The following is a 53,779-nucleotide window of genomic DNA, read 5'->3' on the forward strand; positions in this document are numbered from 1 at the left end:
GTTCATGCACATCAGTATCTCTTGACCTCAAGGTTCCCGCGCCGCGGCTGCGTACAGAGGTAGCCGCCGCTACCGGCATAGCCTCGTGTTGTGCGACTATTGCTCGTGCGCAAAGGTATCTTGAGCAAGGTGGCAGCGGGGTCCGGGGTTCTAGGAATCATACTGGCACTCTTCACATCTATCGCCCTCTACGAGTTGCATACTAGAGCGGAAGCCGCCAGACGATTTCTCTCGAGCGGCACCTCGGTAACCGCCGACCGCGTGATGTTGGAGGTCCAAGTAGGTCGAGGAACCCCAGGGCTGAAGGAAGTACGCGTTGAGTTCAAGACCCGGGATCACGATACGGTCTCCACATCGCTGCAGTGGATCGACCTCGATACTCCTATACCTCGCGAGGAGGAGCAGCAAGCGCCTCAGCAAGGCTCTCGCTACGCGACGCCGCTGAAGATCCTGTACTTTTCCGAGAACGCCGATGATGCGATCGCCGAGACAGACGCTCGCCGCCTCGTAGAAAATCTCGACAGATATCGGCCATTGGCTTTGACGGGCCTCGGCATCGCAGCCATCTCGCTCGCTTGCGCTGGAGGGCTTCTCCTCCGTCAGTGGCTCACATCGAGGAGTCGAGGCCCGTCTTCCCCCTAATTGCCGCCGGTTGATGTCTCCAGCTATGAGCTCGCAACAGCTAGAGCGTGTCTGACAACATTGGGGCTGTTCGTTGAGAGCCTTGATGTCGTGTCGAGGTTTCGGTTGTTGTCCGATGTGCAGTGGTCGTTGATCGCGTCGATGCTGCCGGCTCGGACCGGTCGGCAGGGTCGTCCGTTCGCCGATGCCCGCACGATGGTCGAGGCGATCATCTACCGGTACCGGTGCGGGGTCGCGTGGCGGGATCTGCCTGAGGTATTCGGGCCGTGGCAGACGGTCTGGACCTGGCACCGGCGCATGGCTGCTGACGGTACGTGGGATGAGGTACTGGCCGCGTTGACGGCCCAGGCCGACGCCGCGGGCGGGTTGGATTGGTCGATCGCGGTCGACTCCACTATCGCCCGCGCGCATCAGCACGCGACCAACATCGCGCGCCACACAGGGGGCTGGGTCGAACTACAAGATTCCGCGGGCCGAGCCGCCTGATCACGGGCTCAGCCGCTCTCGCGGCGGGCTGTCGACCAAGATCCATCACCTGGTCGACGGGCATGGACTGCCGCTGGTGATCGCGGTGACCGCCGGCCAGGCCAACGACGCACCGGCGCTGCTGCCGCTGCTGGCCCAGTTGCGTGTTGCCCGGCCGCTCGGCCGTCCGACAAGGGCTACTTCTCGCGCGCGATCCGAAGCCATCTGCGCGAGCGCGGGATCGTCGCGGTGATCCCGCAACCGTCCGATCAGATCGGTCACCGGCTACGCCGCGGCTCACGCGGTGGACGGCCGCCCGGCTTCGACGCGGTCGACTACCGCAACCGCAACGTCATCGAACGCCGCTTCGGCCACCTCAAGCAGTGGCGCGGACTGGCCACCCGCTACGACAAACTCGCCATCGTCTACCGGGCCGCCGCCGTCCTCAACGCCGTCATCGCCTGGATCCGGAATTTGTCAGACATGCTCTAGCTCCGCCCACTCTCGGGAATGCTCTGATCCACCGGAGATCAGCCTTACGCAGACCACGCAGAATCCTACCGAGAACTGGCCGCCTACCGAACTGGCCGCCTACCAATCGAGCCATTTGAATCGCCTCTGGACGGTGCGCTGACGGCCCGCAGAGAAACCCCATCGCCCGGGGAGATTCCACTGGAATTCGCGATCGCGCTTCCGCTTGTATCTGGTACCAGATTGACAGTATCCAAAGCCGCCCGCAGGAGTCGAGAAGCTCCCTCCGGTGCAATGTTTTCCACGTTGCCGAGGGCGGAGCTGTGACACGCCAAGGGTGATCCCAGGAGTCGACCATCCATACTGGCGAGACCTGGAGATACTTGTCGCACTAAAATACCCGCCTTGGAATCCAACGCCGTAGCAGATCACCGCGCAGCCGCCCGCACTAATTGTTGTGTGCCGGTACCGATTTCGAACCTCTCTGTAACCCCAGCGCGCTGCTCTACTCGCACCCTTCCTGACGCATTTCCAGCTCTTCCAGGGAGCGTACTTACAGCTTCTCTTCCGGCCATCCAAATCGTAACTGTTGACAGGATCCGTGGGGTACACATAAGCGTTGGCATTACCACCAGCAACCGGATCGATGCTGCTGAAGAGACCAGTCGCCGGGTTGTAGATTCTCACACCCATCGCCGCGAGTCCCGAATCTAGGGTCGCCCGTTGCTTGGCTCCTAGCCAGCCGTATCGGATTAGGCCGGTTTCTCTTGCTCCCATTGGGATGCCGTACTCATCGCAGCCGCTCCAGTTGTCGATGCTGGTCGCGGGCCCGGTGGCCGGCAGTGTCACCGTACTCACGACGTCGCCGTGGTTGTTGGCCAGGGTGAGGTCGGCGGCGCCGGTCTCGTCGACGGTGAGGGACAGGTCGCCGCCGATGAGTTCCGCGTACCGGGTGGAAAAGGTGCCTTCGGTGACCCAGGTCGGGTTGTCGCCGCTGTCGGTGTAGTGGCGGGTTTTCTGGGTGGTGCCGGAGCCGGTGGTGGTGGTTTCGACGGCGCGCCGGTCGGCGGCGTCGAGGGTGAACGTGGTGGTGGTTCCGCCTTGGGCGATGGATTGGGCGAGGTCGTTGTCGTAGTAGGCCAGCGCGATGTTCCCGTCGGCTGGGTTGGGTGCGTCGGTGGCGGGCAGGGTGGTGGTGCGTCCGAGCGCGTCGTAGGCGTAGTTGCCGGTGCCGTTGGCGCCGGTGATGGGCCGGTCGGCGGTGTCGAAGGCGCGGGTGATGGTGGTGGCGCCGGTGGTGGTGCAGATGCCGTCGGGGCCGCTGGTGGCGGTGGCTTTGGTGAGGCGGTTGTCGTTGGCGTCGAAGCCGTAGCTGCGGGTGATGCAGGGTGTGGTGGTGGGGTCGGTGATGTCGACTCCGGCGGCGGTGGCGGTGCGGTCCTTGACGGTGACGAGCCTGCCGGCGTTGTCGTAGCTGTAGGAGCGGTCGTAGGGGATCGCGTCTCCCGGGGCTCCGCCTCCGGCGGGTCCGGTGAAGGCGGCTCCGTCGGGGGTCCATTCGCGGGCGACGCGGCCGGTGACGTCGTTGTCGATCGACCAGGACAGCCAGCCGCCGTTGGGGTCGACGGTGGTGGAGCCGTCGTCGTTTTGTGTGGTGAGTTGGCCGGTGTAGCGCAGGCCGATGGGTTCACCGGCGTTGTCGGTGTCGTTGTGCTGGGTGACGCCGCCGGGCAGTTTCTGGGTGGTCATGGTGCCGTCGGCGTCGTAGCTGCCGGCCGAGGTCCAGGTGGTGCCGGCGGTGGTGACGTCGACCTTGGTCGCGAGGCCGCGGCGTTCTTGTTTGCCGTTGGCGTCGGTCCCGTCGTAGGTGTAGGTGGTGGAGCCGTTCGCGTCGGTGACAGTGGCGACGGATCCGGCGGCGTTGTAGACCGTTGTGGTGGCGGTTTCGCCGGACGGTTGGTAGCTGGTTTGGCGGCCCCAGGTGTCGTAGCCGGTGGTGATGGTGCCAGCAGTGGTGCCGTCGGTGTTCTTGGCTGTCACCACGGTCGGTTGCCCGGTGGCGGGGTCGTAGGTGGTGATCTTCTCGGTGTTCGGTGTGGAGCCGGTGAGGCCGGTAACCGCCGTCTTTGTGGAGGCGGTGCGGCCGTCGAGTAGGTAGGTCGTGGTGGTGGTGCGGGTGACCGTGCCGGAGGTTTCGGTGATGGTCTTCGCCGCGAGCAGGTAGCTGAACGCCGACGTCGTGGTCGACGGCAGACTCGGCCCGGAACTCGGGGCCGCCGCAGGGTAGGTCGTGCAGACCAGGCCGGCCCACTGCGGCTTAGCACCGCAGACGGGGTGGATGGCGTCGGCGGCCGCGGTGTAGTAGACGGTCTTGGTGGTGCCGGCGTCGGCGCCGTTCGAGGCCGGTTGCCGGGTCTCGATGACACGGCCTTCGGCGTCGTAGCGGGTGAGTTTCACGATGTCACCGGCGTTGTTGGTGCCGTTGAGGTCGACGTCGGTGATGGTCTTGCCGGGCTGGCTCTTGCCCCACCCATCCGCGTCCCCGCTGATGGGTGGGCCGTAGTCGGTCAGGGTCTGGCCGGTGGTCTCGAGGTCGGTGCCGGTGCCGGGGTCGTGGGCGTAGGAGGTTTCGGTGGTGGCCAGCCGGTACGGCAGCGACGTGTCCGGGTTGATGCCGGCGTTCGGTGCGCCCTGGTCGTAGGTGGTGTGGGTGTGCGGGCGGACCCAGGCGGTGGTGCCGTCCTTCAGCGCGGCCCAGCGGGCGGGACCGTAGGTGTCGGTCACCAGGGTGCCGGCTGGGGTGACGACGGTATCGCCGTTCTTGATGTCGGCGTTGTAGACGGTGACAGTGGCGAGCTGGTCGACGGTTGACCCGGCCGGGAGGTTGTCGTCTATCACCGCGCGCAGGGCGCGTTCGTCGAGTTCCCGCACGACGTTGCCTTGGGTGTCGTAGTCGGTGGCGGTGTACTGCCAGTTCCCGGCGCCGTACTTGGCGGTGTTGACCGTGTAGCCGGCCGCGTCGGTGTATTGAAGGTCGGCGTACTGCCAATCGCCAGCGCCGGGTGCGCCGGTGAGTGGATGGTCGGGGCCGAACACCGCGTACCCGCTGGCCGGGACAGCGTTCTGGTTCCAGCGCGCCACCGACCCGGCGGTCAGGTCGGGCAGGCCGTCGCCGGACAGCGGGATGTCGTACACGTACTTGCCGAGGGTCGCGGTGCCGCCGGCCGGGTCACCGGCGGGCCGGGCACGGGTGACCGAGTCGAGTTTCGGGCGCTGGTCGACGGTGACGTAGTTGAGCTGGTAGGCGACCTGTCCGGCGGGTTTGACCGAGGTCAGGTCGTTGTCGGCGTTGTAGGTGTACTCCGTCGACAGACCAGAGCGCGGGTCGGTGACCGTGGTCAGCCGGGCGTTCGAATCGTAGGTGTAGGCGGCGACCTGGACCGAGTCCATCCCGGCCCCGCCGGTCTTGTCGGGGTTGTAGATGTCCAGCCAGGCCTGGCTGATCCGCACCCGGGTCGCGCCGATCGTGGTGTAGCTGAACCGCAGCGCGCGGCAGCCCGGGTTCATCCCGGTCAACGGGTTCGTCGGGTTGTAGGCGCCACACGTCACGCCCGGCGGCGCGGGCGCGATGATCCGCACCACCCGGCCGGTGCCGTCATAGGCGAACGTCGTCTTACCCGCGATCCCGGGCTCGGAGATACCGTCCGGCCGGAACTCGACCGCGGTGTTCGCGGCCGGTGCCGTGTGCAGTTTCCAGGTGGTGACGGTGCCGTCGTCCTCGATGTAGGACAGCACCGTGTTGATCCCGGTGCCGGTGATCGTCAGCCGGGAGCCGTCGACCTCGGTGTCGGCGTCGACCGCAGTCCAGTCGCCAGTCGCGAACGTCGCGGTGGTGCGGCGCTGCCCGGTCGGGGACTCGTAGATCAGGCTGGTGCCGTCGCCGTCCATCAGCACCAGCGTGCCGTCCAGGCGGGTGGAGTCGATCACCTGCATCCCCGCAGCACCTGCGTCGGCGCCGTCGAACTGGGTGCTCCACCCGTCCCCGAACACGTTGTGGATCGGGGTCCGCGGCGTCTCATACGTCATGTGAGAGCGGGTGATCGACAGGTCACCGGTGTAGCCGGGGACCGAGATGTCGGTCGCCGACGCGTTGAACTCGCCGGTGAACAACGCCACCTGCCCCGGCCCGGCCGCGCTGGTGGGGAACCCGTTGCCGAACGCGTGCGGCAACCGCTGCACCGTCGTCCCGGGGGTCTGCGACCACGTGCACTGCACGGTGCTGCCGTAGGTGAAACAGACCTGGAGGTCGAGTTTGACCGGGACCCGCTCGTCCAGCTGGGTCGGCTGCACACCGGTGGTGTCGGGATCGGAGTCCAGGAAATCGTCGGTCTTGGCGTTGTTGGTGTCCCAGGTCGTGTTCACGGTGACGCCGCCGGCGCCGTTGTCCGTCACGGGTAGTTCGGTGGTGTCTTCGTTCCAGCCGACCAGGTCATCGGCGCCGCCGTACCCAGACACCCGCCACCGCACCTTCGCCGTCACCGACGGCGCGGTGCCCTTCGGCGGGCCGGAGGCGGTGATCCGGACCGTGTCCGCCGTGGTGATCCGCGGGTCGACGGCCGGCGACGTCAACGCCGTGCCACCCCACCCGAAGGCGTGGGTCTTGACCGGCGACAGGTTGCCGGCCGGTGTCTCGGCCTGGGCGGTGATGGTGTGCAGGCCCGGCGTGCCGTGCGGGATCGTCACCGTCTTCTGCGCGACCGCCGGGTCACTGGAGGGTGTGATCTTCCACTGCCCGGCAACACCCGTGTTGGATGCGATGGGCGCGCCGTCGACGGTGATCCGGACATAGCCGGGCGCGTTGTACCCGGTGCCGGTCGCGGTGATCGTGCACGTCACGTCGCTGGCCGGCGAGGTGTCTTGCCAGGAGTTGTGCACGTTGTACGGCGCCGGGCACACCACCTGCGGGGCTGCGGGTGTCGCGGCGCCGGTCCGCAGCCGGGTCCAGTAGTCGGTCCACGGCCCGTCACGGCGCCCGTCGTTCGCCTTCGCCCGCACATACAACGCGGTGTTGTCCGGCAAATCCGTGCCCGGGCGACACCCCGCCGTGGTACCGGAGGCATACACCGACGACGTGCAAGTCCCCTTCAGGCTGGTCTCGTTGACCGGCGCAGTGTGAAACTCGTAGATGTACTTCACCGTGTTGCCATCCGGATCCGTCGCCTTCGTGCGCACCCACGGCCGCAGCGTCGGCGAATACATCGACGAGCTGGTCTCCCCCGGGGCCGCGTAGGCGACCGCCTCGGTGGTCTCCACGTTCGCGGGTTCGTTCGGCGGCCGGTTCCAGGTCAGCGAAATATACGGATCCGCGGGGCCTTCAGTGGAGTAGAACCGCTTCCACGCGTTCGCGTCCGCCTCGTTCGCCGCCTTCAACGCCACACCCGCGGTCGGATACTCAACCGCCGACCAGAACTGCGCCAGCTCCGTCATTGGAATGTAGATCCGGTCGGCCGCGCACGCGCTCGAGAAGCCCTTCGCCGCGGACACCGAGCCCCACACCTGGATGCTGGTCGTAGGTTGCGACGTCCACCGTGTCGCAGTGGTCGCCGGGTTCGCTGCGTGCAGGTTCACCACAGTCGGCGTGCAGGTTGTCGAGCCGTACTGCATCAACGACAAGTGCGCCGCGACGACGTCCTTGCCGATGAACGGCGCCGTCGGAAAGTTCAGGAACGACCGCTCGGTAGTCGCGCCGTTCTTACCCACACGCAGATCGACAGTCGACGACAAGTCATTCGGCCAGCCCGACTGGACGAACGTGTCGAAACTCGACATCACCGGCGTGTTCGCATACGTCGGATCCACCGTCACCGGAAACACCCGCGCCGGGTCCAGGAACCAGGTCGCGTCCGGCGCGATCACCAGCGTCGCCCGACCCGCAGAAACCTGTTCAAGCGAGACGTCAACGACCACCTTGTTCGCCGGGTCACCAGTCAGCGGATCGGTGACCGAGTCCCACATGAAGGCCACCGGGATCCGCGAACGCACCACGTCCGTCGAGTCGACAAACTCGACAGTGCCGTCCTCGAGCTGCCGCGCGGTGAGGCCCTTCGTCCGCATCGGGATCCGCCACACCGGAGCAGCCGCAGGGCGCTCCTTGACAATGAAATCGACCTCGAAGCCCGAACGCCGCGCATCCAAAGTCATATCGACGCCAGGCTCGACGTCAGAGTAGGTCGCCTTCGTGCCGTTCAGTGTCGGCTCAGGGAGCTTCCACGGCGCCAGCCACTCGACCTGCCGGCCCGTGCCGGCGACCGCCGAGGCAAACACCCCGCGGCTCACGGCGCTTTGCTTGCCCAAGCGCAAGCCCAGCTTGTGTCCGCGCGGGCCGACTGTTCCGTCCGCGGCCTTGGTCAGCGTCAGATCAACCGACTGCCACGCACCCCTGGAAGTCTTGAACCGGATCGGCGCAGCGTGCGCCTCCGTCGTCATCGTCCCGTCAGGATTGGCCCACGTCGTGGCCGTCTCGGTGCGCATCGACTCGACCTCAACCTTCGAGCCTTGCGAACGAGCAGTCACAACGGCGGAGACCAGATCAGGCCGCGAATCGACCGTCGCCGCGGCAGGTTTCGGATCCGCAACCACGGCAGCCTGCGCCTCTTCGCGCGCCTCCACAGCAGTCGCCAGCAAGGCGAACGACATCACCGCAGCCACAACTCTCGGAAACATCTGCGCACGGGCGCGCTGCGAACGATCCAGGACGAACACGATTCCCTCGATCCCGCCTGACCAGACGGCATGGATGACGAGGCGGCGCCATCCATGGGTCAAGCAGTCATGTCATCGCCCAACGCAATGCCACCGTTACAGAATCCGAGTGAGAGGCAAATCTCATTGACCAGAAACATTTGATCGCCTATTCGCAGCGAGCCATTGGTGTTACGACAAAGCAAACCGCTGAATTGTTTGTCTTGAGTTTCCCCTCGTAACGTGGAGACATCGCCTTAGAAGGTGAGGGTGATGGCTGAGGCGAGACGGAAGTTTGATCGGGAGTTCCGTGAGGGCGCGGTCCGGATTGTTCGGGAGACCGGGAAGCCGATCGCGCAGGTCGCGCGCGAGCTGGGGGTGAACGCGGGCACGTTGGCGAACTGGGTGGCCAGGGACCGGCAGGCCCACGGTGGTGACGGGCGGTTGAGCGAGGACGAGCGGGCCGAGCTGGCCAGGTTGCGGCGGGAGAACGCGGAGCTGGCGATGGAGCGCGATGTCCTAATAGGACTCGTCGAAGGGGTCTGCTGCACGAGTAGGTGACAGTTTCGGTCACGCGGCCTGACTGGCCGGTGGGGTGATGATTGTTTCGTATTCGATGGGTGTCAACCGGCCGAGGGCGGCTTGGCGTCTGCGGCGGTGGTAGGTGCGTTCGTCCAGGTCACGATCGCGAGCCTGAGTTCGTCGCGGGTGGACCAGGTTCGCCGGTCGAGAACGTTCTTTTGCAGCAGCGCGAAGAAGCTTTCCATGGCGGCGTTGTCGCCCGCGGCGCCAACTCGGCCCATCGAACCGACGATGCCGTGGCGTCCGAGTGCCCGAACGAACTTCCTGGACCGAAACTGGCCTGCGACCCGCGGTCGGTGTGCATGACACAGCCGGCGACCTCACCTCGGCGGGCGACGGCGTTGTTCAGCGCGGCCACGGCGAGACGGGACTTCATCCGGGAATCGATGGAGTAGCCCACGATCCGGTTGGAGTACACGTCCTTGACCGCGCACAAGTACAGCTTGCCCTCGCCCGTGCGGTGCTCGGTGATGTCTGCCAGCCACAGCTGGTTCGGCATCTCCGCGGTGAAGTGGCGGCGCACGAGATCGTCATGGACCGGCGGACCGGGCTTCTTGCCGTTCTTGCCGCGTCTCTTGCCGAACGCGCTCCACCAGCCCATGGACGAGCAGAGCCGCCACGCGGTCCGATCTGCCATCGCCACGCCGGCATCGCGGGCCTCGTCGACCAGGAACCGGTAGCCGAACTCGGGGTCGTCGCAGTGGGCGTCGAACAGTGCGTTGGCGCGGTAGGCCTGCTCGAGCGCGGCGGCAGTGACCGGTTGGGCCAGCCACCGGTAGTAGGGCTGGCGAGCGATCTTGAGTATCCGGCACGTCACCGCCACCGGGATCCCGGCGGCGGCCAGCTCGCTCACGAGCGGGTAGAGCCTTTTCCCGGAAGATGCGCCTGGGACAGGTACGCCGCCGCGCGGCGCAGCACCTCGTTTTCCTGCTCCAGCAGCTTGATCCGCCGCCGCGCCTCGCGCAGTTCGGCCGACTCACCCCGGCTGACACCCGGCTTGGCGCCCTCGTCGACCTCGGCCTGGCGCAGCCACTTGAACAACGTCATCGGGTGGACTCCGAAGTCCTTGGCGATCTGCTCGACGGTGACTCCGGGATCGCGGTCACGGGCAACCCGAACCACGTCGTCACGGAACTCGCGAGGGTAGGGCTTGGGCACAGCAACATCCTTCCAGGCCCACCTCTCGGCAAGCCAGCTCAGATGTCACCTATCCGTGCAGCAGACCCCTACGCCCAGATCAACGGTGGGTTCAAGGCGCTCGGCTCGTTCGCCGGCTTTCGTACCGTCAAGGCGATGACGGTGATCAGCGAGACGGCGACATACGACACGTTGCTGATGACCACCAACGCCGGCGCGCTCTACACGGTCCGCATCCCGGTCACCGCCACGGCGAAGCCCGTGGTCAAGCTGGTCCGCAGCAGCGGCTGGTCGGCCTACGAGTCCCTTGTCGTCCACGGCTGCGGCACCCGCGGCGGCTCCCTGGTCGTCGCTGTCGACCACGACTCCGACTCCGGCTGCCTATACGCCATGAGCAAGGCAAACCGCACCGCCACCGCAATCACGTCGTATGGACAGATCGTGGAGGATGGACCCGAACTGCTGAAGGAAGCCGTCCGGGCGGCCTTCAACGGAGTCGGTCACGTCGCCTTCACCACGTACTACCACCAACTCGTCGGCGAGTAATCGAGGGCGGTGGAAGCCGTCGCTGAAGCAGGTGCAGTTCTGTAGGGGTACGCCGCAAGTGCGGGGTGCCCCCACGCCTTTCGCCACATGGTCCAAGCAGGTGCTTGTCGTCAGTGCGCAGCCTCGGGCAACGCTTCGCTGCGCCTCACCTCCGCGACGATCTTGTCCTGGACCGCGGTGAGCAGGGGACGGTCGTCGTCGGCCCGAGTGACCAGGTAGATCGAAGCGGCGTCGAGGTCGCTGATAGGGACGAAGGCGACGTCGTCGCTGTGGTTCGATGCGGCGACAGTGGAGGTGGTGATCGCCATCCCCAGCCCAGCAGACACGAAGGCGAGCATCTCGCCGACCGAACGTGCAGGTGGTCCCACGGTTTTCGGTGCGGATCCGTCGGGCCGTGGATCGACGATCCAGTAGGCGCGATCCGTTGCTGCGTCGACGATCGGCTCGTCGGCGAGATCGAGGATCGACACCCGGTCGCGAGACGCAAGCTCATGGTGAATGGGGAACACGGCCATGCGGCTCAGAGGTTCGAGCTCAAACGCGGCGCACCCGGCCTCGACGAATCCGCTGGCTGCTTGCAGGAACAGAAGGTCGACCTGACCAGCCTTGAGAGCCGTCAGCTCCCCACCCCAGGGCACGTACTCAAGCATGAGCTCGAGGTGGTCGAACTCCTCGGCTGCTGTCAGCGCGACACGTGTAAGTCTGCGCGGCGTACTTGTGCCGAAGCCCACCCGGAGCCGCACTGGCTCTACCGCCTCCCTTGCCACCCTGACAGCGTGTTCAGTCGCTCGGAGTGCCTCTCGCGCCGCGGGCAGGAAGACGGTGCCTGCATGTGTCAGCGCGACTCCGCGACGCGAGCCGCGGTCTCCTCGGTCGAGTAGCGGTGTGCCCAACTCGTGCTCGAGGCGGAGGATGGCCTGACTTAACGCGGGCTGGGATAGGTGGAGTGCCTCAGCAGCCTTCGTGAAACTCGCCTGCTCCGCGACTGCGACGAAGTACCGCAGAAGTCTCAGATCCACCTCGGCCACAGCTCTCACCTCCCAGGGCCTACCTATTCATTCAGCTTATAACTCGATCCAGAACTGGTCTTCGACATCCCAGATGGCGGGCTCGACGATTGACGGGGCGGGTTATCGAAGGGACAGGAATGAAGCGGATTCTGTTGGGCGCGTTCGAGATCAACCAGGTGAATCTCACCAGTCAGGGGCTCTGGGCTCATCCGGAACAGCAGACCTACCGCTACAAGGACCTCGACTACTGGCTCGACCTCGCTCGACTGCTAGAGCGCGGATACTTCGACTTCCTCTTTCTCGCGGACTCCTACGGCTACCCGCACTTACGCGGCGAGACACCGGACGTCACATTCGAGCAGGCGGTCGAGGTTCCGAATAACGACCCAATGCTGCTCATCCCTGCGCTCGCCTCGGTTACCAGCGACCTGCACTTCGCCGTAACCACCTCGACGACCTTCGAGGAGCCATACGCAAACGCCCGGCGCTTCGCCACGCTGGACCATCTCACCAAGGGCCGAATCGGCTGGAATGTTGTCACGACAAGTAGCGCCGTCGTCTCCGAACTCTTCGGCAGACCCCAGTTGGCGCACGACAAGCGCTACGCTCGCGCGCGAGACTTCCTCGACCTGAGCTACAAGCTCTTCGAAGGATCCTGGGAGGAAGGCTCCGTGGTGGTCGACAAGGCCGCACGACTGTACGCCGATCCAAGCCGGGTGCACCCCATCAAACACGAAGGGCCGTACTTCACATCACACGGCTACTTCGACAGCGAGCCTTCACCACAGCGCACTCCGGTCATCGTGCAAGCTGGTACCTCGTCGACCGGCCGAGCATTTGCGGCCGCGAACGCGGAGATCGTCTTCTTGCATGGCAAGGACAGCGAGATGCTGCGCGGTCAGGTCAGCGACATCCGCACCGCGGCAGAGTCGGCCGGCAGGGGCCGTGACGCAATCAAGGCCATCTCTGGCCTCTCCGTCGTCACGGGACCGTCTCGGTCAGCTGCCGACGAGAAGCTCGAGGAATACCTCGAGTGGGTCAACCCCGACGCCGCCCGGGCGTACTACGCGATGATGACCGGGATCGATCTCGCCGCACTCGACCCCGACGCGAGCTTTTCCACGGTCAGCACTGACGGCGGCAAGTCACACGTCGAGCGGTACCGCGATACAACCGTGCGTGAGGCATCCGCCGACTTCCTCCGCCGAGGCATGCGCGAACTCATCCTGGTCGGCACGCCGGCCGAGGTCGCCGATCAGATTGCCGGCATCGTCTCCGATACTGACCTTGACGGCTTCAACTACACCCCGTTCGTATCGCCAGGTTCGTACGCCGACCTCGTCGATTCCGTCGTACCCGAACTCCAGCGGATGGGCCTGGTCCGGACCAAGCACACCCGAGACACCTTCCGCCAGCGGCTCTTCGGCGCTGGAAGTCACCTGCCTGGCACCCATCCCGGATCTCTCTTCCGCACCGACACCCGCCTGGCCGAGACCTCTGCCTGACTCCGGTTCGCTGCGCACTCCATTGAATGACGGCCGCCCATCGAACCGGGCAACCAACCATGCCTGCTAGAGCCGCGAGCGCAGCATTCGGCGAAGGCGGTTGCAACGGTCCAGGAGATTGGTGCGGACCACCGGAGTGGCCCCTGTGGCCAATGCCTCAGCGCGGGCAAGGAAGGAATCGTCGATGGCGACGAGGGGGAACAGGGATCTCGTGAAGGTGGTGGCGGGCATGACGCCGCCCTGGTGGAGGGTCGGGACCAATTCCAGGTAGGCCTCGGCGTACGGGTGAAGGAAGTCGTCCTGGCCTGCGCTCCAGAACAGCGCGGCTACGGAGTGGACCGAGGCGATGGGAACCGCGCGCTCGGTCACCAGCGATTGCCACACTGCCTGCTTCTCCGCGGGATCGGGGGTGGCAGCACGGACCTGGAGCCGGCTGACCCATGCTTCCGGATCGGGGTCCCGCGCCAGGAGAGCTTCGGCCTCCGCGGCGGTTGGGCTGCCGAGCTGTGCCTTGCGGGCCAGCGCCCGCCACTGGAGATCCAAGTCCTCCCCGGCCTCGGACTGAAGCCATCCGACCTGCTCGAGGTCGGCCGCCGTACGAGCGAAGCCGCGCAAAGCAGCCTTGCGGTACGACGGATCGCCGGCCAAGCGGCGGCACGCCCCGGCGACCGATCCCAGCAACCCGTCACGGTCTGCGGCCGGGCTCCACAAGTCCGCAGCCTCTACCGCCAGATTGAGATATGGCTCGATCACGGACGCGGATGTCTCGACGGCCAGCACTCCGGTCAGGCACTGAACAGCCTCGGCGGCCGTCGCCTCGTCGTTGAGCAGCATGTCCCACGCCATCGTGACCGCAACGCCGCGGGAGATCGCGGTAGGCAGCCGAGCGGCGTCACCGAAGAAGCCGTTCCGAAAAGCCTGATCAGGTCGAGCCGACGCAAAGGTCAGGTCCTCGTCGTTGACCAAATACAGGTCCGCGTCGGCCGGCAACTCAAGTTGTGTCCGCTCCCCACTCACCTCGACCTGTTGCAACGCCACACGCTCAAGACGATCCGCCCGTCTCCGATAGGCCCCAATTCCCAGCACATGCGGTCGCGCCACGCCCCCAGGCCCCTTCGCAACCAGTACGTCACGCTCGAGCGCCAGCCGATCGGTCCCCGCAGTCTCCAGCCATCCAATCCGCCAGGCATCCAGATCCCGTCCACTCGACGCGGCCAGCGCATCGATCAGATCCTGCAGGGTGGTGTTGCCCCAGGCGTGCTTCGCGAAGTACGCGGTCAACCCGGTGGCGAACGTGTCCTCACCGACGTACGTCATCAGCTGCTGCAGCGCCGACGCGCCCTTGGGATAGGTGATCGCATCGAACGTCGCCTCAGCCGCCGCGACATCCGGCACCGGCTGGCGGATCGGGTGTGTAGTCGGCCCCTGGTCGACGAAGTACGCCTTGAGTTTCTCGCCGGCCAGGTGAGCTGCCCAGGCATCGGTGTACGACGTGGCACGCACCGCGGCCCAGTTGCTGGCGAACTCGGCGAAGGCCTCGTTCAGCCACAAGTCGTCCCACCACCGCATCGTGACGATGTTGCCGAACCACTGATGAGCGAGCTCATGCAGCAGATACCTCGAGAAGGTGTCCCACTCCGCCCGCGTCGGGGTACTCCGACGCAGGAACCAGTCCATCCACGTGACACAACCGAAGTTCTCCATGGCGCCGGGGAATTCCGGCGTGAAGACCTGGTCGTACTTGTGCTGCGGGAACGGCATCCCGAAGCGCTCGGCGAAGAACTCGAGTCCTTGAGTGGTCAGCGTGAACAACTCGGTGGCATCCCGCTCGAGTACCGGAGCTAGCGACTGCCGGGCAAACAGCCCGAGATCATGACCCGCGCCGTCCCGGCGGATCTCGTAGTACGGCCCGGCATTGATCACCGTGTTGTATGTCGCCAACGGCGGAGTGGCCGGAAAACTCCAGCGCCGCCCAGAGTCGATCGCCTCGACCCGAGGATCACCGCTGTTGCTCAGAACCAGCCAGTCAGCCGGAGCTGTCACCGTAAACGCGTGAGGCGCCTTGAGATCAGGCTGGTCGAAGCACGCCCAGACATACCGGGCGTAGTCTGGAGTGAAATCCGTGTACGCGTACACCCGCCCGTCCGCAGGATCGATCGCCTTGTGCATGCCCTGAACCCCGCTGGCCGTGTCCACCCGGCTGCAAACCACAAGAACGTTGTCCTCGGCAAGATCCGCCAGTGCGATCCGACCGTCCACGGCTGTCGGCAGCGGAACGCCGTTGAGCACGGCGCTCTCCACCTCAGCAGCACAGTCAACGAAGCTCCCACTCCCAGGCAACCGACACCTGAACCTGATCATCGACTCGCACCGGACCCACGAATTATTGAGCAAGTCGGTCAGATCGACGGCCACGTCATACCGCTCCACCACCAGTGCATTCGACCTCACTTCGGCCTCTGCCTGTGTCAGACTCCGCACTCCCACCGCAGCCCTCGCTATCTGTCTCGTCGACGTTAACCAACTGTGTGAATCTTTCGGGGTTGACTCCGAACTACTACGGAGTGCGACATCGTCGTCCGTCAAGCCCAAGGCGTGCCAGGTTCAGCCTCCGGTGTTGAAGTTCATCAGCGTTGGCTGCAACCGGTTCAAGGCGCTGGCGAACCGCACCTCGGGCGTCACGCGTGCCTCGAACTTGTCCCCGAGCACACGGAAGGTGGCAGCCTGTTGTCCGGAGTAGCGCGAACAGCCGGAGGGCGGCTTCCCGCTCCGTGCTTCCTGCCCTTCAGCTGCTTCCGTGTCGTACGACGAAGGTGTCACTGCATAGATCTCGACCAGGTCAACGAACGATCAAGGTCGGAGCGTGCGGCCGACATTGATCGGCTGGTCGGAGTACTCGGACAGCACGCACACCATGAGAGCGAGGTGCTCCGCGGGGCTCTTGAGGCGGTTCACCGCGATGAGCCAAGACCGGCGCATGACGGTTTGAGCCGGTTCACATCGACGATAAACTAAATCTGGCGCATTTGGCTCGGGAAGGCCCTGCGATTGGTCAACCTAATGGCCGGTCCGGAGTTCATGTGGCGGTGCTCCGGTCTCGCACAGACTCGGCTGACGCAATGAAGCTGCCCACCGCGTGTGTCACGGTGGCCAGCGCGCGCTCCGCGTCCACAGTGATGGCGACGTCGACGTTCGGCTCCTTGTCCCAAACCTTCTTCCAGTCCGCGACTGTCGCACCGGCGGTCAGCGCGCCTCGGCACTCGACGTCTACTGCGGCTGGCCGTACCGACACGAGCGTCGGGTCCATGGCGACCGCAACAGTGACGGGGTCGTGGAGGTAGGTCCCGTAGAAGCCATGGAGCTGCTGGTGATATTCCGCGTACTTGCGGATCGCGCCTTCGAGGTAGGCAAGGAGGGGGTTGCTCGGTGTCCCCCACGGTCCGGATCCGGGAACGACGCTGAACTCGTCGCCGGCCATCGCCGCGAGACGCTCGATGTGCCGGGGTAGCAGCCGGACCTGATGCGTGACGTCGAGACCGATCGCGGTCGGGCGTTGTGGAGCCGAGCTGAACTCGCTGATGGCGATCCGCGCTGCCTCGGGATCCGCCTGAACGTTGAACTCGGCCGCAGGCGTCGTGTTCCCGCCGACCGCGAATGCTCCGCCCATGAAGATCCACCGGCCGATCAGACTCGGCAACCGAGGTTCGAGTCGCAGTGCGAGAGCGATGTTCGTCATCGGACCGGTGCTGATGAGCGTGATCTCGCCCGGCCGTCGCCGTACCTCGTCGACGATGAACTGAGCAGCGTGAACGTTCGTGCTCGGCGCGAGTCGCTCAGCGATCGTGGCATACCCTCGGCCCGCTCCGCCGTGGACCCAGGCGTTGTCCAGGCCGACCGGCTCCCGGACTAGGGCCCGATCCGCGCCCGCGGCTACCGGAAGGTATTCCCTCCCGCAGTAACGCAGGATGGCACGGGTGTTCGTCAGCACATCTGGAAGGCGTGTATTGCCTGCAACACACGTGACGCCCACAAGATCGATCTCCTCGGCTGCGCAGGCGAGCATGAGCGCGAGGGCGTCATCCACTCCGGTGTCCACGTCGAGGATGGTCGGGACCGCGCGGCCGCGGCAAGACTGGTCACGATTCGTCATTCAGCTTTCTCCATCAGATCGGTGGTCCGTCGGTGGGACACCAGGCCGTTCGCCGGCCATGAGTCGGCCGATCTCGGCGCGGTCGACCAGGTCGCCAGGCAGTTCGGCAACAACCTTGCCTGCATGGATGACAGCAACCCGGTCGGCGAGTGAGAGCACTTCGTCGAGCTCTGCGGACACGAGCAATACAGCTGCGCCGGCGTCGCGCGCCTCGACGATCCGGCGGTGGATGAGCTCGATCGCTCCGATGTCGACACCCCGAGTCGGCTGTGCCGCCACGAGCAGGCGCGGCCGGGCCGCCATCTCGCGAGCGACGACGACTTTCTGCTTGTTGCCCCCGGAAAGCGAGCCCGCCGTCGCATCGATCGATGCAGACCGGATGTCGAACTCCGCACGCAGGGCGATCGCATGCTCGCGGATGGCGCTGATGTTGCGGATCCAGTGTCTCGAATAGGGCTCGGAGTCGAAACAGTTGAGAACGAGGTTGTCGGCGATCGAGTACGACGCGACGATGCCGTGACGCTCGCGGTCCTCAGGGATGTGCCCGACGCCGGCCGCATTCGTGTCGGCAGCGTTGAACCGGGTGATGTCCCGGTCACCCAGCCGGACTGTGCCGGACAGCGGAGACCGCATCCCGGCGATCGCCTCGACGAGTTCGCGTTGGCCGTTCCCCTCGACCCCTGCGATGCCGACGATCTCGCCGGCTCGCACCTCGATCGAAAAGCCGTCGACGGCGGTGAGACGGCGGTTGTCGCGGACCACGAGGTCACGAACCGATAGCACCGCCTTACCGGGTGTCGACGGTTTCTTGTCGACGCGAAGGATGACGTCGTGACCGACCATCATCGTGGCGAGCCTGGCGGCGTCGGTTTCGTCGGTGGGAACTGTGCCGACGACCCGGCCGCGGCGCAGCACGTAGACCCGGTCGGCGACGGCGAGAACTTCGCGCAGCTTGTGAGTGATGAAGACGATCGCCGTGCCCGCGGCGGCGAGCTCGCTCAGCACACCGAGCAACTCGTCGGTCTCCTGCGGAGTGAGGACCGCTGTCGGCTCATCGAGGATGAGCAGATCAACCCTGTGCGAAAGGGCCTTGAGTATCTCGACCCGCTGTTGGGCACCGACCGGGAGATCCTCGATCCTGGCATCGGGATCGACGGCGAGGCCGTGCTTCTCGGACAGCTCGCGAACCATCATCCGGGCGGCCGCGAGGTCGAGACGGATACCGCCGCGCACCGGCTCGTGGCCGAGGATGAGATTCTCCGCGACTGTCATGACCGGCACGAGCTGGAAGTGCTGGTGGACCATGCCGATGCCGCGCCGGATCGCGTCCTTGGGATCCTTGATTGGGGTGCTGTCGCCCTTGATCACGATTCGGCCCGCGTCCGGGCGAGTCAGTCCGAAGATCTGCTTGACCAAGGTCGACTTGCCGGCGCCGTTCTCGCCGAGCAGCGCAACGATCTCGCCCCGCCCGATATGCAAAGTGATATCGGAGTTCGCGTGGACGGCGCCATAGGACTTCGAGAGGCCTTGGAGCTCTAGGACGCGCTCCTCCGTGCTGGGTGGGCGGCCGCGTGCCGCCTCGGGCCGAGACTCCGCTTGTGTCACTGGCCTTCTCCCTTGATGAACGGGACGCCTTCAGCCGCCGGAGCCCGGACACGGCCTGCCGCTATTGCGAGGACGGCGAGAGTGAGGACGTAGGGCAGGAGGGTGACGAACTGCTGGGGGATGTCGACGACTCCCTGGAGCTGGGAAGCAAGTGCGTTGGCGAACCCGAAAAACAGCGCCGCGGCCACGACCCGCAGCGGCCGCCAGGCACCGAAGATCATGATCGCCAGGGCGAGAAATCCGCGCCCGGCCGTCATGCCACGGCTGAACGAGCTCGTAGCCTCCATGCTGAGGTAGGTTCCCGCCGCGCCGGCCAGGATCCCCGCGAGTACGACGTTGACGAACCGCATCCGATTGACGTTGATACCTGCTGTGTCGGCCGCCGACGGGTACTCACCGATCGCCCGGGTTCGCAGACCCCAGCGGGTCCGGAACATGGCGAAGTGCAGCACCGGCGCGATCAGAAGTGCAAACAGGGCGATCGGACCGGTCTGGAAGAAGGTCTCGCCGATGAGCGGGATCTTCGACAGCACGGGTACGTTCCACTGCGGCATGTTCACCGGAAGCTGAGCACCCGACTTGTAGAAAAAGGAGGTGATACCGGTCGCGACGATGTTGATCGCCACACCGGCGATGATCTGATCCATCCGGGCCGTGACGGTCGTCCAGGCGAGGAACGCGCCCATTGCAACCCCGGCGAGGATTCCCGCGGCGACCCCGGCGACCAGCGACTTCGTTGCCGCCGCGGTGAAGAACGACGCGAACGCCGCAGTGAGCATCTGGCCCTCGATACCGATGTTGACGACACCGGACCGCTCACCGATGACCCCGGTCAGCGCGCCGAGAACGAGCGGCACGGCGAAGAACCACGCATTGGCGCACATTGACGTCGCGACGGTCTGATCGACGAAATAGAAGAGATAGGCCGCGATCAGGATCAGCAGGGGCGTCCCGATGGCGAGCAGGTGCCGGAACTGCCAGGTCACGATGCCGGCCATCACGCCCCCCAACTGCTGGCGAGCTGGCTGCCCTTGGCCGCGTGCTTGCGAAAGATCAGTTTGACGACGAGAGGCAGCGAGACGAAGAGCAGGGTGATGGCGAGGACCATGTCGACGATCTCCGGCCGGAGCCCGGTGTCGAGAGCGAGGTGGGGAGCACCCGCCCGCATCGCCGCGACCAGGAGCGCCGCCGGGATCGTTCCGATCGGGTTGCCTCGGGCAAGCAGCGCGATCGTGATCCCGTCGAAGCCCAGGCTGGCGGCGATGCCGTCCTGGTAGCGGTAGGGCTCGACACCGACGAGCTCGATCCCTCCGGACAGTCCGGCGCATCCCCCGGCGATCCCCATCGCGACGACCGTCGTCGTGCGGATCGAGATCCCCGCGTAGGAGGCGGCGTACCGGTTCCGCCCGACCGTCTCGAAGCGGAACCCGATCGTTGTCCGTCGCAACAACCAGGCTGTTGCGACGGCAAGGGTCACGGCGACCGGCAGCCCGATCGGAACGACCCCAATGGGAGGCAGCTGGGCAGAGCCGGGCACCGCGTGCGAGGCCGGGTACGGCACCTGCTCGTCCGCAAGCGGACCGTTGAGCATCCAGTCGATCAGCCCACCCGCGACCGAGTTGAGCATGATTGTCGAGATGACCTCATGTACACCGCGGGCCGCCTTCAGCAGACCGGCGATCGAAGCCCACATCGAGCCGGCCAGGACACCGACGACCATCGTCACGATGATCGTCACGATCCCCGGTGCGGATCGCAGCGCATACGCAGCCGCGGCCGCACCGATCGCCCCCACCATGAACTGGCCCTGACCACCGATGTTGAACAGGCCCAGGCGGAGTGGGATCGCCACCGCAAGACCACAAAGGACCAGTGGAACCACCTTCTGCAGCGTGGCGGTCAGGCCACTGCCGTCGAGGAGGGCGTAGGAGAACAGGCTCTCGTACGCATACGCCGGGTTGACACCCTGGCTGCGGATGAGCAGCGCGCCGACCGAGAACGCGGCTGCCAAGGCAACGAGCGGAACCACGATCGTCTGCCTCCGGATGAGGAGCCCGAGGGTCCCGCTCGGGCGTGCAGGTCCGCCGCGATCAGCTGCGGCAACCGGGCTGGGCGTGGACTCTTCCGCGCCACCCGGGGCCTCCCGGACTTCCGGTGGAGGAATCGGAGTACTCATCGGCGAACCCTCACGCTCCTTCACGAATCGGCTCAGAGAACGACGTTGGTCTGCAGCGAGCCGTCGGCGAGCTTCTTGACGACGTCCTCGACCTTGGCCTTCACGTCAGCCGGGATCTTGTCGTCGAAGTCGTGGAACTGCGAGATACCGGTCTTGCCGAGGAAGTTCCCGCCCTTCAGCGTGCCGTCGCCGGCCTGACCGAGCAGCTCGGCGACACCATCGGAGATGAGCTTCTCAGCCGACGTGACCAGGCACGGGCGTGCTTCGGGGAGGGTTCCCCATTGGTCCACGTCGACACCGATGCAGAAGCGCGTGGTGCCGGCGCCGGACGACTTCGCGACCTCGTTGAGAGCACCGTTGCCAGTGTTGCTGCCGATGCCGAAGATCACGTCGACGCCTTGGGAAAGTTGCTTCTTCGCCTCACCGGCACCCCATACCGGGTCGTTGAACGGCTGGCCACCGGCCGGGTGATAGACACCGACGACCTCGACCTTCGGGTTCGACGCCTTGGCGCCCGCCTCGTAGCCCTTGAAGTACTTCTGCACCGGCGGGATCTCGAGGCCGTTGATGGCGCCGACCTTGCCGGTCTTCGTGAGCAGTCCCGCCAGGTATCCGACGGCGTAGCCGGCTTGGTCGGCCGGGAAGGTGAGTCCGGTGAGGTTCGGGCTCTTGACTTTCTCCGTGTCGAGGAGCTGGTCGACACCGATGAACTTCGTGCCGGGATTCTGCGCCGCCGCGGCAACGGTCGGGTCGGCCGTCAGGAAGCCGACGGTGATGACGACGTCGTACTTCTGATCGGTGAACTGCTTGATGCTCGCCGCGTAGTCCTTGGCTTCCGCCGGCTCGATGTACCGCACGTACGCCCCGAGCGAGTCCTTCGCCTTCTGGACACCGGCCCACGCCGCCTGGTTGAACGACTTGTCGTCGATCTTGCTTCCGTCCGTGACGAGACCGACGCAGAAGGTCTCAGACGAGGAGCAGTCGGTGGGCGTCGCACCTGAGCCGGCGCCTCCTGTTGAGCCCCCGCAACCGGCCAGGCCTAGCGCCAGGACGAAGACCGGCGCCGAAAGGACGAACTTGGACCGCATGAGACCTCCTGTGTTTCTGAGTCGACTGGAGCCCCGCACCGGGTGTCGTCGTCGACTGTGCGGGCCAGATGCAGCGCCGAGCGCAACACCCTGAGGAGACACTACGCGCGTAGACTGTGTGAACACTACGCGCGTAGAATTTCAGAGTCAAACACCCGCCGCTCGGCTCGACAGGAAACGAAGCGGCGAAGCAGAAGGGATGAGTGCACCAGTTGTCCGACCTGTTGCAGGTTGCCTGACCGGAGCGCACGACGCGCTGTCAGAAGCCTGCCCGGTTGCGGCCGGCGTACCATCGACCAGGCCGAAGCCGCCACCAGTCGCTCCGTCACGGCGCCACGGCCGCGTCGGGACGCCGATCCGTGGCGCTGCCCGGTCGAGGGGTCCGCCCGCGTTCGCGACGCCGACCGAACCTGGCCTCTCAGTATGGTTGTCGCGGTGTGTCCGTCCGGCGCACCCCGGAGAAGGAGCGAAACGTGGTCACGCGAGATGATGTCGCCCGGCTGGCGGGGACATCGACGGCGGTCGTCAGCTATGTCCTGAACAACGGGCCACGTCCGGTCGCCGCTGCCACCCGCCGGCGCGTCCTGCAGGCAGTCGAGGAGCTCGGCTACCGGCCCAACGCCGCCGCCAGGGCGCTGTCACGCCGGCACGACGACGTCATCGGACTCATCGTCCCGAACTTCGACAACCCGTACTTCGCCGCGCTCGGCACCGCGATCGAAGGTGCCGCGACCGCCAAGGGATTCACCGTCATTCTCGGGAACGCCAGACACGAGGACGATCGGCAGGCGGCATATGTCGAGACTTTCCTCAGCCGCCAGTGCAGCGGGCTGATCCTCGTCGGAGCGGCACAGGAGTCGGACGGCAGGAACGGCCCGCGCACCAACGCACTCCTCAAACGCGAACAGGGAGTCCCGCTGGTCTCCTTCGATCCACTTCCCAACGGCGCACGCGGAACCCTGCTGACCCCAGACAATGTCCCGGGTGCTGCCGCCGCCGTCGAACACCTCCTTGGCCATGGGCACACCCGTGTCGGCATGCTCGCCGGCCCCCAGAAATTCAAAGCGGTGCAGGAGCGGGAGCGTGGCTGGCGGGAGACCCTCGAGAACGCGGAAATCGACGCGGCGAGTCAGACTGTGGTGCGATGCCGCTTCGATCGGTATGAAGCCTTCGATCTCACCGAACGCCTGCTGCGGTCACCGCGGCAATTCACCGCTCTGTTCATTCACACCGACGAGCAGGCCATCGGCGTGATCCATGCAGCGCGCGCCGCAGGGCTTACGCTGCCGCAGGACCTCGCGATCGTGTCGTTCGACGGGATCCGCGAGGCCGGGCTCATAACACCCCAACTGACGACCGTCCAACAGCCGATCACTCAGTTGGGCGCCCGGGCGGTCGACCTCATCCAGAAGCAGATCGCCAGACGCCCTACCAATCGAACGACGGAACGGTTGACCTGCGAACTGGTAACAAGGACAAGCTGTGGCTGTCCAGGGTAGTCGCAGCCGCGCACAGCGTGCCGACCTCGAGATTTGAGCCAAGCTCGGGCCCTCAGCCGGGGTTCGAGCTGCTTCGTGCAGGAAGCGACCCGCGACAGCGCCGTAAGCCTGAGTCGCTCCACGGGCGTTGAGGATGTGGGCTCACCTGCATCGCTACGGGCTCTTGGTTGCACGCTGCACCGTTGAGCGGCTGACGGAGGCGAACGGTGGCGTGGTGCCAGCAAGACCAAGAAAATCCGCACCACGACGCCGGACCCGTCCGCGCCCCGGGCTCCGGACCTGATCGAGCGGCAACTCCGGGTGCCGGCGCCGAACTGGCTGCTGGTCCCCGACTTCACCTACGTGCGCCTGACCACACGCAAATTCTGCTACACCGCGCGTCCGCACCGTGCCGGGCGATGCAGAGCGATCCCCTGCAAGAAAGGCAATCCACCGCTCCGATGCCGGATCCCATACTGTGCACCTCACCGAAACCCTGCACCTCCAAGGTCTTAGCCTATCGATCGGGTCGGTCGGCGACACGTAGGACGACGCCCTGGCCGAGACCACCACCGAGCTCTAGAAGGTCGAAGCGTCCGCGACGACTCCCCTTTCGGCGCGGGACCACTCACCGCCCTCCGCAACCTCGAGGCCATCACCGCCGACTGGGTCACTGGTGCAACCCCACCCGGCGCATGCACCGCCTCGACGACGCCCTCCCGTCGAAGCCAAGGAGAACTACTTCGCACAAACCCGTGACGACCAACCGGTCGCACTCACACAACCGAGGGTGCATCAACCCCGGGACTCCATCAGCGACAGATTGAGCGAGTCGCTCGGGCACCGACACAGATCGACTCTGTCTACGTGGAGCGCCGTCAAGATCACGACAGGTGTCGATCCTCCCTGCTGACGGGTTCGTTCCCGCGAGGCTCGAGCCTGTCACGGGCCCGCGAACCGACACGGCTGACACGGCGCTGAGCGGACGACAACTTGTCTCGGCACAGCTGGGTAAGTGCGACTTCGAGGATGATGTAGTCGCGAGATACCTTGGTCGCCTGCAGCTTGCCGGTCTCGATGAGGTAAATGACGTTCTGGCGGGTGCATCCCAGAACGTCGGCGGCATGGGGCACGGACACCAGGGCAGGCATCAGCATCAGGCCGTCACGCTGACGCACAAGGGCTGCACTCGCCCCATGTGTTGCGATCGGCTCGCCGAGTCCCAGCTGAGCCGCAAGAGTCATGGCAGTGCGGACAGCCTGGCGCAGGTCGTTGCCCGGCACAGTAAGAGTGACCTCGAGATAGCCGGCCAGGTTCTCGGATGCCCTGGCGCCCCAGTCGCCGAGGTGCTCGTGGACATGGGCCACGTCGTCGTTGCTGACGCCACGGCGATCCAACTCGACCCGCACAACGTACTCGCTGATCATCTCCGGTCCTTCTCGAGAGTGGGTGGTTCGGGCTCAGAGAACTTTGCGTTGCTCTACACCGGTGAGTGCGTTCTGAATGCGGCGGTTGTGGTAGCGGCGGATCCAGGGCAGAAGGGCTTTTGCCCAGAGCGGGACCTGCGAGTGGTGCAGGAGGCGGCGGCGGGCGTCGGCGTAGGTCGCTTCGAGGACTACCCGCTCAGGTGTCTGACGCGCCAGCGAGCCAGAATGGATGCGGTAGCGGCGGTTCGGGCTGTAGTGAAGCTCCACGTCGCCGAGGAACGGGAGGAGCAGAGCGAGGTTGGCGTCCTCGCCGTAGCTGAGGTCGCTGTAACCGCCTGCCTGACGCAGTGCCTCTGCGCGAAACACAGAGCCGCTCATCACGATCGATGGCTCCATCAGAAGCCCACGCACTGCGAGCAGCCGCCGACTCCGACGAGCCGCCTTGATGGCACCATCCGTGGGCCACGCGAAGGGCCGTTCGATACCCGTGCTGTCGTCCAACGCGACTGGGCGCATCCCCACCGCGACCACGCCCGGACGTACTCTCAACCTGTCGACCGCGAATCGGAAGTATCCGCTCGGGAACAGGTCGTCTGCATCCGCGAACGCCACGAACTCCGTGGTCACAGCGTCGAGCCCTGCGTTGCGTGCGGCGCCTACGCTGCAGCGGTCCTCTAGCCTCAGGAGACGCGCGTCGTCAAGAAGGATCGGAGCCGAGGAGGCGTTGTCCACGACCAGGACCTCCAGGTCGACCTCCTGGCGCTGCCGAAGGATCGACTCGACGCAATCAGAAAGCCACCTCACGTAGTCGTCCCAGACCGGCACGACCACGGTGAGCCCGCCGTGCACCATGGCTGGACCTCCAGTTCGCCGCTACATTCACTCCTACGGACGACATGTGTACTGCGGTTCCATGAAAGAACCTGGCGGCTCGGCCGATCCACCGAGGCCGCCAGGCGCTCATTCCGCTACCTCACGCCGTACGCGCGAATCACGGTCTGGGTGACACTCGCACCCGTGTTGTCCTTCGCCTCGACCTTGAGCGAGACAGTGCCGTGCGCTGACGGAACCAAAGCAAGGTACTTGCCGCCCTTACCAGCGACAGCGAGCATCTTCCAGGACTTGCCGTCGTCGAACGATGCCCACGCCTTCAGTGTCGTCGACGTGGCAGCCGGTGCGCCGACCTGTTGATGGACGTTGAAGCCGACGACGTGGGTCTTGGCGCCGACGCGGCCGGTGAGGTCCACCGGAACCTTGTATCCGACCTGCAGCAGTGGCAGCGGCGTCGCCTTCTCCGGATCTGTCCTTCTCGACCGGAATTCCCACGAGGTCTGTGTCCGCGTACCCCAGATCCACTCGCCCTGGCGCTCGTTGTCGGTCCGTTCGGTCGACATGTCCAGCTTGTACGACGCGTTGTCGCCGGTGGTCGTCACATCCGCCCAGCCGTTGAACAACTCCGCGACCTTGGTGCCGTTCCGCGACAGCACTGCCGGGGCCGGCATGAAGTGATCAATCGTGTAGTGCCCTTCCTGGTCCACGAACTGCGGGATCCGCAACGCCAACCTGTCGCCGGAACGGGTCGACACCACACCAGGGGCAGCCGCAGGTCGGACGACCGGACCGAACCATGTTTCGTCCGACTTGCCACTCTGGTAACTGCGCGGATTCTCGGCCATGCCGAAGGTCAACGGGCCGGTGTACCAGATGTACTCGTGGTGCACACGGTGCTGCCAGAGCGAGTCACCGGACGTCACCCACTCCTCGCGCACCTTCGGCGTCTCGACGAACCGCTGGTCGTCGTTCCAGGAGTACTCCTGCCAGGGCCGCCAGCCGAAACGCTGCTCCTTGGCCCAATTGAATCCGCCGTTGTCGGCGTACCGGGTGGTGATCCGCGCACTGTTCGACGGGGTCACCTTGTAGGTGATCTTCGCCGGAATGTGTCCGGCCGACACTTGCTGGACGTCGTACAGGTATGGGCTGGAGGTGGTCAGCGTCAGATCAATGGTCGCCTTTCCCTTTCTGGCTCGATCAATCAGCTTCTGGCCGTCTTTGGCGGTGATGACCATCGCTGGGAGTGGCTCCCGGTCCGCGAGCGGCTCCCAAACTGTCCACACCGAGTCATCGATCGGCCGGACAATGATCAACGCCGCAGCACCGGCTCGCGCTGCTGCTGCGATGTGATCCGCCTCGTACTCACCCGGCCGACGGATCACGACCGCAACTGCGTCCTTGACCCCAGTCATGGACGAGTCGGCGTAGACGAGTGGAAACCGCTTCTTGCCCTCGAACGACGGCGACCGGTGCAGCAGACGGATGTCGAGCGGCCCCGTGACACCCTTTGCCGTGGCCTGGACGATCGGCGCGACCAATTGCCAGCGGGACGAGAACTCGTACGAGCCCTCCTTGACTGGCTTCGTCGGGGTGACGTTCACCGCCTTCATCGTGCTGAAATGCATGACCCCGTGGCTGATCGCGCGGCCGTTGCCGTAGACCCGGTGCACGTAGTAGCTCAGGATCGCCTGCTGCTCCGAGGGTTTCGGCGTCTCGATCGTGATCGGGGCCGCCTTGCGGGCGTCGATGACGACCTCGGTGTCCTTGGTGATCTCGAGGTTCGGGTCCGTGATGAGGCTAACCTGCTCATCCTGCGGGTCGTACTGGTGCACTACCGCGTTCAGCAGATAGGTGCCCTCCTCGAGCTCCACAGTCAGCCGGCTGCTCCCATTAGGGATCCAACCGAGGGTATCGGAGCGTGAGTTGTCACCGAACAACGAGAGGGCAGGAATGCCACTCGGCTGCCCGTCCCGCCCGATACCGCGCAGGGTGACCTTGTACTTCTTGCCCGCGCGGAGCGCGCCGAGCGCTGTGCGATTGGCGATGCCATTGGCGCCGGTGGCAACGACCCAGCCACTGTGCAGGCCACGCTCGAGCTTGGCCGCGGCTAGATTCACCGCGACGTCGACGCTGCCGTTGGCCGGAACAGTGACAGTGGCCGGGACGCCGAACGCGTCGGTCTCCGGTTTGTTGACGTCCAGGTTGGTCACCGCAGCGGACAGGCTGAGGGTGACCGGGACGTTGCCCGAGTTCCGGTAGGTGATGGTCCGAGTGCTCGCTTCGGTCGGTGTGACCAGGCCGAAGTCCGCGACACCGGTCGCGGTGACCTTCTGCGAGATCGCACGACTCACGTCGACCCGGCCGGCACCCTGGGCGTACACAGTCTGGTTCGGCTGCGTCTTCGCGGTGCTGACCAGCGCGTCCTTCAGTTGGCCGGCCTTCCAGTCCGGGTGCTGCTGCGCGAGCAGAGCGGCCGCTCCGGCCACGTGCGGCGCAGCCATCGACGTACCCGAGGCTGCCGTGTACAGGTCGTCGACAGGGGTACCCATCGCAGTGCCGGCAGCCCGTGCGGCGACGATGCCGACCCCCGGAGCAGAGATCTCGGGCTTCAAGCCGGCGTCGCCAACCCGCGGTCCGCGGCTGGAGAACCACGCCAGCTTGTCATCTCGGTCCACCGCGGCCACGGTCAGTGCGGCCGCCGCGGCGCCTGGGGTGCCGACAGTCTCGTCGTCCCCGGAGTTGCCAGCCGAGATCACGAACAAGGCACCGGTCCGGGCGGTGATGTCGTTGACCGCCTGGCTGAGCGGGTCGAGACCGTCGGTCGGACCACCGCCGAGGCTCATGTTGACCACCTTGGCGCCTTCGGCCGCGGCCCATTCCATCCCGGCGATGATCCAGGAGTCGTAGCCGTACCCGTCATCGCCGAGCACCTTGCCGACGAGCAGGTCCGCCTTGGGTGCGACGCCCTTCCGGGTGCCGCCGGCGCCCGCACCGGTGCCGGCGATCGTCGCGGCGACATGCGTGCCGTGACCAAAGAGGTCCGCCGGACCGGTCACGCTGCCGGAGAAGTCCTGCGCCTGCTGCACCTTGCCCACCAGGTCCGGGTGCTGCGCGTCCACCCCGGTGTCCAGTACGGCGACCTCGACACCGGAGCCCTCGTAGCCCGCCTGCCACGCGGCGGGCGCGCCGATTTGCGGGACACTCTTGTCCAGCACCGCGCGCACCTTGCCGTCGAGCCAGATCTTGCTCACACCACTGTTCAGCGTCTTCGCACCGACGGCGGCGGGCTTCAGCGCCTTCCAGAGCTCGGGCAGCTGCTCCTTGGAAGCGCTTACCGCCGCACCACCAATCGAGCTCAGCTCGCGCGTGGTCGTCGTGCCGGCCAGAGAGGCGGAGCCGCGCGCTTTGCCGTCGTACTTCACGATCAGCGGGAGCTGCTTCGCGGTCGAGTCGCCGTACCCGTCGGCGATGAGCTCCTCGACGTCGAACAAGTCGGCGTCCAGGACACCGTTGGCGATGTAGGGAACCGCGTCGGTCGGCAGCACCCGGACACCACCGTCGATTTCGACGGTGTGGAAGGTCACCCGCTCCCGGCCGGCTGCGGGACGGAGGGTGACGGCCTTCTTACCAGCGCCTGCGTCGGTTACCTCGACGACGTCGCCGGTGATCAGCGTGATCTTGGCGCTGGTGGGTTCGGCTTTCGCGGCAGGGGTCGGTGGTGGTGGGCCGGCGGCGGCGGTGGTCGCCGTGACCGCACCGAGGGTCAGCAACGCCGCGAGCGCGGCAGCGGTGATCCTGGGAGAGGGGGGCATAGGCGGAACTCCTTCAGGAAGCCGAGGGCAGACGCACCTCGCCCGCAGAGTTTGCAATTTCAGGAATGAGACACCCCTGTCCACCGCTGCCGTCGCTGCGACATGACGCAACCGCGCCACCCGCGTCCGACATCAGCAGCATGGCCTCGAGAGTCACTCTAAGTAGTTGGGAACCGTACGCGGCGTGCTTCGCGTAGTGCTCTCCAACGGACCTCTCACTCCGTCAGATCACTGACAGACAGCGTGTAAGGACTTTTACAGGTCGCTGTAAGGACACCCGGCGAAGTTGCTCGTACGACGCACCCCGATCCCGCGTCGTACGGATTCGATGAGGTGTCAGCGAATGAGCAGCGATCAGACCGTGTCTTTGGAGATCCGGTTCGCCCGCGGCGAGGAGGAGTCCCTGCGAGAGATCCACGATCTCTACGTGGGCCGAATGTACGCGGTCGCCTACCGCGCGCTGAGCGACCACGGGCTCGCCGCGGACGCCGTACAGCAGGCTCTCCTGCAGGCTTGGCGCGCCGCCACCAGTTACGATCCGAACCGGCCGATCGAACCCTGGCTGTTCGTCATCACCCGCCGGGCGGCGATCGACGTACACCGTCGCCACCGGAGTCGGGTGCCCCTCGTCGATGTCGACCGAGCTGACCTGGAGGCCGTCCCGGCAGGCGAGTCCGACTCTCTCGAACGCGCCTGGTTGGTCTGGCAGATACGCGCGGCAATCGAGAAGCTGTCCGAGTCCGACCAGGCCATCATCAAACTGGCCTACTACGGAAACCTCACCCACCAGGACATCTCCGAGACCCTCGACATCCCGATCGGCACCGTGAAGTCCCGGATGTTCCGCGCCCAGCGCAAACTCATGACCGGCCTCGAACACCTCCGCGACGAGGTCCTCGAGCCCGTCCACCCCTAGGCGCGTGCCTGCCCCGTGCACCCTGACACCGCGCTGCTCCCCAGGCATGAAGGTGTCGGGGTCAACTCCGGAGGCGGGGTGGGCACGCCAATCCGGATTGAGGTCAAATGATCATAGTTGTCGTCGGCAAAGAAACACCGGCACTGGTCCAAGCTGCGAACGGAGCGGACCTGCGATTCGTCGACTCCATCGATCAAGCGACGGAGGTCTACGGCGAGATGGAGGCCGTCATCGGCAGAGTGCCCCCGTCGGTACTTGCGAAAGCGACGCGGCTCAGGTGGGTGCACAGTCCCTCGGCCGGCGTTGACGGTGATCTCTGTCCCGAAATGCTCAACTCCCCGGCGGTGCTCACTTCGAGCGCGGGCACCGGCGGGATCCCATTGGCCGAGCATGCGATGTTACTGATGCTCATGCTCGACCGAGACGTCCCGCGCTGGCTGCGGGCCCAGGCGGATCGTCGCTGGGATCAGTTCACCCATGGCGAACTCGCCGGTCGCACTCTCGGCATCTACGGGCTCGGCCACTCCGGACTTGACCTTGCCCAGAAGGCCAACGCCTTCCAAATGCGTGTCCTCGGCGTACGACGTCATTCCGAGCGACCAGCGCCGTACGTCGACCGAGTATGTGAGTTCAATCAAATGGTGGCGGAGTCGGACTTCGTCGTGGTCACGGCACCGCGGACCCCGGCGACGTACGGGCGATTCGATCGGGAAGCGTTCGCGCGGATGAAGCCGACCGCGTACTTCATCTGTGTCTCCCGCGGCGTTATCGCCGACGACTCCGCACAACGGCGCCAGCACCGACGGCAAGGCCCGGCGCGGCGACGAGTTCGCGCGAGAGAACCTTCGTCGTTTCGTCAACGGAGAAGCTCTCCACAACGTGGTCGACAAGTCCGCGGGCTACTGATACGACCATGTTCAGCTCGATTTGAGTGAGCCCTTGAGAACTACGCGGCCCGACGAGGCTGGACCCCCGTCGACGCGCTGCACTGTCACCGTGAGGGTGTCGTACACAGAGGTGTCCTCGACACCAGACCACAGAACGATGTCCTCACCACCGCCGCGGGCATGGAAGGTGCCGATGGTGACGGCGGCGTCCTTGCCCTTGAGCCATCCCTGGTAGTAGCTGTCAGCCGGGGCCGGCTGCAGACCGCTCACATCCAAGACGATTTCCAAACCAGAAGGCGTCTTGCGCAACGTTCCTTCCGCGGCACTGCCTGGTTGCAGGTCGGTGCCAGTCAGACGGAACGCGATGTCGTGCGGCGGTCCCTGTGCGGCCATTTGGTAGCCGACTCCTGCCCCGAGCGCTACCGGAGCGGCAACGGCAGCGGCTAGGGCGAGCCATCGCCGCGCCGGCCTCGTTTTCCGGTGATCGCCAGTCTGCCGCTCGGTCAGGACAGTCACGTTCGGGCCGAGATCGTTCGACGCCTCAAGCGATCGCGCCACACCCGACCACAGTGAGGTGGGAGTCTGCGCCCATACGGACTCCTGCCGGCAGACGGCAGCAATGTCCGCAGGAAGCTCAGACTGCTCAGAGCCACCGAAGTTCACGGAATCTCCTTAACCCAAATGGTGTTCTGCAAGGACTACGCACCGCACAGCAACCCCAGTTCCACCTTCGGCCGAAGAAGCATCATCTGAATCTGTCCGTCGCACCAGTCGGAACCGGGATCCGCGCGACTCACGTAGATCCCAGTGAAATCGATGAGGGTGAGAAAGGTGAAGTGAGGATGGCAAGGAGTAGACGTCTCATCGCGGCGTTCGCTATGACGGGGCTCGCCGTGGCACTTGGGCTCTTCCCGTATGAGCGCGTCGACGCCGTTGCCGTAGCCAAGTTCTCGGCCGCTTCGAAGGACGGCGTGCCCGACCAGTACTGGGTCGAGACAGCATCGGATGTGCCAGCGAGTGGAATCGCAAAATCCGCCGCACGGGAGCACGGTGGACGAGTCAAGCACGTCCTCGACAACGGCTTCGTCGTCCAGATGTCCGAGAGCCAGGCACGCGCCCTTGCCAAAGACTCGGACGTCGTGCGCGTCCTGCAGGACACGTGGCTCAGGCCGACTGCCGTATCGCAGCCCAATCCGCCCAAGCACCTCGACCGGATCAATGAACGGGTGCTTCCCCTCGACGGGGCGTACTACCCCGACCTCAACTCGCCGAAGAAACCCGGAGCCGGCAAGACGATCTACGTCATCGACTCGGGCATCAATACCGCGCACGTCGCCTTCGGTGGCCGAGCCTCGAACGCCATCGACGTCGCCAACGATCCCGGCGATCAGTGGTACAACAAGGACTGCACAGGCCACGGGACTGCGGTCGCAGCTCTTGCCGGCGGGGACACCTACGGGGTGGCGCGCGGAGCGAGCATCGTGGGTATCAAGGTTCAGCGCGGCTGCGAGACTGTCGTGTCGCGGTTCAACCTTGTTGCTGCGGTCAACTGGATCACCAACAATGCACCGCCGAAGTCGGTGGTGAACATCTCGATCGCGGGTCCGGCATTTGATGGGGGCTCCGATGCCGGAGCCCGCGTCGTCGAGGCCGCGATCCGGGCCTCGGTCGCTGCTGGCCACACCTACGTCGTAGGTGCCGGCAACAACGACGGCAACGCCTGCGACGTCAGCCCGGCGCGGATGCCGGAGGTCATAGCCGTCGCCGCCTCGTCGGCAGCCACCGACGTCCGCTGGCCCTCGTCCAACTTCGGCTTCTGCGTCAATCTCTACGCGCCAGGTGAGAACATCACCACCGCATCGAACCTCAGCCCGACGGCAACTCTGACAGGTTCTGGTACCTCGTTCGCCGCACCACAGGTGGCAGGCGCGGTCGCCTTCCGTAGCATGAGCGGCGCGCCGAATCCCGGGTTCCAGGTCGAGTTCGAGTCGACGCCGAACGCCGTCAAGGACGAGCCGGACGTCAACGCCGCCCAACTGCTCCATGTCGGCGGCCTGTACGCCAACCCCACGGATGTCCCGATCAAGGACAAGGCCACAGTGTCATCGACGATTGCGGTCAGTGGCGAAGGTGACCCTGGGGCCGCACTTGGTACGGTTCTGCGGATCAACGCCGTCATCAAGCACCAGGCACGCGGTCAGCTTCAAGTCGACCTGGTCGTACCCACCGGCAAGAAGTACCGGCTGCATTCGATGAGCAACGACACCGGTGACGACCTCATCCTCAAGCAGATCCCGGTCAACGCCTCGGATATCCCCCCGAACGGCAACTGGCAACTCCAGATCTTCGATGGCGTCACCGGCACCACCGGAACCCTGATCGACTGGAACATCCAGTTCTGACCCGGTACGACGCTCCAAGCGGCGTCCGCGGTCTCACTCCGCGCGGGGCTCTCTGATCGCACCCAGAGAGCCCCGCGCTTCCTTGCCCACAAGAAAAAACCGCACAGTCGGCCGGTGGAACTGTATTGATTCTGAGCTCCGTACGAGTAAGTGAAAGCAGATGGAAACACCGGGCCCTTCCCGGAAGCGTCCAACCGGGGACGTCCATCTCAGAAGCGACGAAGGATATTCAACAATGCGTATTGGAAAGCGCCTGGCGCGCGGTTCGCTGCTCGCCGCCGCAGCCTCCGCCGTGGTGATCGGCATTACGGCAGCCCCGAGCCACGCCGCGACTGGCAAGGTCACGGTCAGCGGGAACACCATCGTCTATGTCGGCACCAACGACTTCAACGAGATCCACGTGATCCGCGAGATCCGCCCGGACGGCACCAGCAAGATCACCCTTGAAGATCGGGGCCTGGCCACCCTCCAGGCGAGCGGAGAATGCACGCAGGTCAGCACCATCAAGGCGGAGTGCCCGGTCATGCCCGACATCTATCTCACGCTGGGCGGCGGGAACGATCAAGTGCGCATCGCCAAGCACGGAACGCCGGCTTTCGGGATCTCGACCGCGGTCTCAGGCGATGACGGCAACGACATCTTCTACGGTGGCACTGACGCCGGCGTCTCCGATGTCTGGTTCTTCGGTGGGGCCGGTATCGACACCGCCGACTACTCCACCAGCAAGCGGTCCATCGATGTTCGTATGAACGATGGGAAGGCGGCGGACGGTCGCAGGGCAACTCTCACCAGCCCCGCCGACCGCGACAACATCCAGGAGGACGTCGAGCAGCTCATCGGCAGCAAGTACGGCGACTTCCTGGTCGGCAACGAACTGAACAACTTCCTGTACGGCGGGGAAGGCAAGGATCAACTGCACGGACGGGAAGGCGGCGACTACCTCGACGCGACAGACGTCGGCACCGGCTGGTCGAGCATCGACCTGGTGATCGACTGCGGCATCGGCGGCACCGGCCACGACGAGTCCCGGGTAGACGTCGACGACCCCAAGTCCAAAGAATGCGCACGGGAAATCCGCGTCTGACAGATCGCACACAGCGGCTGATGACAGCCGCACCACACATAGTCGGGCCCTGGCGATTGTCTCGCCAGGGCCCGCACGCATGACGAGACTCAGTCCGAGCGGGGGTCTTGGTCGTCCGCGTGCGGTGCGAATGCAACCAGCAGACCGAAGCCAAGGAGCGGTCCGGCGCCGAATCCGATGAGTGGCGCCGGCGTCAGTCCGGCCACCGAGCATGCGAACAGCACTGCGTAGTAGGAAGCCACGGCTGCCAGCCACGCAGGACCGCGGGCCGAGAAGACGCACAGGCAAGCGATGAACGCCAACGCGCTGAGGATGACGGCGACGCCCACGAACACGGATCGATCGAGTGCCAGCGCGAAGACGCCTTCGACGTGCGGAACCGGCGCAAGCGGATCAGGGCGTGTGAACGCCCACGCGGTGACGAGCGCAAGGGCGAGCAGGGGACCGGCGGTCTTGAGCAAACTCCCGCGATATCGCAGCAGTAGGACTGTCGAGCCCGTGAGCAACGCGAGCGCCTGCGAGGCGTCCGGTTGAAGCGCCAAGACGACACTGGAACAGACGGTTCCGGTCAGCGCGATCACTTCGCCAACTCGCCGCCGTCGTACCAGTACCGCGCAGGCGGCGAGGAACGAGGGCAACAACACGGGAGCCATGTAGAGGCTCAACGGACCGAGCGCGATCCAGCGAGTTGGCCCTGTCGTCGATGCATCGAGCAAGGGGACGGCAATCGCGATCGGGGTCGACGTGACGACGATCCGCGCAGCGGCGTCACCTCGGGTCCGGCGATCCAGCAACCGACCCACCGCGACGAGCACCAACGCTCCACAGATCATCCCGAGCTGCATCGACCAGACGCGAGAACTCACGTTTGCCAATGCAAGAACGGCAAAGCCGGCGGCAATCGGCGGCGCCGCCGACAGAAGCAGCGGTAAGCGGGTTTGAGTCATGGCACTCCTGGGTCGGTCGGCGGCCTGCGCAGGTGTGCCTGACCCTGCGTCGAAAACAGGTGGGGATTTCCACCAAAATACAGGGAACCAGGCATCGAGCGGCAACCGTAACTAGGTCGTGAAAGGCGCACATCATTGCGCACCCAAGGAAAGTTGGAGATCTAATCGTCTAACGGAAAAGTCCGGCGCCGCGGTCTCGCGTCGATCGCGATCCTCGCAGCCCTCTCGGCCGCCGGCATCGGTCTCGCGCAGAGCTCCTCGGGGGCGGAGGACCACGAGCCGCCGGCCTCGGTTCAGGACATCGAGAAGGCGGTGGCCTTCGCGACCGCGAAGTCGCTGGCCAGCCCGACCTGGCGGAACGCGGTCGTTCAATCGGTGGTCACGGGCCAACAGGTCGACCTCGAAGCCACGGCCGCCCAGTTCGGTCAGTCGACTCTCGCGTCCAATCTGGACGGCGCGAACAACGAGGCGCTCGCTCTGAAGGGCCTTCCGTCCTCTGTGGGCTCGCTGCTGGTCATGCGGCTCGCTGATCCCGCGATGGCCACTGCGCTCAAGGCCGGCACGCTGCCGCTTGTCGCCGTACCCGCGGACGATGACAGTGGTACGAGCTCGGTTGTCTCGTACGACACCACCGGACGCGAGGTGAAGCTGCCGCGCTACACCCGGCCCACCCAGCCTGTCATCATGATCGACGTTGACGTCGCCAAGGCGATGGCGGCCGGCGCTGACCTGATGAACAAGACCCTCGTCGAAGGCGGTCACGGGACTGCTGCAGCCACGGACATCGGTACGGCGGACGCGATCCCGACCACGAAGATCACCGAGATTCGGCTCAACAACGACCACGACCCGTGGTTCAAGGGCAACTCGGAGATCTATACAATCGTCGGCGGCGTGGGCAAGGACAACAAGGCCAAGGCCACAATCGTCAAGATGCCCTATCTGAACGACGAGAAGCACACGTACAAGCCCAACCAGATCCTGATCTGGTGGAACAACTACAAGTACAACGCGGTAGACGCCGTCATGATGGAGGACGACGGCGACACGAACTACCTGGCACTGGCACAGGAGATCAACAAAGGCCTCGCTGGAGTCACCGACAAGTGGACCGAATACGCGCCGCTCGTCGACAACATCATGAAGGCAATCCCCAACAAGTGGTGGACGGACGACCCGGACCACGTCGAGCAGTGGTACACCCTGCAGAAGAACACGACCGGTCAGCAAAACGGCGCATCCGGCAACGGCTGGATGAAGGTCGTCCCGTTCCTCGTGGACGAGCTGTAACCGAAATGACGATGGTTTGCCCGCCGCCGCGGCGGGCCAACCTCGATCCGGCCCTGCGACGATCTGTGTGAAGCATCCAGGCCGGCCCAGTCCTTGCTCAGCCCTTCGGGGGAGCCGAGCAAGGACTGATTTCATCACCGCACCACCGCGGCATACTGTGGCAATAATTCAGCGCCGAGCGATTGCTTGATGTCCAGCATTCCCTTGCCGATAATCACCTGCTCTTTGGATGCCTCGATCGCCCAGCCGACCAGCAGCTGATACAGATTCGTGTAGAGATTCAGGTCGGGGAATCTGGCTCTAACGATAGGAAGCGCCGAGTAGTGTCGCAAGACCGGTCGATCACGGTGGTCGAACACGGTGCCGATCGCGAGCAGCACACCGGTCGATCGATCCCGATAGCAGATCGCGAGGACATCAGGCTGGCGGAGCAGCTCCGCCAGGTACCCGGTGCTCTGCGGAAGCGGGCTGAACGGCCCCCCGCCGTACTTCCTCTCGTTGTGTCGCAGCAACGCCACAGTCTCGGCCACCTCGAGCGAGGCACCGGGAACCAGGGCGACCTCGACAGCCGAGCCCTCGGACAGCGCACGCTCGGTCTGGCGGAGCTTGTAGCGGCGCTTGCGCGACAAGCCTGCGCGCCACTTCTCGACGGATGACCAGCCCGTGGTGTGCAGCACCGCCAGTGGCTCGGTGGGACGTGACAACAGCCGCCGACGCCCGAGGGCCTCGAACTCGCTGTCGACCAGCTGGCGCAACAGTGTGGCCTGACAACCCAGGCCGAGACTGCGTCGCATCGCGCGCGAGTAGCTCAGCAGCAGGTCGGTCGTGGACATGTCCGGCACAGCCCACCACCCTTGCGCCGAACCCGTCCCTGGCGACCTGACATCCACGCCACCGGCCCACCGGTTCCGACCTGGTCCTATGAATCCACGGCGCCGTACCGGAAGGCCAACCCAACACGTAGCGACGACACCCCGGACCTCTGATCCCGCCTTCAGTACGGCGAGAATCAGCGCCGTACGGCTGGACCAGTCTTGCACTGTCTGTACGTTCCACGCCCAATCGGCCCGCAACCCGGCACGTTCTCGCAGGGCACGCCAGTACGCCGGCTCCGGGTCGTAGCGGGGATCGAGTACCTCCCACTTCATCGAGTCACCGCCGGAGTCCCATGTGACCGGCACTGGACGACCCGTTTGCCCACGGGCTCATCGATGAGGATGTCCACGAAGCGAGGCGACGACTGCCGAAGAAGGGTGAAGGCCGGGCCGGCTTTCGTCTCGCGTGCGTACACTCTCGGCCAGTCCAGATGCCACGCGCCGCAGTCACGCCGCGTACCCAGGTCTCCGAGCGCCGGGTCGTGAAGGACCTCGCGCGCCCCGCCGCCGTCCATCGCCAGGACATTGCACGCTCCGCGCTGCGGATCCGGATGCTCGGTCCCGCCGGCCAGGGGAACCAGGTCGGCCAAACGCCTGGTCGCCTCCGTGACATGTATCGCGCCATCACTCTCGCCGTACCGCCCCAGAACCAAGACCGGCTCGGTCCGCCCGGCGAGTGCCCACTTCTCGCGGTAGAGCGGGACCGTACGGAAGCTCGATAGAACGACCCGCCGATACGCGAGCCGCCACCACGCCTGATGGACCGGGGTCCATCGAACGCTAGCCACGCTCGCTCCTCTCGGACACGGCTGTGTCGACCCAACGCTCCAGAGGCACTGCCAGCCAGTGCGGTGATTGCGAGCACCACATGAACGGCCAAGAAGACGAGAGCCGTGCCCACAGACGGCGGAGCGCCGGCGAAGACCGTGATGTGAGAAGCCCACTCCAACTTCGCAGGTCGCCCTTCCGGCCAGTCGAACATCGCCCAGAACGTCAGGTCGTTCAGCCCCGAGACCACGAGCAGGACGGCCGCAACACCGACCTTGAGCACAGTTGCGGTCCGTGCCCCGCCAAGTCGGTACGCCAGCAGCGCGAACAGCATGAGATAGGTGACGATGAAGAGCTGGATCTGGTACACCGGCTGGAACGCGCCCTCGGCTCCCGTCGTACGACCTTCGCCGTAGGCAAGGATCCGCAGGACGAGCTCGGTGTCCCCGACGGACATGTATCCGAGCATGGCCACGATCAGCAGAACCGGGCCCCAACGACGTAGTGGCAGTGTCGCCACGGCGATGACAGCCAGCGCCAGCGGACTCAACTTGAACAGCCACTCTCCCAGGTTGTCCAGCGTTCGATCGGGCGGCAGTACGACCATGATCAGTCCGGCAAGCACGCCGGCGGGCACAGCCGCCCACGGGCGAGACCCAGCCCCGCCTGTCATAGAGTTTCCGGAGCCGATTCATGCCGCTCCGCCAGGCGTCTTGTCGACCCAGAAGGAACCAAGTGCGATCGCGTCGCTGTCGGTCTTGAGGAAGCAGGAGACCGCGTCCTCCGGCGTACACACGATCGGCTCGTTGTTGTCGTTGAACGACGTGTTCATGACCATCGGCACCCCGGTCAGCTTCTCGAAGTGGCTGATCATGTCCCAGTACAGAGGGTTGTCGTCGCGGCTGACCGTCTGCACCCTCGCCGTCCCGTCGACGTGCGTGATTGCCGGCACCACCGAGCGCTTGCCCGCCAGTACGTCGAAGACCAGCAGCATGACCGCGGACGGGTAGCCGCTGGCGAAGAACTCGCTCGCGCGCTCGACCAAGCAGGACGGGGCGAAGGGCCGGAACGCCTCACGGTGTTTCACCTTTTCGTTCATCCGAGCCTTCGATTGCGGGTCTCGCGGGTCGGCCAGCAACGAGCGATTCCCCGAGGCGCGAGGACCGCACTCCATGCGGCCTTGCATCCAGCCCACGATCTTGCCTTGTGCCACCTGCGCAGCGGTACGCTCCGCGATGTCGTCTGCAAGTTCGTACTCGAGACCCGCCACTTTCAGGGCCAGTTCGATCTCAGCGTCGGTGAACTCCGGACCCGTGTACAGGTATCCGCTCGTAGGTCGCGGTGCATGCTGCTCGGCGACGCTGACCTGGAGAGCTGCGCCGAGCGCTGAGCCGTCATCGGCGGCCGCAGACTGGGCGAAGAAGTCGTGTAGTGCTGTGGGACCGGGTTCTCAGCGGTGACCTTGGTGCGCTCCCGTGCTGGGCCGAAGGTCTTCAGAAACTTGGCCGACATCATGTGCTTGCCGGACCGGTGATGCTGGAACCGATCAAGATTCAACTCATACCGGCCGTCAGAACCCAGCTCCACAAGATCCTTGAAAGCATCGATGTACGTGTCCCGTCCGAACGGGGCGAGACCCATCACCTTGCCCTCGTCCATTGTCGGCCAGAAGTCGAGGTATCCCGTGACGCACGCATACAGCGCCCCGAGCGAGTGCGGGAACTTGATTCTCTTCAGATCGGTGATCTCGTTGCCTCGTCCTACGAAGAGGCACGTGCTGGTGCCATCGCTGCCGATGCCGTCGAAGGTCATGACCGCGGCCTCGTCCCACGGGGAGACGAAGAACGCGCTGGCGGCGTGCGCACGATGGTGGTCGATGAGCCGGACGTCGAACTTGGTCGGACCGTCGAAGTCCAAGGCCCTCTTGAGGTCACGTCCGAGTGTGCAGCTACGCTTGATGTGTCCCAGCACCGCACCACCGACGTGATAGTCGTCGACTCCCTTGCCGCCGTTCCGGAATGTCTCGACCAGACCGGCCCCACGGCCTTCCTGGTCGCCCGTCTCGTTCCGGAAGATCTGCATCGTTGCGGGGAAGTACTTGGCGAAGACCCGCGCGGGCGTGGACTGCCTCGGGCCAGCGTTGCCAGAAATAGGCGACGTGATCGACGTCGGCCACGGTGATCCCGCCCTGCCGTAGGCAGAACTTGATCACATCGGTCGGGAATCTGCCGTCGTGCTTGATTCGGCTGAAGCGCTCCTGCTCGGCGAACGCGATGATTTCGCCGTCCCGGACAAGGGCGGCCGCGGCGTCGTGATGCCGGCTGATACCGAGTACGTACATGGATCGCTCCGCGAGTCAGAGAGTGGATGTGATTCGAAGTTCTGGGTGCCGCCGTCCCAGCAGGACGCGCAGAACAGCGGCCTTGACGGCAGACGAGAGGACCAGCGCGCAGAGGCCGCCTGCGGCGCCGACGGCAGGGACGAGTGCGGCAGCAAAGCCGGCCGAGGCCAATGCCCCGACCGTCGCCGCGGCGGAAGTGCTGCTCAGAATGCGGCTATCGGTGTTCTCCAGCAAGAAGGTGCCGTACATGACAGCCATCGCCAACCCGAAGTAGATCGCCAGGAGGACGCAGAGCGCCAGGGTGGACGACGCCAGCGCCACCACACCGCTTACGTGCAGTACGCCGTACGCCGAGATGAGCACCGCACAAGCAGCGCCACCGCCGACCGCGATGCCGAGGAGCCGGTATGCCCGGACTCTGCCGTCGTGGCCACGCGCACCTCGAAGGCGGGCGGCGGCCGCCGGCTGGTACAGCTTGAGCAAGTAGAGCATCGTCGCGACCAACAGGCTCGCGACCATGAGCGCCAAGAACAGCGGACCGCTCTGCTCGGTCTTGTTCACCAGCATCAGCACCAGGAAGACAGCTGAGATCGCCGCCACGTCCATCAGGTCCGAAAGTCCAAGCAGGGACGCGTTGCGGCCGAAGATCACCGTGAGTCGACGCCGGCTCAACGGACCGACGATCCAAATCCTCGGGAGTGCAGCCAACGAGAGCCCCGTGACCACGGTCATGCCCGCCAGCTGCAACAGCAAGTAGATCGTCGGTGACAAGCCGAGTCGCCAGGTGGCCGCAGTGACAGTGACGTTGACGATCGTGACTGCGCCGAACGCGACCGCATCGAGTTCCGGGCGCCCCGACAGTCGATGGAGGCCTGAGACTGTCATCAGAAATCCGGCCATCGCCGACCAACTCGCCGCCGCGACGTACAGCGTCGCCATCGGCTGCGGGTTGATCACGAGGCACAGGCCGAGAACCGCCAGTAATCCAACCCCAGGGAGTGCAGCGAATCTCAGAGTCAGCCGCGCGATGTCCGGTATCAGCCTCCGCACCCGGGCCGATGAGGTCAAAGCGGCCTTCTCTGCCGCGTTCGTGACGAACGCCAACCAGGCGCAAGCGGCCATCGCGTTGGCGAACTGACCGAAGGTCTGCATGCTCCACAGCGCGGTCAGCACGACCGCGGAGCCTTGGTTGCTCACCCTGAAGACGCTGCGACCACCCACGAGCCGTACGACGTCCGCGATCGCCGGACGGCTCGTCCACACACTCACGGCGATTCCAATTCAACTTGTACCAGCCGTTGAGCTGTTCTCGCGCTCGCCTGCACCGCGGCGGGGGTGTCGCCCGACAGCACGTAGTACCCGATCTTGTGAGCGGCCTGGGTGTAGGGCTCGACCAGATCCCCCGGCTCGACGAACATTCGCATCGAGACGAACCCTGGCAGCGCGGCGAGCTCGCCAAGTCCGTGGATCGCCCGCAGGCGACCCGGCGTTTCTGCGGTGACGACCGACAAAATGACCTGTCGAGGCTCGTGCGGATTCACAGCCGCGACGTCACCGACCGCAAGGGAGATGGTCGCGGTCAGCAGGTCGACTCCGTACGCCGTCTCGACCAGTTCGGCGATCCCATTTCCGCCGGTTCGAGCCTCCATCTCGATCAGGTACAGGTCGCCGTCCGACAACACCAGATCCAGGTTGAGCGGACCGCTCGCATAATCAAGCTCTTCGCACAGCCGGCGCAGCATCTCACCAAGCCGGCGGTCGACATCCGACGGCAGGTCGGCCGGAAGGGTCAGGCGCTCGGTGATGAAGTACGGGGACGGAGTCAAGACCCGCGCGCTGACGGCGTAAAGGACGACCTGACGATTGTCGACCAGCGCTTCAACCGTCAGCGGCATCCCCTCGACGTACTCTTCGACAGTTACCCGTCGGGACGGCGAATGTTCCAGCGCCCGAGGGGTTGCCTGCGTGAGTGAGTCTGGCCTCAAACAAAGAACGACACCGCGGCTGCCGGTACTGTCGACCGGTTTCACCAGCGTCGGGAATCTCAGTGCCCGCGCCGCCTCACAGAGCTCGGGGACCGTCGAACCCGCCACGGAGGCGTAGTGCGGAAACCCGAGCTGCCCACAGATCTCACGAAACATGGACTTGTCGTTGGACGACCGGACCGCCAGTTCGGAGGCTGCCCCTGGCAGCTTCCAGTGCCTCGCGAGCCATCGCTGAGACGGCAGCGCGAGATCGCTCGCGGGACCGAGCACGCCCGCCATGTCGTCGCGGCCGGCGAGAGCCGCCGCCACCTTCTCGGCGTCCCGTGTGCTCACCTGGACGAACTCGTCGGCGTGCGCCACAGCCGGTGCCGCTGAGTGCTGCGAGTTCGACCATCGCCGTGCTGTCTCGTATGTCACCGAGAACGAGCTCGCTCCGCGCTCCGGCATCTCGCCCACGATGGTCGAACACCACTGGCACGTGCCCACGCCGGATCAATCCCTCGCAGACATACGTCCCGATGAAGCCATTACCTCCGGCAACCCCAACCCTCACTGTGATTCTCCGATCGAGCGGACAGTCGTCAACCACATGACCGTGCGGTCATGCCTCACTGTTCAGCCGAGCGGTCATCTACGCGTACGCCGATTCGGTGCGACCTGGTTCCACGTTTGGCCAGACGTACTCAAGATCACGACGCGGAACTGTCGGGTGAACGGATTGCGTATCGAATGACGAGACCAAACCTGTGGGCGGCAGGTACTTACCCATCGACCAATCCATGGGAGTTCGATGTGAGGAAACTAAGGCGAATCGGCGCACTGGCGCTGATCGCGGCCCTGGCAGGGGGCACCGCGCAGCTGACGGCCGCGGAGAGCGCGCCGGCCGAGGCGAGCTCCGGCACGCCGGCCATCATCCAACTCGGCGACAGCTTCGCATCCGGTGAAGGCGGCGGCTGGATGGGAAACTCGAAGTCGTCGACGGGTAGCCGTCACGGCACCGATCTGGCAGCGTTTCAACTCGCCGGCGGCTGGAGCTACGCACCGGAGGAGAAAGTCTACGAGCCGAGCACCTATCGCGAGCAGAACGGTCACTGGGGCCAGAATCCCTGCCACAGAGGCAGAGAAGCACCGATCACCTGGGTAAAGCGCGCCTATCCCAGCGTGAGCAAGGTCGTCAACGTCGCCTGCTCCGGCGCCAAGAACAAGAACATCTGGATGCCGGCCAACGGCGGCCAAGAACAACACCCGGGCATGAAGACGCAACTCCATGAGCTTATGTCCCGCATCTCGCCGAACGATGACGTCAAGCTGGTGTCGATCAGCGTCGGCGGCAACGATATCAATGTCGGCGATAGCGCTGGATTCGGAAACCTCGTCGAGCAGTGCGCCATCGCTTGGGCCAACGCCTATTTGAACCCCAAACCCAAGGATGTCTTCTGCAAGGACGCGTTCGAGAGCGAAATCGGTCCCGCCGTCTCGAATGTGTTCTACGAGCAGCTCAGGACGATCGATCTCGTTCGTCAGACCCTCGCGGCGGAGGGCCAGCCGGTCGGCAGCTATCGACTCGTGTTGATGGGCTATCCGAGCATTACTCCCGCGGCCTTCAGCGACTGGGCTCCGATCACCGAGATCTCACATATGGAGGAGAGGTGCCCAGTACGGCGCTTCGACTCCGGCTGGATCCACAGCCACCTGATCAAGCGACTCAACGACGTCATTCAGGCGGCCACTGAGGAACGGGGTGTCGGATTCATCGACCCGACTGACGCCTTCGACGGCCACCGCCTGTGCGAATCCGGCACCGTGCGTCTCCCCGGCTACCATCAGCAGGCACGCTACGCTGAGTGGGTTCGCTACCTTGACGCGGACTACCCGTCATGGTCATCCGTCGGCAAATACCTCATCAACGGGGGTGGCACCGGCGACGAGGCTCTCAGCGTCCTCCTCAACTCGCAACGGAGTCTCGCCGAGTCCCTGCACCCGAACTACTGGGGTCAGCGTGCGCTCGGCAACTGCTTGCGGGAGTACTTCAAGGAGGCCAGTGAGACCGGGCCACCGATCAGGCGTTCCTGCTTCGTCGGTGGGGTCGGTGACTTCGACCATCCCGACTACATGGCGCTGAAGGATCTCCCGGCTCACTCCAAGTTCACCGACACCGTCAACGCGACCATCGGCAACCCGATCACCCGCACGATCACAGTGCCAACTGGTGTGACGGCCGGCCACTACTTCCAGTGGCTTCCGGACATCTCTCACCCGCGGAAGGGGCAACTTCGGATTCACATCATCGCGCCCGACGGCACGCTCTTCGCGATGCGTGATTTCAACCCCGGAGACACCGGTGCCTTCGGCAACGGCACTTCGACCAGGGACTACACCGGCGACCCCTCCGGAAAGTGGACCCTGAAGATCTGGGACAACGACCCGACGTACAACGGCACCATGCACGGCTGGAGTCTGAAGCTCTTCTGATCTCCGCCATCCAGGGGCGTCTGCGGGTACTGCAGGCGCCCCGTACTTCCACCAATCTCCTGACACCAGGGACCAGAAAGGCAGATAGATGCAAATCAGGATGTCGAGGTTGTGGCGACTGGGCGCAGCCATCGTTGCCTCGATCACAGTGGCAACGACCGTTTCCCCGCCGTCCGCTGCGGCGGTGACGCCCAGCCAGGTCCTCTCGGCGATCTCGACGGCGTACGAGGCCTACGAGAAGCAGTTCGGCGGCGAGATGGATATCGAAGAGTCGACGACACAGATCCTCAACGCGATCGGGTCCGTCGAGACAAGCCTCATCGGCCATATCGATCTGCTCAGCTCGGCGACGATCAGAGCCTGCGCCCGGAGCGCGGTCATCAATGTGGCGGACATTCGCCTCATGACGAAGGACAGTCTGCAGTTCTTCGCCATGGCGGCCACAGACTGTGTTACGAAGGCCGATGCTTACATCACAGCGACGACCCACAAGCCTGCACTCAACGAAATGGGATTCGCCGTCAACACCGTCGGTCCGATCGCTCTGCTCGCACGCTCCAAGGCCGGCTTAACGACCCCCGTGCTCGAGAAGACCCTGACCCACGCGAACAACACGCTGGTGAAGAAGCTGAACCCGTCCTGCAGCGCCATCCCGCAGCCGAGTGACAGTCCAGCGAGCCTCGAAGTGAAGCTCGTCTGCACAGCATTCAACGGCAAGCAGGGCGTCCGGTACGTCTTCGTTCAGAGGAACAGACCACTGCCGGTCTTCGACTACACCATCCCCCGCACTCAGGCCATGGTTGGCGCCAGTCACCCAGTAGGCCTCGCGGCCCTGGCCGAGCTCGCCGCGTAGCGGGCCGCAGAATCTGGTTGCACAACGCAATGATTTCGGGGGTGGGCACAGCCCCAGGCTGACGAGCTCTGAGATTCGATCAGCCGGGGCTGTGCCCGAACTGTTCGTGATTCGTAGCCGGATGACTACACCTCCATCGCCGTACGGAACCGGACGTGGAGATCGGCGCGTAATACAGGCGCCGGGCAGAATGAACACCTACGGCGCATCATCACTACTAGCTAGGAACGGATCCCAGACATGACGCAGTCCCCTCAACCGCAGCTGCAGCCGCCGGCGCCGGCGCCGGCGCCGGCGCCGGCGCCGGCGCCGAAGAAGCGCCGCACCCTGCGGACCGTTCTCATCATCCTGGGCGTGCTCGCCGTACTCGGCCTCGGCAGCTGCATTGCAGGCGTCGCCGTGGTCGGCAAGAAGACGAACGAGACTCACACCGTCACCTACAAGGTCACCGGCACCAGCCAGACAGCGATTCTCGCGTACACGACCGATGGTCGCACCGCGACCGCCCAGGACGCGGCTGCCAAGGTCCCCTTCGCCAAGACCCTCGAGATCAAGGGCGTTCTGGTCCCCATCTTCCAGATCAGCGCCCGCGCCGGCATCGGCCAGACTGGCACGGTCACCTGCTCGATCGAGGTCGACGGCAAGGAAGTCAAGAAGGAAACCGCCGCCGGGTCTGGCCAACTCGCCAACTGCAGCTACACCCTTACTCCCTGACTATCGCCGATCCAACGACAGCGGCTACGCACCCCGGGGGGCGTAGCCGCTGTCGGCGTTAGATGGGGTCATCGGGCACACCGAGAAATCCGACGGGATGCAACGAGGATCGCCGATGTATGTGCCCGCCCACTTCGCCGCCGATGACCAAGCGGTGCAGGATCTGCTCACGCACCATGGAGCGGCTGACCTGGTTACTATGACTCCCGACGGTCTGATGGCACCCTGCTGCCATTTGTCTATGACCACTCGAGGCGAGTGCAGCGCGGGTAACCTCGCCCGCAACAACGACCACTGGCGACAGACCGTGGTCAGTGAAGCGCTGATGATCAGGCTAGGCCCTGATTTGTATATCTCACCCACCTGGTACGCGTCCAAACGAGACCACTGCCGGGTCGTACCGACGTGGAATCACTTGACGGTGCACGCCTACGGGTCGATGGCCGTACACGACGATCCCGTCTGGGTCTCGGGCGTCGTACGGCGATTGTCGGACCATCATGAAGCGGCTCGGGCCGAGTCCTGATCTGTGGACGACGCACCGGCGGGGTACGTCGCAGGGCAGTTGCGCGCGAGTCGGTGTGGAGATCGCGATCACGCGGATCGAGGCGAAGTTGAACCTCAGCCAGAACCGGCCGTACGTTGACGTCGACGGGGTGATCGCAGGCCTCCGCGCAGACGGCGTCGAGGCAAGCGCCGACGCGGTCCAGCGGCACCGGCACTGACTCGAGCAGCCCAACCCAGGCGCGCGTGTTCCGCGTTGGCGGCCCTACCCGACCAGGAGATCATTCCTCTGACGCACGATCGCGAGCGTGCAGGAAGTGCCAAACCGTTCGATCGGGATTGGTTCGCATCGACTCTCGGGTTCCTGCGGCTTGCTTCCGCGCGGAGGATTAGCGCTTCAACCTCAGCCCGGGCTCTTCGCTTCCCTGACCCTGGCCGGGATCTCCCTGACGACTGCGGATTTCGCGTCGGCGTAGTCCTGGACGTACTTCCAGTCTCTCGTCGCGAGCTCGCGTTTCGTCCAGGCATACAAGTCGCGATCGGACTTGTTCGCGCGCAGCCAGTCGCGGAAGAGGAGCACTTGCTCGGCCTCGGCACATCCCGGCGGAAAGACGTGCAGGTTCACTGGAGGGTCAGTCCCACGCAGCAATCGGTGTTCGTACCAGTCGGATTCTCCAGTCGCCAGAGTTGCCTCGGGTCACCGACGACACAAGGCACGTCGATGACTGCCGCGCAGGACGCCGTCAGGCACCCATTAACGTAGTTGTCGCGAAAAAATCACTGGGCGCGCTGCCCACCTGTCCGCAGATCTCGAGGGCTTACACGCTTTCGCCAGACGACAGACGTTGCATGCTCGGGATCACAACCCACTTTGCCGAGCGTGTGACTGGTCCTGGCTCGGGAGCTGTGAGACCCTCCGCAGCTGCGCTGCTGCCGTTCGCGGTCAGCACGCACCGGGCTAGATGTTCGCCACCACCAGCTGCACAGCGAGTAGCCGGTCGGCTGACCAGGCCGCTCAGCAAGGAAGTTCGTTGCTTGAGCGGCGGCCGTACTCACCGGCCGCATCCGCGCGGTCGGCCGCTTCGACCACCCAGGCGATCATGGCGCTGGAGGCGTCGTCGCCGAACTCGCCCCCTCCTACGCGGCAGCCGGCCTGGATGTCTCGTCCGATACCGAACCAGCGGCGCCGAGGAAGGCATCACCCGCGCTGCCACGTGGGTCCCATGCAGCCGCCTTTCCTCGCACGCTGCTGGGATTGGGCGCGCCAAGCTGATGCTTGCACGACTCCACATGCAGCACAGCAGCGTTGGTCCGCACACGTTTCTGGTGCCCACGTCGGGTCAGGCTAAAGACGAACCTCCGCACGACGCCTCCGACTGGTGACCTCAACCAGTCGCCTGTCATCCGACGTACCGCGGAGGCAGGCGACTCGCGTCGTGAGTCGTTGTAGATCGGATCTAGCCGGCGCGGATGGCGCTGAAGACTTGCTGGATCACGTGGGGGTGGTTCTCGCGGATGTAGGACGACATCTCGAGGTGCAGCCAGCCGTCGGGGTGGCCGCCGGCGAAAGGTCTGCTGGTGATCTCACGCTCGGCTTGGTCGTTCTTCTCGCCGCATTTGCGATCGACCGCGGGCGCGGAGCCGTAGCCCTGACAGGTGGTCAGGTTCGACCGCTCGACGGTCTGTTCCGCGGGGATGACGGACAGCAGTGCAGCTCTGTACGCGGAATGCGCACGTGCCACTGTGTCTCCGGAAAACGCCACCTGCCCGTAGCTGTCGGAAATGGAGAAGCCTGGTTCGCTGCTCATGCCGTGCAGTTGCAGCAGGTAGGCAGCCGGCTTGCGTTTCCGAAGTTCGTCATGCATCACTTGGAAATCGGACAGCGCAGCCGGGGGATTGTTGGGCGACGCCGTGTCCCAACGATGTGCCATGTCGGAAATCTTGTAGTGTCCGCCACAATCCGTGGTGTTGGCGTTGTCCAGCGAGTTCGTGGTGTGGTTGCACCGGTGAGTTCCCGCCACGACGACAGCAGCCGTATCGGTCTGCTTCGCGACGTAGGCCTCGAGCGCAATCGGCACGACGTCCTCGTTCACATGGGGAACACTCAGCACGATGCGCGTGTCGGGCTGTGTATCCGACGGGTTGTGATACATCATCGCCGATCGCCCACGCGACGTACTCGGGGACAGACCATCGCGGTGGTAGATGATTCTTGTGCCCGAGCCACCTGGCAAGTCGGGTGACGTCCAACAGGCGTAGTACCCGGCCTCGCCCAGCCTCGCCTTGCCGGACGTGTAGCTGCCGCCCGCCACGAGTTGGATGCCCTCGGAGAGCTTGACCAGTGCGGCAGCCGTCGGGTCGGAGTACTTGTTGCCGCCGTTGCCTGGCGGCGCCGAGGCAACGATCTGGTTCATGAACGTGCGGGCCGAGACGTAGTTCTGACTGCCTTCCGGAATCGCGCACGTCGGGAGCAGACCTGGACCCCGCCTCGGCTCCGGGACTGTTTCGGCTGTGGCTGCTCCCGCTCCAGCGGTCACGGTGCTGGCCGCCAGCAGAACACCCGCGACGGCCAGCCTTCGGGTACGTCGCGGACGCGGTGTCCTGGTTTCCACCTGTATCGGTCTCCTGCCATCTCATCCGCGCACAAGGCGCATTCAGAACGCTTCCGCCCGGCCAAACTCAGGCGGTCTCAGGCAGTACTACGGGCCGTCCGTCAATGCTGGTTCCCGATGCACCGCGTCGAGCCTCAGACGCGGGTTGCCCAACCTTCGCCGATCAGTCGGGCGACGAAGCCTCCGGGCGGCTGTTCTTCGGCGGTGATGGCGCAGCACAGGTGATCGCACCGATCGCCTGCCACCTCGGCGTAGCGCAGAAGCAGTGATCCATCACCAGCGCTAGCGCCCCGGTGGCCACTCCCCCGCCCGCACGGTCCGTCCGAACCGGGTCCGGGCAGCCAGCCATGCCCACTTTCTGGTCCATGCCAACGGCGAGTTGCTGGCGCTCCACCCTCGGACTGGTCTGGATTCCCAGAACCGCAGGTAGGCCTGATCCCGTAACCGCAACATCGGCCAGTCCAACGCGTCGAGCAGCCGCGGCGGTCGCAACTCGACCACTCCGGAGTTGAACTTCAGTCGCCCTAGCGACGGCGGCCAGCAACTACCCACGCTTGCCTGCAGACCCCCAGGCCAGACCCGCGGTCATGATTGTTCCGACTTGTCGGAGGTACGGCGACCGACCAACGCCAGCGCGGTCACAAGCATCACGGCGGAAACGATCGTGAGGGCAATCAGACCACTCTCGAGGAACATCGCCACGACCGCGTTACCCGCGGCTGCAAGAGTAGTGTGGAGTAACAGGATCACTGCAGCCCCACGCTCATCGTCCGCGGCGACATCGAGAGCCTCCATGAATGCCGCTGGACCACGCAGTCCCAGACCGATGCTGACCGGCAACCACAGCGGTATCAGCAGGAGAGGCTCGGAGCCCCCGGCCAACGCGAAGACCACCAGTCCGGCGCCGCCGGAAGCAGCCAGCAGTGAACCAGCAACGATCACTGGGCGAGCGCCATAGCGACGGGTGAGGATCGACGACAAGTTGGCGGCGATGATGAACATGAAGACGCCGATGCCCTGCAGCGCAAGGTAGTGTCCGATGCCACCACCGAGATTGTGCTCGATCACGGCCGGAGCGCCGAACACGAAGACGAGCAGACCTCCGAGGGTCAGCGCTTGGCTCAAGGCCAGTCGCAGGAACATGCCCTTGCGCAACAGCGCTGCAAAACTTCCGGCGCCTGGCCTCATCACTGCCGCCGGCATGGACCGCCGAAGCAGTGCGATGCAGATGCCAACCACGGCGGCGGCAACCGCCATCGTGACGAACGGACCGTTCCAGCCCACCAGGCTGACCAGGCCAGCGCCAGCTATTGGGGCTAGCGCAGGGACAAGTGCTTCGACACTGCTCAGCATGCCGAGAGCTCGGAGCGCCGTCGCAGGGGAGAACGCCCGGCGCAGCAGGGCAGGTGCCAGTACGGCGGGCGCCGCGGACAACAGGCCTTGGATCAGGCGGATCAGCACCAGGATCTCGAGGCTTGGAGCGATAGCGCAGAGAAACGAGGTGACGCCCAGCCCGGTGAAGGCTCCCACGAGCAACCAACGCGGTGCAACGACGCTGCTCAGCGCCCCGAAGCTGATCAGTCCAAGCGCAGTACCGAGGACGTAAGCGGACACGACAAGCTGCGCCATGCCGCGTGAACCATCCAGCTGTTCGGGCAGACCGGGCACCGCGGGAAGTACCAGGTCGATGCCGGCGAGTCCAAGGGCTGTTCCGCACAGGAGCAGCAACACCATCGGGATGGCACTGCGACTCATTGCCCGGTCAGCTCCACCATCAGTCGCAGCAGCAGGTTCGATCGCACTCATGGGCCCTCTTTGGACTGGATTGGAAGCAGTTGGGTACATGCGAGTGCTCCGAGGCCCCTTGGGACTCGGAGCACTCGCGTCGCGGTCAGCGGTTGGGGTAGACGGCGTTCAGCTTCGCAAGAAGAGCTGGGTCGTTGGCTGCCAGCCAACTCTCCTTGTACTCGTGGTCGAACTTGGCGTCGTACGAGTACGCGAAGAGCGCAGCGCTGCCCTCGGCCCAGTACTCGTCGACGCTGGAGCGGGTGTAGGCGTCGTACCCGACGTAGTCCGCCGAAGGGCCTCTCTGCGCAAGGACGGTCTCTACGGACTTCCGGAACGCGTCGCTCACGAACCCCTTTTGAAGGAAGACGTGGCTGAACTCGTGCGCCATGATGTGGCCGAGCTTATGGGTGCTGGGTTTGCCAGGAGTCGCGACGAGTTCTTCGGACGCAGCAGCCATGGCGACCTGGTTCGTCCCCGGAACGACAGTTGCCCCGATGCCTCTCACGATCGACCAGTCGCGATCCTCCACGCAACCCGGCTTGTTGTCACAGGTCCCGGTTCCTTCCAGGTATTTCCACGGGGCCAGATCCGTCAGCTTGGCGGACGACGGGATGATGTGGACCTCGAGAACCTTGCCGAGCAGAGCCTTCTTCGACGGTTCCGCCAACGCGCTGCTGATCTTGCCCGCAATCGCGGATGCGGCCGCTGCGTCCGTCCCTGTTCCCTGCACCTTCACCCACCGGCCATTGCTGTACACGTAGTCGAAAACTTTTCCTGCGAGCGCAGTCCCCGAGGCCAGCACCTTGGACGATGAGCCGACGGTTGCAACCAGCTTGTACTCCGTCGTAGCCACCGGATTCCGGGAGGCCGAGCCAGACGTCTTGGCGGCGCTGCCGGCGAAGGTAAGGGCCACTTCAGGGCATCCCTTCACCACGTTCCATACAAAATCCGTTCCGCCGCTGAACGGGCCGTCGGACACCGTGAACGACGTCGCCTTCGTGTTGTAGAGACAGGTCGGCGAGCCTACGGCGGACGCCGGTCCGCCCGAGGCCGCCACCGCTCCGAGCAGTGCTGCCGAGATGGCGCCAGTCGCCATCAGTTTGGTCAGTCGCCGAGACATCTTCTCTTCTCCCCTGTCATTTGAGGCATCTGTGGAGAAGTACGGCGAACCAGCGGGCCATGGTTCCGTGCGGAATCGCTCTGGGAGTCCTCCGGTCGTCCGGATCCGCGACAACGAGTCGCCCAGGACCATGGAACCGATCTGCCTGCCGTTGCCGTAATGCAATCTAAAGCGACCGTGGAGCATGAAGAGAACGGGGATTCAGGTGCACACGAGACTTCTCAGGGCGGTGTGGCAGTTGATTTCCGCCTTCATCGAGGCGGATCGCGGGCCGCACGGAGCCTGCCGCAGCGCCGCCGCGTATGACCTCCTCCGCGCGTCCCCCTACCCGTTCGTCTAGGTTCGAGCGGGCTGTCTCAACACCTAGACCGCGACCCGCCTGCGCATCCACCATCGCGGAAGCGCGGACTCACTCGGCTATGCAAAGTGCTCGTACGCCGGCAGCGTGAGGAAGTCGGCGTACTCGTCGGCCAGCGCGGTCTCGAGGAAGAGCTCCCGGGCCGCCTCGAAGCGGTCCGGGTCGTCGCCGAGCTTGGCGATCTCCTCGTCGGCGAT

43 protein-coding genes and 3 pseudogenes are annotated in these 53,779 nt (G+C 65.1%); 19 read left to right on the forward strand and 27 right to left on the reverse strand.

The features are described from left to right. Positions 1–120 precede the first annotated feature (120 nt). Genes E1218_RS35940 through E1218_RS38140 form a run of 4 tightly spaced genes read left to right on the forward strand, consistent with a single transcriptional unit; the run spans position 121 to position 1,599 of the window. Positions 121–642, forward strand: coding sequence for a hypothetical protein (locus E1218_RS35940; RefSeq protein WP_165949176.1), 522 nt, complete (start codon positions 121–123; stop codon positions 640–642). 60 nt (positions 643–702) lie between these two features. Beyond that, positions 703–1,128, forward strand: coding sequence for a transposase (locus E1218_RS38130; RefSeq protein ID WP_407657589.1), 426 nt, complete (start codon positions 703–705; stop codon positions 1,126–1,128). After that, complete coding sequence (locus E1218_RS38135) at positions 1,106–1,360, forward strand: transposase (protein ID WP_407657591.1); 255 nt, start codon at positions 1,106–1,108, stop codon at positions 1,358–1,360. Before E1218_RS38130 ends, E1218_RS38135 begins: the two co-directional genes overlap by 23 nt. Beyond that, on the forward strand, positions 1,357–1,599 hold the full coding sequence (locus E1218_RS38140) for a transposase (protein WP_407657590.1): 243 nt from the start codon (positions 1,357–1,359) through the stop codon (positions 1,597–1,599). The genes E1218_RS38135 and E1218_RS38140 overlap by 4 nt, the downstream gene beginning before the upstream one ends. A 99-nt stretch (positions 1,600–1,698) precedes the next feature. Here the strand turns inward: E1218_RS38140 and E1218_RS08365 are convergent, their stop codons facing one another. Next, positions 1,699–8,109: an RHS repeat-associated core domain-containing protein gene (locus E1218_RS08365; RefSeq protein WP_233712095.1), complete on the reverse strand. Its 6,411-nt coding sequence runs from the start codon at positions 8,107–8,109 to the stop codon at positions 1,699–1,701. Between the two features lie 483 nt (positions 8,110–8,592). Here E1218_RS08365 and E1218_RS08370 point away from each other — a divergent pair, with 483 nt between their 5' ends. Beyond that, complete coding sequence (locus E1218_RS08370; protein WP_132317985.1) at positions 8,593–8,880, forward strand: transposase; 288 nt, start codon at positions 8,593–8,595, stop codon at positions 8,878–8,880. A gap of 9 nt (positions 8,881–8,889) precedes the next feature. Here the strand turns inward: E1218_RS08370 and E1218_RS08375 are convergent. Further along, positions 8,890–10,059 (reverse strand): annotated as a pseudogene (locus tag E1218_RS08375) (IS3 family transposase). Between the two features lie 42 nt (positions 10,060–10,101). Between E1218_RS08375 and E1218_RS08380 the strand changes: the two are divergent. Further along, complete coding sequence (locus E1218_RS08380; RefSeq protein WP_233712096.1) at positions 10,102–10,584, forward strand: hypothetical protein; 483 nt, start codon at positions 10,102–10,104, stop codon at positions 10,582–10,584. A gap of 110 nt (positions 10,585–10,694) precedes the next feature. On the opposite strand, the gene E1218_RS08385 is transcribed toward E1218_RS08380, so the two are convergent. Continuing rightward, positions 10,695–11,612, reverse strand: coding sequence for a LysR family transcriptional regulator (locus E1218_RS08385; protein ID WP_132317987.1), 918 nt, complete (start codon positions 11,610–11,612; stop codon positions 10,695–10,697). A gap of 119 nt (positions 11,613–11,731) precedes the next feature. Between E1218_RS08385 and E1218_RS08390 the strand changes: the two genes are divergently transcribed. Next, entirely contained in the window at positions 11,732–13,099 is a 1,368-nt protein-coding gene (locus E1218_RS08390; RefSeq protein ID WP_132317989.1) for an NtaA/DmoA family FMN-dependent monooxygenase, read from the forward strand. A 66-nt stretch (positions 13,100–13,165) separates the two neighbouring features. On the opposite strand, the gene pepN is transcribed toward E1218_RS08390, so the two are convergent. From pepN to E1218_RS08420, 7 genes are all read right to left on the reverse strand, one after another. After that, positions 13,166–15,586, reverse strand: a complete 2,421-nt coding sequence (gene pepN, locus E1218_RS08395) for an aminopeptidase N (RefSeq protein ID WP_132317991.1) — start codon at positions 15,584–15,586, stop codon at positions 13,166–13,168. A gap of 117 nt (positions 15,587–15,703) precedes the next feature. After that, positions 15,704–15,937 carry an HD domain-containing protein gene (locus E1218_RS38145; RefSeq protein WP_407657592.1) on the reverse strand — a complete coding sequence of 78 codons (234 nt, stop codon included), beginning with the start codon at positions 15,935–15,937 and terminating at the stop codon, positions 15,704–15,706. Between the two features lie 238 nt (positions 15,938–16,175). Further along, positions 16,176–17,249: a nucleoside hydrolase gene (locus E1218_RS08400; RefSeq protein WP_132317993.1), complete on the reverse strand. Its 1,074-nt coding sequence runs from the start codon at positions 17,247–17,249 to the stop codon at positions 16,176–16,178. Beyond that, a complete protein-coding gene (locus E1218_RS08405; protein ID WP_407657593.1) occupies positions 17,250–18,734 on the reverse strand; it encodes an ABC transporter ATP-binding protein in 1,485 nt (494 codons plus the stop codon). It abuts the gene before it with no gap. 116 nt (positions 18,735–18,850) lie between these two features. After that, a complete protein-coding gene (locus tag E1218_RS08410) occupies positions 18,851–19,852 on the reverse strand; it encodes an ABC transporter permease (protein WP_132317997.1) in 1,002 nt (333 codons plus the stop codon). Continuing rightward, on the reverse strand, positions 19,852–20,883 hold the full coding sequence (locus tag E1218_RS08415; protein WP_165949177.1) for an ABC transporter permease: 1,032 nt from the start codon (positions 20,881–20,883) through the stop codon (positions 19,852–19,854). The genes E1218_RS08410 and E1218_RS08415 overlap by 1 nt, the downstream gene beginning before the upstream one ends. A 179-nt stretch (positions 20,884–21,062) precedes the next feature. After that, on the reverse strand, positions 21,063–22,118 hold the full coding sequence (locus E1218_RS08420; protein WP_132318001.1) for a BMP family lipoprotein: 1,056 nt from the start codon (positions 22,116–22,118) through the stop codon (positions 21,063–21,065). A gap of 473 nt (positions 22,119–22,591) precedes the next feature. Here E1218_RS08420 and E1218_RS08425 point away from each other — a divergent pair, with 473 nt between their 5' ends. Then, a complete protein-coding gene (locus E1218_RS08425; RefSeq protein ID WP_165949178.1) occupies positions 22,592–23,617 on the forward strand; it encodes a LacI family DNA-binding transcriptional regulator in 1,026 nt (341 codons plus the stop codon). Positions 23,618–24,480: 863 nt separating this feature from the next. Here E1218_RS08425 and E1218_RS08430 read toward each other — a convergent pair. The 3 genes from E1218_RS08430 to E1218_RS08440 all read right to left on the reverse strand — a co-directional run bounded on the left by E1218_RS08430 (position 24,481) and on the right by E1218_RS08440 (position 29,666). Then, positions 24,481–25,023 (reverse strand): MerR family transcriptional regulator, encoded by a 543-nt coding sequence (locus tag E1218_RS08430; RefSeq protein WP_132318005.1) that lies wholly within the window; start codon positions 25,021–25,023, stop codon positions 24,481–24,483. A gap of 33 nt (positions 25,024–25,056) precedes the next feature. After that, positions 25,057–25,875, reverse strand: a complete 819-nt coding sequence (locus E1218_RS08435) for a glycosyltransferase family 2 protein (protein WP_132318007.1) — start codon at positions 25,873–25,875, stop codon at positions 25,057–25,059. Between the two features lie 116 nt (positions 25,876–25,991). Further along, on the reverse strand, positions 25,992–29,666 hold the full coding sequence (locus E1218_RS08440; RefSeq protein ID WP_132318009.1) for a S8 family serine peptidase: 3,675 nt from the start codon (positions 29,664–29,666) through the stop codon (positions 25,992–25,994). A 343-nt stretch (positions 29,667–30,009) separates the two neighbouring features. On the opposite strand from E1218_RS08440, the gene E1218_RS08445 reads away from it, so the two are divergent. From E1218_RS08445 to E1218_RS37110, 3 genes and pseudogenes are all read left to right on the forward strand, one after another. Then, positions 30,010–30,582, forward strand: a complete 573-nt coding sequence (locus tag E1218_RS08445; protein WP_165949179.1) for an RNA polymerase sigma factor — start codon at positions 30,010–30,012, stop codon at positions 30,580–30,582. Positions 30,583–30,992: 410 nt separating this feature from the next. Next, positions 30,993–31,307, forward strand: a pseudogene (locus tag E1218_RS37105) (NAD(P)-dependent oxidoreductase); the annotation flags it as partial. Positions 31,308–31,332: 25 nt separating this feature from the next. Next, entirely contained in the window at positions 31,333–31,488 is a 156-nt protein-coding gene (locus E1218_RS37110) for a hypothetical protein (protein ID WP_233712102.1), read from the forward strand. 11 nt (positions 31,489–31,499) lie between these two features. Here the strand turns inward: E1218_RS37110 and E1218_RS08455 are convergent, their stop codons facing one another. Then, entirely contained in the window at positions 31,500–32,132 is a 633-nt protein-coding gene (locus tag E1218_RS08455) for an anti-sigma factor (RefSeq protein ID WP_132318013.1), read from the reverse strand. A gap of 179 nt (positions 32,133–32,311) precedes the next feature. On the opposite strand from E1218_RS08455, the gene E1218_RS08460 reads away from it, so the two are divergent. After that, the gene (locus E1218_RS08460; RefSeq protein WP_132318015.1) at positions 32,312–33,871 is read left to right on the forward strand and encodes a S8 family peptidase; all 1,560 of its coding nucleotides are present in this window, start codon (positions 32,312–32,314) and stop codon (positions 33,869–33,871) included. A gap of 235 nt (positions 33,872–34,106) precedes the next feature. Beyond that, complete coding sequence (locus tag E1218_RS08465; protein ID WP_132318017.1) at positions 34,107–34,955, forward strand: calcium-binding protein; 849 nt, start codon at positions 34,107–34,109, stop codon at positions 34,953–34,955. A gap of 89 nt (positions 34,956–35,044) precedes the next feature. On the opposite strand, the gene E1218_RS08470 is transcribed toward E1218_RS08465, so the two are convergent. Continuing rightward, positions 35,045–35,902: a hypothetical protein gene (locus E1218_RS08470; RefSeq protein ID WP_132318019.1), complete on the reverse strand. Its 858-nt coding sequence runs from the start codon at positions 35,900–35,902 to the stop codon at positions 35,045–35,047. Between the two features lie 312 nt (positions 35,903–36,214). Here E1218_RS08470 and E1218_RS08475 point away from each other — a divergent pair, with 312 nt between their 5' ends. Continuing rightward, a complete protein-coding gene (locus E1218_RS08475; protein WP_165949180.1) occupies positions 36,215–37,192 on the forward strand; it encodes a DUF3103 family protein in 978 nt (325 codons plus the stop codon). Between the two features lie 134 nt (positions 37,193–37,326). On the opposite strand, the gene E1218_RS08480 is transcribed toward E1218_RS08475, so the two are convergent. The 7 genes and pseudogenes from E1218_RS08480 to E1218_RS38155 all read right to left on the reverse strand — a co-directional run bounded on the left by E1218_RS08480 (position 37,327) and on the right by E1218_RS38155 (position 43,750). Continuing rightward, the gene (locus E1218_RS08480) at positions 37,327–38,025 is read right to left on the reverse strand and encodes a hypothetical protein (protein ID WP_132318023.1); all 699 of its coding nucleotides are present in this window, start codon (positions 38,023–38,025) and stop codon (positions 37,327–37,329) included. Between the two features lie 1,501 nt (positions 38,026–39,526). Next, positions 39,527–40,105, reverse strand: coding sequence for a carbamoyltransferase C-terminal domain-containing protein (locus E1218_RS36575; protein ID WP_325052820.1), 579 nt, complete (start codon positions 40,103–40,105; stop codon positions 39,527–39,529). Between the two features lie 2 nt (positions 40,106–40,107). Then, positions 40,108–40,917 carry a carbamoyltransferase N-terminal domain-containing protein gene (locus tag E1218_RS36580; protein ID WP_233712097.1) on the reverse strand — a complete coding sequence of 270 codons (810 nt, stop codon included), beginning with the start codon at positions 40,915–40,917 and terminating at the stop codon, positions 40,108–40,110. 46 nt (positions 40,918–40,963) lie between these two features. Continuing rightward, a pseudogene (locus E1218_RS38150) lies at positions 40,964–41,176 on the reverse strand (carbamoyltransferase N-terminal domain-containing protein); the annotation flags it as partial. A 15-nt stretch (positions 41,177–41,191) separates the two neighbouring features. Then, complete coding sequence (locus E1218_RS08500) at positions 41,192–42,373, reverse strand: hypothetical protein (protein ID WP_132318027.1); 1,182 nt, start codon at positions 42,371–42,373, stop codon at positions 41,192–41,194. Positions 42,374–42,441: 68 nt separating this feature from the next. Beyond that, entirely contained in the window at positions 42,442–43,317 is an 876-nt protein-coding gene (locus E1218_RS08505; protein ID WP_165949181.1) for an ATP-grasp domain-containing protein, read from the reverse strand. Next, positions 43,307–43,750: an NAD-dependent epimerase/dehydratase family protein gene (locus E1218_RS38155; protein WP_202865845.1), complete on the reverse strand. Its 444-nt coding sequence runs from the start codon at positions 43,748–43,750 to the stop codon at positions 43,307–43,309. The genes E1218_RS08505 and E1218_RS38155 overlap by 11 nt, the downstream gene beginning before the upstream one ends. Before the next feature lie 203 nt (positions 43,751–43,953). Between E1218_RS38155 and E1218_RS08510 the strand changes: the two genes are divergently transcribed. From E1218_RS08510 to E1218_RS36590, 5 genes are all read left to right on the forward strand, one after another. Beyond that, a complete protein-coding gene (locus tag E1218_RS08510) occupies positions 43,954–45,633 on the forward strand; it encodes a proprotein convertase P-domain-containing protein (protein ID WP_165949182.1) in 1,680 nt (559 codons plus the stop codon). An 88-nt stretch (positions 45,634–45,721) separates the two neighbouring features. Next, complete coding sequence (locus E1218_RS08515; RefSeq protein WP_132318033.1) at positions 45,722–46,486, forward strand: hypothetical protein; 765 nt, start codon at positions 45,722–45,724, stop codon at positions 46,484–46,486. 240 nt (positions 46,487–46,726) lie between these two features. Then, positions 46,727–47,200, forward strand: a complete 474-nt coding sequence (locus E1218_RS08520) for a hypothetical protein (protein ID WP_132318035.1) — start codon at positions 46,727–46,729, stop codon at positions 47,198–47,200. 115 nt (positions 47,201–47,315) lie between these two features. After that, on the forward strand, positions 47,316–47,726 hold the full coding sequence (locus E1218_RS38160) for an FMN-binding negative transcriptional regulator (RefSeq protein ID WP_202865847.1): 411 nt from the start codon (positions 47,316–47,318) through the stop codon (positions 47,724–47,726). Then, positions 47,701–47,925: a hypothetical protein gene (locus E1218_RS36590; RefSeq protein ID WP_202865849.1), complete on the forward strand. Its 225-nt coding sequence runs from the start codon at positions 47,701–47,703 to the stop codon at positions 47,923–47,925. The genes E1218_RS38160 and E1218_RS36590 overlap by 26 nt, the downstream gene beginning before the upstream one ends. 182 nt (positions 47,926–48,107) lie before the next feature. On the opposite strand, the gene E1218_RS08530 is transcribed toward E1218_RS36590, so the two are convergent. The 5 genes from E1218_RS08530 to E1218_RS37940 all read right to left on the reverse strand — a co-directional run bounded on the left by E1218_RS08530 (position 48,108) and on the right by E1218_RS37940 (position 53,779). Then, a complete protein-coding gene (locus E1218_RS08530) occupies positions 48,108–48,389 on the reverse strand; it encodes a GrpB family protein (protein WP_132318037.1) in 282 nt (93 codons plus the stop codon). 772 nt (positions 48,390–49,161) lie between these two features. Next, a complete protein-coding gene (locus E1218_RS08535) occupies positions 49,162–50,118 on the reverse strand; it encodes a hypothetical protein (RefSeq protein WP_132318039.1) in 957 nt (318 codons plus the stop codon). A 783-nt stretch (positions 50,119–50,901) separates the two neighbouring features. Next, positions 50,902–52,122, reverse strand: a complete 1,221-nt coding sequence (locus E1218_RS08545; protein WP_165949183.1) for an MFS transporter — start codon at positions 52,120–52,122, stop codon at positions 50,902–50,904. A gap of 85 nt (positions 52,123–52,207) precedes the next feature. Beyond that, positions 52,208–53,224 (reverse strand): hypothetical protein, encoded by a 1,017-nt coding sequence (locus E1218_RS08550; protein WP_165949184.1) that lies wholly within the window; start codon positions 53,222–53,224, stop codon positions 52,208–52,210. A gap of 417 nt (positions 53,225–53,641) precedes the next feature. Next, positions 53,642–53,779: a hypothetical protein gene (locus tag E1218_RS37940; protein WP_325052821.1), complete on the reverse strand. Its 138-nt coding sequence runs from the start codon at positions 53,777–53,779 to the stop codon at positions 53,642–53,644.

The organism is Kribbella turkmenica (assembly GCF_004348725.1).
Lineage (GTDB): Bacteria > Actinomycetota > Actinomycetes > Propionibacteriales > Kribbellaceae > Kribbella > Kribbella turkmenica.

Excerpts from the sequence above, each read along its gene's own strand:
- E1218_RS08365 (WP_233712095.1), bottom strand. The coding sequence starts at position 8,109 with ATGCGCACCGAGACGGCCACGACGTGGGCCAATCCTGACGGGACGATG.
- E1218_RS08370 (WP_132317985.1), top strand. The coding sequence starts at position 8,593 with ATGGCTGAGGCGAGACGGAAGTTTGATCGGGAGTTCCGTGAGGGCGCG.
- E1218_RS08380 (WP_233712096.1), top strand. The coding sequence starts at position 10,102 with ATGTCACCTATCCGTGCAGCAGACCCCTACGCCCAGATCAACGGTGGG.
- E1218_RS08390 (WP_132317989.1), top strand. The coding sequence starts at position 11,732 with ATGAAGCGGATTCTGTTGGGCGCGTTCGAGATCAACCAGGTGAATCTC.
- E1218_RS08400 (WP_132317993.1), bottom strand. The coding sequence starts at position 17,249 with ATGACGAATCGTGACCAGTCTTGCCGCGGCCGCGCGGTCCCGACCATC.
- E1218_RS08410 (WP_132317997.1), bottom strand. The coding sequence starts at position 19,852 with ATGGCCGGCATCGTGACCTGGCAGTTCCGGCACCTGCTCGCCATCGGG.
- E1218_RS08420 (WP_132318001.1), bottom strand. The coding sequence starts at position 22,118 with ATGCGGTCCAAGTTCGTCCTTTCGGCGCCGGTCTTCGTCCTGGCGCTA.
- E1218_RS08430 (WP_132318005.1), bottom strand. The coding sequence starts at position 25,023 with ATGATCAGCGAGTACGTTGTGCGGGTCGAGTTGGATCGCCGTGGCGTC.
- E1218_RS08435 (WP_132318007.1), bottom strand. The coding sequence starts at position 25,875 with ATGGTGCACGGCGGGCTCACCGTGGTCGTGCCGGTCTGGGACGACTAC.
- E1218_RS08440 (WP_132318009.1), bottom strand. The coding sequence starts at position 29,666 with ATGCCCCCCTCTCCCAGGATCACCGCTGCCGCGCTCGCGGCGTTGCTG.
- E1218_RS08445 (WP_165949179.1), top strand. The coding sequence starts at position 30,010 with ATGAGCAGCGATCAGACCGTGTCTTTGGAGATCCGGTTCGCCCGCGGC.
- E1218_RS08460 (WP_132318015.1), top strand. The coding sequence starts at position 32,312 with ATGGCAAGGAGTAGACGTCTCATCGCGGCGTTCGCTATGACGGGGCTC.
- E1218_RS08465 (WP_132318017.1), top strand. The coding sequence starts at position 34,107 with ATGCGTATTGGAAAGCGCCTGGCGCGCGGTTCGCTGCTCGCCGCCGCA.
- E1218_RS08470 (WP_132318019.1), bottom strand. The coding sequence starts at position 35,902 with ATGACTCAAACCCGCTTACCGCTGCTTCTGTCGGCGGCGCCGCCGATT.
- E1218_RS08480 (WP_132318023.1), bottom strand. The coding sequence starts at position 38,025 with ATGTCCACGACCGACCTGCTGCTGAGCTACTCGCGCGCGATGCGACGC.
- E1218_RS36580 (WP_233712097.1), bottom strand. The coding sequence starts at position 40,917 with ATGCAGATCTTCCGGAACGAGACGGGCGACCAGGAAGGCCGTGGGGCC.
- E1218_RS08505 (WP_165949181.1), bottom strand. The coding sequence starts at position 43,317 with ATGTTTCGTGAGATCTGTGGGCAGCTCGGGTTTCCGCACTACGCCTCC.
- E1218_RS08515 (WP_132318033.1), top strand. The coding sequence starts at position 45,722 with ATGCAAATCAGGATGTCGAGGTTGTGGCGACTGGGCGCAGCCATCGTT.
- E1218_RS08520 (WP_132318035.1), top strand. The coding sequence starts at position 46,727 with ATGACGCAGTCCCCTCAACCGCAGCTGCAGCCGCCGGCGCCGGCGCCG.
- E1218_RS38160 (WP_202865847.1), top strand. The coding sequence starts at position 47,316 with ATGTATGTGCCCGCCCACTTCGCCGCCGATGACCAAGCGGTGCAGGAT.
- E1218_RS36590 (WP_202865849.1), top strand. The coding sequence starts at position 47,701 with ATGAAGCGGCTCGGGCCGAGTCCTGATCTGTGGACGACGCACCGGCGG.
- E1218_RS08535 (WP_132318039.1), bottom strand. The coding sequence starts at position 50,118 with ATGAACCAGATCGTTGCCTCGGCGCCGCCAGGCAACGGCGGCAACAAG.
- E1218_RS08545 (WP_165949183.1), bottom strand. The coding sequence starts at position 52,122 with ATGAGTGCGATCGAACCTGCTGCTGCGACTGATGGTGGAGCTGACCGG.
- E1218_RS08550 (WP_165949184.1), bottom strand. The coding sequence starts at position 53,224 with ATGTCTCGGCGACTGACCAAACTGATGGCGACTGGCGCCATCTCGGCA.